This window comes from bacterium, from assembly GCA_023382385.1.
GTDB lineage: Bacteria > Electryoneota > RPQS01 > RPQS01 > RPQS01 > JABWCQ01.
The window spans coordinates 230,687-288,357 of record JAHDVH010000002.1; the positions used below are offsets into that span (position 1 = coordinate 230,687).

Sequence of the window (57,671 nt, forward strand, 5' to 3'; positions counted from 1 at the left end):
TGTCAAAGCGGCGGGAATCAGCGGCCCGAAGTAGTTCGCGCCCTCCCACACCGCGAACTCGAACTGATTGGCCTGCAAATCTCCCAGCGCCGACCAGAACATCGTAACAAGCAGCGAGACCAGGACTCCCTTGATCCACATCCGCTCACTCAGTTCCGTACGCAACGCCAGATAGAGCAGCGTCGCCGCGGTCGTGAGGAGAGATACAATTTCCAGCGTCGGCCCGAGCATTCCCTTCGCCCAGAAGAATCGCGTCAGCGGAAAATAGCGTTCCGGATTCCACAGGTAAAACGGCAATTGAATCAGAACGAACAGCCCGATCGCCGCGAATCCATAGGCAAACCCGCTCTTGCTGCTCTTGCGCAAAAGAAAACCCGCGATCAAAGCGAGCAAATAGCCGAACACAATGCGCGAACTCGTAACGCACGCAGAAAGCAGCGCGCTGAAAGACTTCGCAACCACTCCGCCCCTCGTCCACGCGCGGAAACTCCAAATCGTCACGAGCAGAAACGCGCAGCCCATCGCAAGCATATCCGATCCTGTCACGGATAATTCCCAGAACACCGGCGCGCTGAAACACAGAATCAGAAAGAGCGTACCGAGTCGCAAGCCGAACCACAGCGCGATACAACCCGCCGTCACCGCGACCCATACGGGCGACAGCAACTCCATCGCCTGCGCAAACACGAACGGTAGCGACAGCACAATCCACCCCGGCCCGGCACTCACCCACTCCTGCTTGAACGTCTCGCCTTCGTAAGGATTCAATCCCTGCACCAGTCGTTCGCCGCCGACCACCAGCGCATCATCCTGCGGACTTCCCCGTCCCTCAAATTTCAGCGCGTCCGCATACGGATAAACAGTCATATTGAGTATGACATGCAGCGCAATTAATGAGACGAACAGCACGCGCGAATTGAACAGACGCCTGAAACTTTTCGTGCGCACCAGCCACGCGTAGACGGCAAATGCGGCGACAAAATAGAGCGGAATCAGAACGTGCAGCGACTCGGGCAGATACTTGAGCAGTGCTCTTAGCGAAGGAACCTGCAGACTCCAAAGGAGCAGCCACGGTCGCCAGTCGAGGATAGAGCGCGCCACGAAAAATTAGTCGAGCGAGTAGCTGGCCTTGACTACGGCGGTGATATCCTTCTCTTTCGAGGACGTGTCATAGTAGCCGTAGTCGGAGACGTCGGTCGAGTTGCGCGGCGTGACTTGAAAGACACCCATGCGCGCATCGCGCAGTTCGCCAAGCTTTGCGCCCGACGATTCGGCCATGACTTTTGCACGTTCGGCGGCGTCCTTCATCGCTTCACCGAGCATTTCGATGCGCAGATCGGCGAGCTTGGTATACAGATACTGCGCGCCCCACGATTGAAACGGCACGCCTTCGCTGATCAGTTGATCTGATTTCTTGATCAACTCGCCGACCGCATCCACGCGCGTCGAACGAATCTCAAATGTCTGATTCACACGAAAGCCGAGAATCCGGCCCGTAAAATTGCCGTACTGATTGTATTCCTGAATCTGCTCACTCGACACAGGTTTCATGGTCAGTTCGGCATCGGGAACTCCGTTCTCCTTGAAGAACTTCTGCACTCGTTCGCCGTGCGCGCGCACCGACTGATAGGCCTCCTGCTGTGTGGCCTCCTGTGCGGTGACGTTGCCCGACCAGACAATCAGATCCGCGACAATCGGCCGTTTTGCCGAACCTGTGACGGAAATCATGTCGCCGACTTTGCGCATCTCGACCAATTGATGACCGAGAACAAATGACGCGGCCACTATCGCAATCGCGATAAAGAACAAGCCGCCGTTGTTGTCTTTTGTGTCTGCCATATGTGACTACTTTCGCGTCATCCGGAACGAAGTGACGGATGACAAAAGTGGGACGTATTCCCTTAAAACCAATTCTCCTTCAAGTCCGGCTTGACCTGCTCGGCTACCAACCGCGACGCGCGATAGAGCGATGGAAACGTCCCCGCGTCCGTCCACCAGCCTTCGATGGTGGATGAGGTCAGCGTCCCCTCGCGCAGGTAGGCGTTGTTCACGTCCGTGATTTCGAGTTCGCCGCGCGCGGAGGGTTTCAGAGTCGAAATGATCTCGTAAACGTGCGCGTCGTACATATAGACGCCGATGACCGCGAGATTCGACTTGGGAGCCTTCGGCTTCTCTTCAATCGATAGCACCTTGCCGCTCTTGTCCACTTCGGCAACGCCGAAGCGCTGCGGGTCATGAACTTCTTTCAGCAGAATCTTCGCGCCTTTTTTCTGCGCTTTGAATTCATCCACATGCGGCTTAATGGAATTCTCGAGAATGTTGTCGCCGAGAATCACGCAAATCGGATCGTCGCCGGTGAATTCGCGCGCGAGCCTGAGCGCGTCCGCGATGCCGCCTTCGCCTTCCTGATACGCGTAATTGATGAACGACAGCCCGAACGCCTTGCCGTTGCCCAAAAGATTCAAAAAGTCACCCGCATAGTGTCCGCCGGTGACGACCACGATTTCATTGATGCCCGCGTCGACGAGCGTCTGAATCGGAAAATAGATCATCGGCCGGTCGTAGACGGGCAGCAGATGCTTATTGGTGATTTTGGTCAACGGCAGCATGCGCGTACCGAGACCGCCCGCAAGGATAACACCCTTCATGTGGAGTAGTCAAAAATGTAAAGTGAGAATGTGGAAGAAATTGAAAATGCTGCAATCAGCGCGGCGCATTGGGTGCGGCTTCACGCTGCCTCATCTCCTGACCGCGAACAATGACAAACGCGACCAGCGAAACGAGAAAGAACACGAGCAGCGCCCACGCGATGCCTTGAATCGTGCCGACAATCGAGCGGTAGATTTCCAGCGTCCACGTCTCGTTGTTCAACACCGGCGGCTGCCACTCCTGGCCTTCGTGCTTCTGCTCGACACCGGGCCGATCCACCCAGCGGCCCTGCGATCCTTCGGTGTATTGCTCGAGTTTGTAGAGATTCACGCCCGAGCTGACTCCGACCACGATGACGGCGAACAGGATGTACCGCTGCCACGCGGCGGAAATGTCGTCCCGCAGCACGCGCGTCAGGATACCGCCGATGGACTTGCGAAAGACCAGCGCCACGATCACGCTCGTGAGCAGGGACGTGATCAATGTGGCAAATAATAGTGAGAAGAACATGATGTCTCCTAAAAGTGCAAATCGCCGCTGACCAGCGCGCCCGGCTCAACGTGCGGACCATTTAGAATGGCGCGGCGCGTACTTTCGTCAACATCGTCGAGAAAGAAATTCCATTCGCGATGGTCTTCGGGTTTCAATCCCTGCTCAACGATGCGCACGCGCTTGACCAAATCGAGGTCCTCTTTAGGCACGCGATAGCGCGGCACGATCACCCCCAGCACATGAAACTGCTTGCTGCCCGCTTCCTGAACAATCAGACACTTGCGGTCCGACACCTGCCCATACCCCCAGCCCACAGCCGCGAACGCCCGAATCGATGCCTCGGGTCGCGTGAGGTAGATGTTAAGTCGGCAAGTGCCCTCGGAAATGGTTCCGAGCATACGGCCTCCGCACGGGTCAGGGGTTCCGCAAAGGGGAAAAATCGGACTACAGCAAGTCAAAAAGTTAACGATTCCTCGCCGGAGAGTCAAGCTAACTTCCTCTCTTTTCTTAGCTTGGGAGCTGTTTCGCTTGCATTTGCGCGGCGGGAAAGTTACCTTTTCGGGATGGCTGCAACTCGATTTTACCTGATTGGACCCGGCGCTGTAGGCAAGGTGCTCGCCCGCCGGCTCGTAAACTCCGGCTGGCAATGCGCAGGCGTCTGCGGTCGCGGCTCCGCGGCGGGCCGCAGATTGGCCAAGGAGCTTCGCGCGGGCTACGTCTCGTCGGTGGAACACGTTCGGTTGGACCGAGGTTTCATCCTGCTGGCGGTCGGCACGGGACAACTGGCGTCTGTTACTAAAGAACTTGCCAAACAAGACCTTAACTGGTCGCGTATCAAAGTCCTGCATCTGAGCGGCACCCTGGACACCAAGCCGCTTTTACCTCTGTCCAAGCTTGGCGCAACGGTCGGAGCTTGTCATCCCTACATGACGTTCCCGAGGTTTTCAGGGGTCGTCCGAGCCGGATCCAAGGAGGAGCGCCACGATGTTTCCTTCCCGTTGATTTTCGGGATTGACGGAGATACCAAAGGACTTGCGGCTTGCCGAAAACTTGCTAAAGCCTGTGGTGGCAAGAGTTTAGTCGTGCAGGGCAGCGACCGTGTAGCCTACCACGCCTCTGCCGTATTGGCGTGCACGCTGCTGGGCGCAAATCTTGTAATGGCCGAGACGATCCTGAAGAAGCTTGGTCTTGACCCAAACGTTTCGCGCGAGGCGGTCCTGTCGATTGCTCAGGAAACCCTAAGCAACTTTGCGGAGTATGGAATAGACCGGTCATGGACCGGCCCGGCGGTGCGGGGCGACCGCCAGACCATCGCGGCGCACGTGCGGGCGATAGGCAAGCTGGACCCGGAAGCCGCCAAGGTCTATAAGATGCTTTCGGAATGGGTTATTAAAAGGCGGGTGTAGGCTTACGATGAGTCCGCGATTCTCACGACAAGTAGCCTCAAACCTTGCATGGCAAGTAGCTTTCTACTCTTGATTTTCTTCTTTTCATTTCATTAGGATTTCATGCCCGAAATCACCAAGAAAATTCTCTGGGCGGACGACGAGATTGACCTGCTGGAAGCGCATGTCCTGTTCTTAGGACAGCACGGCTACGCGGTCACCGGCGTCACGAACGGAGACGACGCCATCTCGAAAGTGGATAGCGAGTCGTTCGACTGCGTGTTGCTCGACGAACACATGCCCGGTCTGGACGGACTGGAGACAGCGGACCTCATCAAAACCAAGCGTCCCGATTTGCCCGTGATCATGATCACGAAGTCGGAAGAAGAGTCGTTAATGGACGACGCGCTCGGAGCCAAAATCGCCGACTACCTGACCAAGCCGGTCAATCCGACACAGATTCTCGTCGCTCTGAAGAAAGTCATTGACAAATCGTCCATCGAGCAGCGAATCACGACGCGAGATTATCTGGTCGAGTTTCGTGAGATTGCCATGAAGCTCAACGAGAGTCCGGGCTGGCGGGACTGGGCGGATATTCATTCGCGGCTGTCGTGGTGGGATATTCAACTTGACCGCCTACCGGACGAAGGGCTGAAGCAATCGCTCGAAGGCCAGCGCACCGAATGCAATGTCGAGTTCGGCAAGTTCATCGAGAAGCATTACGAGAATTGGGTCTGGGAGCAGAGCGAGCGTCCGCCGCTCTCTGTGGACGTCGTGCAGAAATTCGTCGCGCCACGCCTGAAGGCGGGCGAGAAGGTGCTCTATCTGGTGATGGACTGCATGCGCTATGACCAGTGGATGGCGATTGAGCCGCTGCTCTATGACAACTTTCGCGTGACACGCGACTTTCACTTTTCAATTCTGCCGACGGCAACGCCCTACAGCCGCAACGCACTGTTCGCCGGATTGTTTCCCTCGGAAATCGAGAAAGAGATTCCCGGACTTTGGCAATCGGCGGATGAAGATGAAGGCAGCTCGAACCGCTTTGAGCGGCAGCTGCTGGACATGCAGCTGCAGAGATTGGGAATCACCGTCGAACCGGAAGCACGTTACGTCAAAGTGCTGGACCCCGAAGAAGCCTTGGTGACGGCCAAGAAGGTGTCGCAGTTCTTCGATCGCAAGCTGGTGTCGATGGTGTTCAACTTCGTGGACATGCTCGGTCACGGCCGCAGTCATTCCGACGTGCTGCGCGAGATTCTGCCGCACGAAGCCGGCTATCGGTCGGTCATCAAGGCGTGGTTCGAGCATTCGAGCCTGCGGCAGATTCTGCAAGCGTTTGCCAGACAAGGCTGGACGGTGATTGTAACCAGCGACCACGGCTCGATTCGCGGGCAGAAAGGCGCGAAAGTGCTCTCGGACCGCGAAGCATCGACATCGCTGCGTTACAAGTACGGCCGCAATCTGCGCGTGGACAAACGACAGGCGCTCGTTGTTCCGCAGCCTGAGAATTTCAAATTGCCCAAGCGCGGCATGAACACGGGTTACATCGTCGCGAAGGAAAATTACTATTTCGTGTATCCGACCAACTACAACAAATATCTTTCGCTCTATAAGGACAGCTTCCAGCACGGCGGTGTTTCTCTCGAAGAGATGATTCTGCCGGTCGCCATCCTTGAAGGCAAAGGGGCATAACCAACTTCTCTCACACTTGCTGATTTTCATATCCGTCGTTGTCACGATTCTCGGGCTGCTTCACTGGTTTCTGTACACCCGTTTAGTTTCCGCACTCGAAATCACCTCTCCCGCAATTCTCTGGCCGCTGCGCATCGCCGCAGCCTTCCTTGCGGTTTCCTACATTCTCGTCCGGATACTCGAACAGAAGTTCCCCGGCGCGCTTGCCCACGCTCTCGATTGGATCGCATCCATCTGGATCGGCATGATGTGGCAGTTCCTGTGGATCACGTTCCTGTTTTTCCTCGTCAAGATCGTGCTGGTGATTTCCGGCGTCTGGGGCAATCAGACGCTCGAGACGCACGTCCTGATTGGCCGGTATAGCTTTTATTTTGTGACGACTGTGGTCGTGCTGTTGTGCGGCTACGGAATATACAAGGCAACCGGACCGGCGCGCGTGGTCGAAGTGGACGTTCCGGTCAAAGGGTTTCGCCCTGAGTGGCGCAATTTCACCATCGCCATGCTCGCCGACTTTCATGCGAGCAACACAAACGGTGAATCACGCATCGCAATGTGGTGCGAACAGGTGACGGGATTGAAGCCGGACCTGATTCTCGCGCCCGGAGACATCGTTGACACGCCGGCCAATCAGATACCGGAAGTAGCCAACGGTTTCCGCAAACTTGCCGCTCCGTTGGGCGTGTTCAGCACGACGGGAAATCATGAATACTACGTAGGGCTTGGGCCGGCGATAGACCTCATGAGGCGCGGCGGGTTTCAAGTCTTGATGAATGAGACGCGCGAGCTTCCGAACGGAATTCGCATTTCAGGAATCGAAGATCGCACAGCCAGACAGATGGGCCGTCCGCTTCCGGCATTTCTGAGCTTGATTCCGGATGATGACACCTCTGATGTGCAAGTGCTCTTGATGCACACTCCCGGCACGGGCGACGTGCAGCGGGCGATTGACGCAGGTTTTGATCTGGTGGTGAGCGGACATACGCACGGCGGTCAGATGTTTCCATTCACGATGTTCACGAAGATGGCATTCCCGTATCACCACGGATTGTATAAGGTCGGTGACGGCTATCAGCTCACTACCTGCGGGATTGGCTACTGGGGACCGCCGATGCGCATTGGAAAGCCGCCGGAAATCATGCTGATCCGGTTTGTGCCGGACAGCGAACCGGCCCGCTGCGAGTGGAAGTGACCAATAAACAAAGCCCGTCTCGAAAGAGACGGGCTTTCACATCAGACGCGCGCATACGTCGCGCTTCACACTTGCTACTTCACGGCGGTCACTTGAAAGTAGAAGCGCTCATACGGAATTTGATCGAAGGGCACGAACAGCGCGGTATCTTTGACGGTCGAGAACAGATGTTCGGGCGCAAAGACATGAGTCTGGTCGCCGGACATATAGACTTTGTACGATGAGGCACCGGCAGACGCGTTCCACGTCAACTGCACACCGGTTTCAGAAGGAGTGAGCGAGAGATTCTTGGGCGGTTCGGGCGCGTCTTGTTTGCCTTCAATCCTGATGTCATCGACGGCCGCCTCCACGAGTGACGGCGGCGCGTAGTCTTCCGCGATGAATTGCAGAACCATCTGGTCGGTGGATTCGATGAAGTCTTTCAACTTCAATTCGACGCGTTGCCAACCGTTCGTGCTGACGGAAGTCTGAATGAGATTCGTCCATGTCTCTCCGCCGTCATTGGAAATCTGCACACGGAAGAAGTCTCCGCCCTTCTGCGGCCCGCGATCGTTCGAGTATGCGTAGGCAAAAGAGAGTTTCGCGTCCGAGAGATTGTCGAGACGAAAGACTGGTGACCGCAACGTCGTCTTGCCGCCATCCACGTCATGCGCTCCGGCCGGTTCGTTGGGGAACGCTCCGTTTCCCGTGACAAAGCAGAAGCTGCCATAGGCGGTGGCATCTTCGCCGACCTGCACGACGGAACCGTTCTCTTTGGACGGCACAGGAATCGCGCGGGTCCAGACACCGGCCGTCGCGTCGTCGCCGACGACACCCAGAATGAAACCGCGATCCACTTCCGCGTCGTCGGCAATCCCGAGTTCAAGCTGCACCGTCACAGAGCGCTCTTCGCGCTGCCGGACGGTAATCGAATCGGGTGCGACATAGTCGATGAAGCCGAATCGCGCAACGTACAGCGCGAACGATTGGCCTTCGGGAATCTGGTTGAACCGGAATTTTCCTTCGGCGTTAGTCGTCGCGATGTAACTGCCTGAGCTTGAGACCAGGAATACCCGCGAGCCGGGAATTGATCTTCCCCCGTAGCGGATAGTGCCGGACACGGTTCCAGTCCTGCTTGAAGACGCTGCCAGATCGACCGCCGCCGCCACATCCAGCAATCCGAAACCAAACTCGTTATCTTCTCCGGTAACACCCAAGTCACGCGCTGAAAGCTGCAGAGCAATTTTCGCAGCGGACGGTGTCATGTCGGGATTCACCTGTCTCATCAGTGCGCACGTCCCCGCGACATATCCCGCCGCACACAGACTTCCACTCGCCCTCACAAAACCGTCCCGTCCTGCGCTGCGGACATCCACTCCCGGCGCAGACAGATCGGGCTTGGTGCTCTTGCGATCACACGGCGAGGGACCTCTGCTGCTGCGCGGATCCAATGCCGGAACGCCGGTTGTATTGACATTTCCGATTGCGAAAAAAGTCTGTGATTCACTTGGTCGCGCGGCCGGAAGATGGATGGAACCGCGTCCCAAGTCTCCGTGATCGCCCGCAGCCCAAATCAGAATAGTGCCAAGCTGTTCTGTATTCACAAAGCTCCCCCACGCGGCCTCCGGCAGAGCGGAAGTGCAGGAATCGCCGACCTCCCATGCCTGAACGATTACATCAGGAACGTTCGCGAAGTCTCCCTTGAGAGCAGTTTGCAGAGCGTGGATGACATCCGACACGCGCGATTCTTTACCACAAGCCAGCGGAAACAGCCGCCATTGCGCTTCGGGAGCCACACCAACCGTATCACCTTTGTCCCGATCAACACCTATTGCACAACCGAGCAGAATTGAAGCGGCATCGCCACAGTAAGCGGGCATCAATACGGTATCCATGCCGACGGAGCGATTCTTCCAGACCGAATGCCCCGAATCGACGGGCGCACCAATCACACCAACCATCGAACCTGCACCCGTCGTCCCTTTTTCCCACGCCTGCGGTGCGCCGATTTGTTTGAGAGCCTCATCCGTTGCCAGCAGTTTCGTTTCAGACCGGGAAGCGGATAGCGGCTCAATCGGCAGCACGATCTCATCCAGCCCGACCTCACTCACTGTCTCGAAGTTCGCAATCAGCTCCGCTCCGGCTTTGGTTGCCCTGACCCGGAACATGTTCGAGAGCCAGAGCGGCTTCACCTCATCAATCATTCCGTTGCGTTCGAGAATCTGCAGCGACGACTGCACGGTCTGAAACGCCTGTCTGGCAGCCGCCTCGAGGGTGTCTTTCAGCGCCAAATGTTGGTCCGCAAAGCTGACTTGCCGCCCCCTGAACCAGCGATCCCGCACTCCATTGAGGTCAACTTGCGGTGAAAGAGCCACTAAGACCGGCAACTTCTCCTGCTCCCCGACTTGGGCATACGCATCGGCCAAACCCGAAGTCAGCATACCGGCGTGGGTCAGCGTCGCACCTGCCAACAGGGCGACAAAGGCGGCAATCAGGAGTTTTTGCCAACGCATAAATCTAAAGGGTTGTTATCGTTTTGGTTCGAGTCGAAACTAATTTGAGAATATACAAAAACCTGCAGCCTCAAGCAACCGCAGGTCAAATGAATTTCAAGTTACCCGGAGTGCCTAAAGATTGCACATCGATTCACTATGAATTGGAAATGCCAGAGTAATCTTCGTGCCGATGTTCAGGGCGGATTCCAGCTTCAGCTCGGCTCCATGAATGTCCGCGATATTCTTCACAATGCTCATGCCCAGTCCCGTCCCGCGCTCACCCTTGGTCGAGTAGTAAGGCTCGAATATCTTGGCTTGATGCTCCGGGGCAATGCCTTCTCCGGTATCGGCGATACTGACTTCGACGCGCTCCATGTTCCGGTGAGCAGAAATAGTCAACCTGCCTCTTTCGACAGACTCCATGGCGTGCACAGAATTGATAATCATGTTGATGAACGCCGATTCAAGCCCGTGCGGATCACCAAACACCCACAGGTCTTCCTCCAAATCGAGCACTAACGAAAAGTCACTATCCGCGTCGTTTTTGCGGTAACCGCGCAAACTTCCCGTTGTGGTTTCAAGCATATCCACAACTGAAGTCAGCAGTTGCTTCATGTCCAACACGCGAAAGTCCGGATCAGCCGGTTTGGTCAAGTGCCGCAGATTGTGCGCGATCTTCTCGATGCGTTCAGTCAAAGCGCCGATGGTTTCGAGGTCCCGTTTCATCGGTTCGCTGAGATTGAGTCCTTCCCGCTCCAGTCGCATGGTCAGCAATTCGATTCGACCTTTTACGGGTTGCAGACTGTTGTTAATCTCATGCGCGATGCCACCCGCAAGCTGATTGACAGTAGAGCGTTTTTCGGCTTCGACAACCTGACTTTCGAGACGTTTCTGCGCCGTCACATCTTCGAGGTTCAATCCTGCACGCTCGCGACCGTCATGGGACCGCTGTAATTTGAAGAAAGAATAGGCCAGCGACCGATCTCCCAATTTGAGGGAATGCCGCCCCGTTTCACCGGTTTGGCGGAACTGTTCATGCGCCTTTCGCAGTTTGGCGATGGCCAACGGGTCGCAACCTGCTTTGTCGAGAGAGGAGCCGATGCGCAGACCGCCGCCCAGCAATTCGACGGCTTGTGGATTTGCGAAGTCCACCATTCCGTCGCGGTCAAGCACCAGCACTCCGTGCGGCATACTCTGCAGAATCGTTCCCAGATACTCCTGCAGATCCTTGTAGCGCGCCTTCGTGTCTTTTTCGCCTTCATACAACCGCGCATTTTCCAGCGCGATGGCCGAGAGACGTACGAACGTCTCGAACAGCACGAGGCTGGATTGGTCGAACACTCCGGCGAGCTTGGTCGTGTCAACGTAGGCGACGCCCAATAGTTTGCCCTTCGAGATCAACGGTGCTCCCATCAGGGAACGCACCTGCATCTTTGCGATCGACTGCTGACGTCCCAGATCGGAGGCACCGATCACGTCGTTGATCAGGATCGGCTGCCGAGCTTCCATTACGCGGCGAATAATCGTCTGTGATGCCGCAGACTCCGCGTCATCGATGTCTTCATCCATATTACGAGCGACCGTAAACCGCCACTCGCCGTTGGTTCCGACAAGGACGAGAAATCCTCGCTCGGCACCAGTCAACTCGATCGCCGCCGACATGGCGCGGTCCAGAATTGTCTCGGGCGTCATATCGTGGTTGATGTCTTCGATCAGCGCCGAGAGCTTGGCAAGGCTTTCGACCATGCCGTCTTCGTGCAAGACCGAGCCAGCCGCAGGACTGGATTCAGGTGCCAAATCGTTCAAATCGTCAAAGTAATCCAGTGCCATCATTAATCATCCTTTTTCATCGCTGTACGCAAGGCCACTACTTCCTCCTTGAAACGGAGGATCTGCGGTGCTTTCAGATAAGCATCCTGTTGCTCTTCGGGTAACTTCGCCGCGATGGACTTCAGGATGCTGATAGCTTTGCCGAACTCTTCAAGCGCGCGTTTGAGTTGTCCCTCGGCGGCATGCTGCCTCGCCAGACCCCAATGGAATCGCCAGGCCAAATATGGATAGACAGAGACCTTTCGCAAAGCGACCTGTTTGTCGCTTCCTTCGAGCTTTTCTCCCGCGTAGAAGACCGCAATCATCTGTGTGCGCGCGGCCGAGTAGGGATCCCATTTGATTTCCGCGACTTTTCGGGCGGCTTCAAGCCGTGAGCGCACGTCCTCATCGTGACCAAATTCCGCTGCGATCCTGCAATGCGTCAAATGCAGATTGATCAGTGCCAACGGGTCGGCTTCGTTCGCCATGAGCAGTTGTGCGCGTTCGACCGCCTCAATCGCCTTGTCATGCTCGCCGCGCCGCGCGAAGAGACTCGCGAGTCCTTCCCACGCCTGACCTTCACTCTTGCGCGTTCCGAGGGAAGAAGACAAGCGCTGAGCTTCGGTTAAGACATTTTCGGCATCTTCCAGAGCTTCCAGCGTGGAGAGCAGCTTGCCCATGTAAATCATGGGTTCAAGCTGCGATTCTTGATCCCCGATGGCCTCCGCCAGCTTGACAGCTTCTTTCAAGTAGGCCTGCGCGCGCGTATAATCTGCACGATGATAGGCAAGTTCACCGAGATTGCTTAATGTCTCAACCTGTTCGCGCGTGTTCTCCAGCTTGCGAAATAGCGCGAGCGACTTCAGATAGTATTCTTCCGCTTCGCGCAGCGCGCCGGTTTCCAGCGCGTCCACACCGAGATTGTTGTAGATTCCCGCCAAGCGGTGCACGTCATCAATTTCTTTTGAAATCTCGGCACAACGTTCCCACAGAGATCTCGCGCGCAACCGATCCCCGGATTGCGCGGCAAGCACTCCGAGATTGTTATACATGTTCGCAACACCCCTTTTGTCGCCAAGTCCTTCCAGAACTTCGAGACAACGATGCCAGTAGGTTCGCGCAACGTCCGAGTCGCCGCGATAGAAGGCCAACGCGCCGACGGTATTGAGCAGCAGAGCAAATCCGGCATCATTGGAGTTCGGTTTCACTCTGACTAATCCCTCTTCCGCAAGCTCGCGCGCCTGTTCCCCTTCGCCGCGTTTGAAATGAATCCACGCCAGCGTCCCATAGACCGGACCTGCCGCATCGCGGCACGCTTCGCCGACGAGCGGACGACAGTTTCTGAGAATGCTCTCCGCGCGATCCGATTCTCCAAGCTTCTCGAGCAGAGCGGCATAACGTGACAGATAGATCAGGTTTTCCGGAGTAGGCGGAGCATTCCCCTGATCGACGAGTCCGCCAAGCAACTCCACTGACTTGGTCAAGTCTCCTTCGATGTATTCGAGTCTCGACCACGAAATGAGCACGATGTTTCGATGGGATGCCGGAACCAAGGCCCTGCTTTCCTCAAGCAGCTTGCGCACCCACGCCGTCCTTCCTCGCAGGAGGGCGGTTTCCAACAACTCTCCGGCCCGTTCGGGTGGTATTCTGAAAGCGCCGGAGAGAAAGTCGTGGAATAGCAGTGCTTCAAGCTTGCTCTCTTCATCGGCATCTTCTGCGGACGACCACAGCCGATAAAGCATCGCGTGAGCAGCACGACGCTCTTTTGTCGATAATTTCGCATGCAGCAGTAGCTTGATCGCGTCCCGACAGATATTTAGTCCTTGAGGCGATTCGTGAATCCACCCCATGTCGGCGATGTTTCGAATCAAGACGTCGGGGAATACTGCAGGCTCCGAACTAAACAGCCCGATCGCCACGCTCTGCGGCACGGGACGCAGAGAACAGGCGAGCGTATTCAGGAAAGTCCGCGCACATTCCGGCAATTCGCGCAAGGCGTCGCGCACCAGTTCCTCAATATGGCGGTGCACCGGAAGCGACCACCTTCCCGGCAGGAGTTCCCATCCGAACAGGCCGATACGAAGCCGCTCAGACTTCACCAACTCATCCAACGCCGCCTCCAATGCCGAGGGATATCCCAATGTGTGTCCCAGCATTTTTCTGACGAAGTCGGGCGGAAAACTATTGTCCGGGAATGTCGATTTAACAAACTCGGTGACACCAGTTTCGTCAAGCGGGTGCAGGGATATCTGTCTCCAGCGTGCAAACGGCTCCGGCACGCCCTGCGAAAAAGCACCGGCGATTATCCAAACACAGTCGCAACACTCCGGCGCGGCCTGCAACTCTGAGATCCTGTCAAAGGGCAACGCTTCGGCATCGGGAATCAAGAGAACATCCCCGCATTGACTCTTCGGAGGAAGCTCCCGCAATTGCGTCACCACGCGAGTCTTGAAGCCCGCTAATGTGAGCTCCACGGCAAATTCCTTGAGCATGCGTGTCCTGCCTAACCCGGCGCGCGCGCGGATCAGCAGGTTTGCAGGTCGCACCCCGTTCTTCAGTGAATCACGCACCTCGGCAAGCACTTGTCTTGCTTCAACGTTCGTAACCGACCCCGAAGAGGAGATGTAGGAACGGCGCGTTTCGGGAGACTCATAATCGAAGTTCGTGCCGTCACGCTCGTTGAGCAGGGCGATAGTATGCCGCGCCGAAGGTGGCCGCTCCGCAGGATTAGGCTGAATGAGACTGAGAATCACGTCCGCCAACCCGACTGGAAGGTCGGGGCGGAAGCGCAAGGGATGTGGAATCTCCCGCTTGGTCCGCAATTTTGCTCCGGCAAGCGCATCATCGTCGGTGAAGGGCATTCGTCCGACGGCAAGGCGATACATCAAGACGCCGAGGGCATAGAGATCGGTCGCCACAGTTGCTTGGCCTGTGGAAAACAGCTCGGGTGCCATGTAGTCTAACGTGCCGCCTGTTTCGCAGATCGTGTCCGAACCGTTCATCCTGGACGCCAAACCGAAATCCACCAGCTTCAACAGGGTGAATTCCCCCTGGGGATTCAGTCTGGCCAGAACATTGTCCGGCTTGATGTCGCGGTGCAGCAGTCCGCGGCTGTGCAGAAAGGCCAAGGCGCGGCATAGGCAGACCAGCGCGGAGCGCAGTTGCTCGGGAGTCCAAACCGGAGTGATTTGGCTGAGCGGCTTGCCATCCACAAATTCAGAGGTGAAGTAGTAGCCATTCTTGATGCCAGTCAATGCTCCGAAGTCAAAGACCGACGGAATGTGCGGGTGTACGACACCGCGCATGGTTCTGAACTCCGCGCGGAAGTTCTCGAGTGCCACTTCATCTTCGACGTTGCGCAGCAGCTTGAGCGCAAGAATCTGATTACTGCGCCGCGTGTCGACAACGAGATACACGACTCCCATCCCGCCTGACCCGATGGTCCGCAGTACTTGATATCTTGCATCAATGAAGGAGGAGTCGTGCATTGTCAACTTGTTGGGTTGGCGATCACTACCAGACCGATAAAGCGTGGAAAATCCGCAACCGAATCAAACAATCGGGTTCACGCGGATTCACAGAAAACAAAAACCCGGCCAGAATTGACCGGGCAGGTTTGATGGTGAAATTGACTAACTATCCACACGTTGGGTAATCACATAGCGGCTGAAGTGGTTTGTCTGGACGACCAGTTCGTTCCGGCCGCCGCGCCATTGGTACTGCACCTCTTCAACGGTACCGTCATCGTGCACGTAGAGCGGCACCAGATTGTCGTAATTGTAGTCGGAGGGCAAATTGAGCGCTCGGATATCCCACACGATGTTCAAGTAACCATTGAAGTGTGTGGGGTGGGGGTAGAAATCTGCAACTCCGATACAGCGAGCCGGAGAAACGATTTGCAGCACCATTTCATTCGGTAGTGTTCCCGGGAGCCACTCAAGGCGGACGATGCCCTGCAAATTCAGGCTTCCGCCCTGATGCGGTCTGGCAAATCGTTCAGCGAGCATACTGTCACAGTTATCGTCGAGCGAAGTTACGGCATAATTAAGAGCGCGCAGGCCTTGATTCTCAATTGCAGCGATGGTCTCTTCGATCGGAGCGTAGAAGTTGTTTCCCGCGTTCTCAATCGTTGGGTTGCTTGCGGTCGGAGAACTCAAGTCGGAGCAGCTTACCGCGAACACAAGAACTACCAATAGGGTAGCCAGCTTTAGTGTGTATGTACGTTTCTTCATTTGACTCTTTCACTTGCGAGTTTTACTGAATCGGGTTGATGAATCGCAACGTGTATGCCAACTATGTTAAGTGTGTTTGACTTCAGAAAACAGCAATTTGGAATACTGACACTCGCGACGGCTGGTTCATATCAGCACATGCATCATGAATTCGGTACAATGTGGTTTCGAGCGGGTGAAACGAACCAATCGCTCCAGTAGCCCGAGCATAAGCACTAAGCAGAACTCCCGCACAGCTTGCTCAAGGCTGTGCGGGAGTTGTCGAGGATGCACATGCAGCGTGCGGAGGTGACAATCAGACTTTCGAAAAGCTCTTCTGTTAGACCTTCCCGGGCGGCAGCCGGAAGACCACCGCCCGGGAAACCACGGAACCAACCAAGAGTCAGGCGAAGGTAACTTGATGATAATTTGACCGTCGTAAAGAGGGGCAGTCTCCGCAAAGTCAGCACCTGTGATTGGGGGGATTGCGCCACTTCCATGTTGATGTAGGGCAACCCATGTGCCAAGTATAGTAGATGTAGCGAGGAATTCTTTCTATTTGTTTTTTAGTGTCTTGTGCGCGCCTTTTTGAAGGACTGTGCTTAGCAGAAATTTGCAAACGTAGTGAAATGAGCAACTCCATAGTTCTTAACAACCGCCGTGGCTCAAATGACATACTTCCGGGGCAAGACTTTCCATTTCCAAGCAAACGTTGTATCTTGTCGACACACGAACCCTGAACGGAGGAATGATGAGATACATACTAATTAGTCTTGCCCTGCTCGCAGCGGCTCTTGCTTGGGCGACCGAACCCCAACCTTCGGTCAAGTCTGCCGGCGAGTTGGCATGGGAAGCGATTCCCAACACAATTCCGGATGATCAACAAGTCCAAACTGCTCGACAGTTCTTGGACCAATATCCTGATGATATTCCATTGCTGCGCAGCGTGCAGAACGTCCTGAATCGGAAGTCCGACCTGACGCTTGACTTCTGGAAAGAACGCATGGACGCAAACCCGACATCGGCGAACCGCTATCTATATGCGCGCAAAAGCGGAGATCCGCAGATCATGAGGGAGCAGGCGCGGCTCATGATGCGGCGCGACAAAGGTAACTTTTGGGGTTACTATCTTGCCGCAGTGGCGGAGTTAAGTAAGGACAAGCCCGACTTGAAAGTGGTGACCGACTATTTCGAAAAGGCCATTGCCAAAGACCCCTCTCGTCCAGAGGGATGGGGCTATGCAGCACAGGCTTACGAGGAGCTGAAAGACTGGGACAACGCCTTGCGGATGTATGAGGCGGCGATGGTCGTCGACCCAAGCGACAAACACCCCAAGATGGCTATTCTGGGAATATATGCTCAGCAGAAGGACGCGGACAAGTATTTCGCGCTTGTGGCGGAGCTGCTTCCCAAGGAGCCGCCGCTTGACATTAGTCTCGAACGATACAACTCGGATGTCTTATTGACCACCAATGACCTCAAGACCGACTACACAGTCTTAGAGGTGTTCGCATACTGGTGCGGGCCGTGCGTGCGGGTCGCGTTGCCGGAAATGAATAAGCTCGCCGAAGCCGGCGCTCTTCCCTTCCCCTTCTATCCAGTGCATGCGGAAGGCAAGAACGAAGGCGGCCTTGCCTTAATGGATTCCAATGACGTCACGGGTCGGGAGTGGCATCTGAACTTTGTTTTCGGTGACCAACAGTTGAACGAACGGCTTTCGGTGGTGGCCTATCCTTCATTCTATGTGATTGACAATGAGGCACGACCGGTGGCCATTCTGGTCGGGCATTCCGAAAGCACGATTGACATCCTCGAATGGCTGATTATTGAAGCAAAGAAGCGCACGTAAGCGGCGCATCGCTTTGCAGAAAAGCCCGCTTATAAGAGCGGGCTTTCTCGTGGTGGGGTTGCTGGAAACTATCTGAGCAAGACGAGCTTGGTCACGGCGTTGTCGCGAGCGGTGCTAAGGTGCACAAAGTAAACCCCACTGGCAATGCCGCTCATGTCAACGGAAACTTGATGATGCCCCGCCGCGTATACGGACTCCGGCAGCGTGGATACTACTCTCCCTAAGATGTCGAACACTCCCAGCTTTACGCGTGACGCACGTTCGAGCGAAAATGTGAGCAGGGTGGTGCCATTGAAGGGATTGGGATGTGCGGCGAGACTCAAGAGAGTAGGAGCCGCTTCGACCTGCTCAGATGCTGAGGCGACGGAATCCGCATGCCATGGAACAAACTGAACGACGCCTGTCAGTGTATCGCCTAACCCTGAGGGATTCAGCGTCTCGTGAAACGGCCCCGACGTGTGCCCCCAATAGTTGAAACGCGCATCCGTGGACGCGGATCCATCCAGCGCATAACCGCATGAGGCGAAGTGATTGTCCCGCAAAAGTGCAGGAGTTTCCTGCCACCAGTTTCCGGAAACTATCGAGGGAAGACCGTTCAGGCTGTCCCTCTCGAAACGATTATAGACGATCCGCACGGGCGAAGTCACCGAGGTGGAAATGTCGTCCACCGCAAAAACCCCTGAGCACTCAACAAAGGAATTGCCGTAAATCAACGCGCCATGTTGTAAGTCGCCCGGAGTTACCAGCCCGACAACTCCCTGTGCGGCAAGACCTGTATCGAGTCCCCGGCAGCGAACGAAGGTATTGCCCGCAATCCGTACAGAGTCACCTTCGCTCGAGGACACGTAGAGCGTATGATAGCCGTAGTTACAGTCAGTAAATGCATTACCTTCAAACTGAATGACTCCGTCGCTTAAATAGACGACTTCCCGCGAAGGCAACGTCGTGACCGGACCGAAAACGCAATTGCTAATGGAGTGTGGCCCAAACGTGCAGGTGAGCAGCGTACGCCGACCGGTAGACGAGAAAGTGCAGGAGTCGATAGATGAACAGACCGAGGACACTACCGGTGTTTCGCTGTCCCCGACACCGTGGAACAGGCAGTGCCGAGCGGACAGGCAGTTGCCCGCTCGCATTGATACACAACGCCCGCTCAATCCGCGGAATTCACAATCCTTCAGCTCAATCAGCGCTTCGAGACTGTCCGGCACGTGCCGGAAGCCGTCGACCATCTCGGCAAAAACGCAGTTCACGATTCTGACGCTATCCGCCCAACCTCGAACACCATGCCTGCCGCTATTGCGGATCTCAAAGTTCTCTATTCGTGCGGATGCAAAGTATGGTATTGAGAGGGCTGCCATCGTGTCTGCGGCCTCAAGACTGGACGGATCGAGTGTCGGTCTCAAGACTTCACCGGAGTCACTCAGTAGCTCTCCAATCAACGCAAAGGCTAACGGCGGTGCGACTACGATTTCTTCGTATGTCCCGAATGACACAAACAGCGTGTCTCCGTGACCAAGGCTATCCAGACCTGCCTGAATGGTCGGAGCATCGGCGGGAACCGAGATGACTCGCCCATCAACCGTACCTGTCGGCACGAGCAACAATGCCGACAACGTCACGAGTGCAGCTATGGACAACTTGCGATTCCGCTGACAATATTGCCGTAAGCCTTGCAAGATAGCTCCTCGCAGTACGCCTCGACATCAACTTCACTGCACGCGCGAAGTTGGACTCTAATTTCGTAGCTCCCCGGGGAAAGCTGCAGTTGGCAGACTTTGCAGCACGTTTCGGAGCAAACAGCACTGTTGGTGCAGTCCGCAACATAGCTTCCGGCCGACGTGTAGATTGCGACACACGATGCACAGTGTTCGCAGTTCGATTCGCCGCAATCAGTCCACGCTTTGATTGTGTACGTCCCGAAGCAAACGACCGTGAAGGAGGTAGAGGCAAACCCGCTTGCATAGTCACAAGTCAAAGTACCCGCGCACGTTTCGTCTTTCGTGCCAGCGGCAAGATGGCAGCCAGGGTCATCCGCCTGTGCGAGCACAATCGAACTGAAAGCGAACATCGCCCATACAAACCAAATCAGATTCCTCATAACAGCCCCCTATCTCAATGGAACCCTGCACCTCGCCTCAAAGACACGGCTCAATGGATATCAAAAGAAAGTGAAATTGTCAAGGGGAAGATAGCGGTCAGCAGATATTGCACCGCAATGCCTTGAATACACTTCAGTTCGTGGATGAAAAAAAATCAGGCGGCATATCTGCCGCCCGATTTGTGTCTTCTTGCTGGCAAGCTACTTGGTCACCGTCACCGTCTGCGGGTAGATGGTCACCCAGCTCGTGATAATTGAGATCACCACATCGTCAATTCCCATCTGCGTCTTGATGTCGTAGTTCTGAGCACCGCCCGCCAGTGCCTGCGAATCAACTTCCGTCAGCGGAACCAGACCCCACAGGATGAACCACTGTTTTTTCTTTTTGGCGACTCCCGAGGACGCACCGCTGCCCACCTGATGATTGAATGTGTAGCAGCCGCTAAGCGCCGCACAGAGGATCGCAATCATCGCGAATCTCACAAGCTTCTTCATAAACGAGCCTTTCTTTGTTGATGCGGGTTTCGGACTTCCGTCTATCTGCTTCAAGGATAGAGTTTGCGAATTGATCCGAGCGACGATTCAACAGCACGAGCTTCGTCGGCCCACATCGCGCGCGGTACGGTGTAATCCAAGCTCACCGGTTCGTCGGCATGCAGGATAATTTTCAAATGCACCAGCGACTCGCTGATGCCCATGATCTGCAGCGCCTCCACCCCGCCGAGCGACAGCCACGCCTCTGAGAACTGCGCTTCCGCTCGCTGCGAGCGATAAACTCGTGCGACTTCACCCGCCCACGGGATAAAGTTCGCGCCGAGATCCACTGCTTTGGAAAATGTGCTGACAAGCAATAACGGGCCGCCACCTTCGCGCCGAAAGGCCGAGACAGGTGCAAGCCCCAGCTCACTGGTATCCCGCGCTGCGACGCTGATCAGCGTCTCGAACATCTCTCCCTCCAACGGCACCCATCCCTTTGGTACCCGGAATGCGATTCCGCCTGCCCGCGCAGAGTCTCCAAGCTTCGTGGTGTCTACCGTAAACTCAAGCTCCTCCCACACGCCTTCCCTCTTCTCAACTTTCTTGCCGGTGGAACAGGAAGAAATGAGCACAATCAGCGCGATAAAGAGCATGACGTGTTTCATGCAGCGAAGATAATACAAATCCGTAAGACCCGCAAGGGAAAACGAGAAACGGGGCAAGTCTCTCGACTTGCCCCGCATCATCAACAAAGCCTTCGCGGGTCTTGGACCCCGCGATGACTCACGCTTACTTCAGGAGCACCATCTTCTTCTGAGCCGTGAACGAACCTGCCGTCAAACGATACAGGTAGACACCTGACGTCAGATTGCCGCCGTCGAAGTTCACCGTGTACGAACCAGCACTCAACGTGCCGTTCACCAGCGTTGCTACTTCCTGACCAGCGATGTTGTAAATCGACAAGGTCACGTTCGCGGATTCCATCAAGTCAAAGCGAATCGACGTCTCGGGGTTGAACGGGTTCGGATAGTTCTGATACAACGCAAACTCCGACACCACACTGCCGCCCGAACGCGGCGTCGCGGACGCCGTCGCCAGCACTTCGCGCTCGCCGGAAATCGTCACGCTCGCCAGTTCATACACGTAGGTTACGCCGCTGGTGACATTGGCATCGAAGTAGGAGTAGCTTGAGCCGATAGCGCTGTTGGCTGCGGATACTTGCTCAACCAACACACCATTACGTGAGAGTTCGAAGCGATCCAGTTCGGATTCGGAAGAGGTCCGCCAGGCCACGGTGATGCCATGCGCACCGGCCGTCGCCGTAAACGATGCCAATTCCACAGGCAGGAAGCTGTCGCCCGGGATATCCAGAACTTCACACACTTCACAGCGGTCGCCGCTGATCAGCACCAGAATCTGCGAGGCAGAACCCGGGCACGGCTCGAGCTTCAACGGCCAGATGCCGTCGGAGCAGACCTGCAAACGCACATCCGAATACGAATCGCTGACCGGCTGGCTGATGCAGACATGCACCTGACCGAGGGCATCGGTGAATTCGCCGGTCGTGCTGAGCGCGCCGATATTGTTCAACTCTGCAAGATCAACCCAAACGCCGGAAACAGACGTATTACCAACGCTCAGCGCGTAGGCGCCGCGCACCAAAGTAATCGTCGCGCAAATCGTCGCCGTGCCGCCTTCAATCACCACAGGATCCGTGGCGATGAGGAACTGGTCGCCGCAATTCACAACGTTCTTGGCAACACCCGTCGGATTCAAGCTCGGATCGTAGCCCAACGCGTCCAACACAACCAAATTGGCCGGACTGTTGTTCAACGGGTCGTTGTTGAACACGGTGTTGACATACGGATAGACCGGAGCGTCGCCCACATTGGGATAGCCGCGTCCATCGTTAATGTTTACGTACGGAATGCCGTTATTCGGGCCGCCGCTACGGTCGGTCGAGAGCTTCCAAATCGAAAGCTGCTTGATCCGGTCGGTCTGAGCGTCCACCGCGTCGTACGTGGAGAAGATCCACGCGACAGCGGGAATCACAGCGGGGTAGGTATTGTCGACCACACACGGATCGATCTGAACACAATACGGATGGAGGTTCAGCGTGTGGTTCAAGTCTGTGCAGTAGGTGTAGAACGTATCCGGCAGGCTGGCGCAGTTCGTGGTTGTGAAGCACATCGAAGACAAGCGGAAATTAGTGCTTCCCCCGGGGAACAGCGTAATGCTGGCGTGCGGGCCGTACACGTAGCTCTGGAAATCCACAATGCACTGGTCGTCCAAAGCGATGACCGGACCGCGTTCTTCATCAGCCACGATCGGCGCGTTCACCTCAAGCGAAGCAAGGGCCGCCGTTGCCATCAAGAGAACTACGAAAACTCGGATCATTTTCATCATTTGATTCCTTTTGCAGTCTATATCAATCTATCAATTACAATCCGTTACACACAAAAACACACTCCCCGCCTAAGAGGGGAATACATCCCAAATCTATAACAACCTCCAACGAATGTCAAGTGACTAACTCCTACTCGTGAAATAATCCGCGTTTTCCGCAAATTCAACACGACCGAGGCTTGATGAAACCTTCAGATTGTAAGCAGTTGATTCAATTAAGAATCCCGCTCGTACTCAAAGAAGAACTTAAATATCAGCTGGTAATTTGCTCTTGGACAAAGCAAAACTGACCCATCCCTCCTTTGTGCAACTCCTCTCCTCGAAGGAAGGGCAGACGGGGCAAGCCATAAGACTTGCCCCGTGCCTTCCAGTTAACCTTTCGACCGAGCGACTCCCAATATGCAGAACTACTTGAGTAGCACCATCTTCTTCTGCGCCGTGAACGAACCTGCCGTCAAACGATACAGGTAGACACCCGAAGTCAGATTGCCGCCGTCGAAGTTCACCGTGTGCGAACCAGCACTCAACGTGCCGTTCACCAGCGTTGCTACTTCCTGACCGGCGATGTTGTAAATCGACAAGGTCACGTTCGCCGATTCCATCAAGTCAAAGCGAATCGACGTCTCGGGGTTGAACGGGTTCGGATAGTTCTGATACAACGCAAACTCCGACACCACACTGCCGCCCGAACGCGGCGTCGCGGACGCCGTCGCCAGCACTTCGCGCGTGCCATCCAGATTCACGGCCACAAGAGTATAGGAATATGTGACTCCGTTCTGCGCCGTCTCGTCCGTCCAAGAGTAACTTGCGCCGGTCGAGGAATTGTGCGCGGCCGACGATTGAAGCAGACTTCCGTCGCGCTGCACTTCAAAGCGGTCGAGATTTGATTCGGACGCGGTGCTCCACTGGAGCTGCACTTGATTGTCACCAGCAATCGCGGAGAAGTCGTTCAACTCAACCGGCAGAATGAAGTCCAGCGTGACACAGATGCAGCCATCGCCGCGAATTTCCAGCCAGAAGACGCCGTTTGTAATCTGCCACTCTCCACCGAAGAACTCCTGAATATAGGTGGACGGATCGCAATCCACATCACACGGATTTGAGCAGCCCAGCCGCTTGGTAACCACCGGATATTGGCCGGGAGCCAGATTGAAGACACGAATCCGCGAACTGCGGTCGGGACAAAGCGCAATACACATCGAGACTCCGACATCAGTCACCGCATCGAAGTTTGCATCTTCAGGGATGCAGATTTCGACAATCTGCCCGCGGATCTCACCGCCGGGGTAAGTCGAAGTATGCGCGTTCACATACAGCAGGTCAGTATGGAACTGGGTGACGTTGCCTGCAGCAAGTGCCCACGAACCGAATGCGCCGGTATTAGAGAGATTCAGGAGGCCGTGCACAACCCCGCCATTCGTTCCTGCAGGAGCGGCATGAATATGTGCGGCAGTCACATCGCCCGTCAGCCCGCTCCACTTGATGGCATAATCCAGCGCAGTTTCCGTGCTGTTCAGGTCGAACCAGCCGAAGCCGACACCTGTCGCTGGATTGGGCGGAACCTCTTGCTGACCGCTCAAGAGCGCCACGCGGGTTCCGCGAGTTAAAATCTGCCCGCGAATGTCGCCGCCGGGATTGACATCTGTGTGGATGTTTACATAGAGGCCGTGCGCGTTCAAGCTGGCTATCTGTGCAGGGGTCAATCCAGCCCATACACCGTTGGCGCCCGTAGCGGTCAGGTTTTGCAGCGGATGCAGCACTCCGCCATTGACTCCCACGCCGCCCGTGTGAATGTGTCCATTCGTCAAGTTGCCGGTCAGGCCACTGTACCACAGCACATAGTGGAGGTCGTTCCCAATCAGTTCAAACCTGCCGATTCCCGAACCAACGCTTCCCGTCGGCGGGTTTTCCTGCGCACCATTCAGGTAGGTGAAGTGGGTGTACGGCCCCGCGAGGACGCTCAAGGCCGAAAACAGGACTCCGGCAAACAATAGTGTCAATTTACGGTACATAGTTGCTCCTCGGGCTTTCGATACCTGTCATTTAAAGTTGACCAATTCTGTCAACTTATTATAACATTGATGCCGCATCGAAGCAAGACTTGGAGACTCGAAATCACTGTAGAGTGCGCGCCACGCACCGTGTTTAACTCAAGCAGAAACAAGCGAACGGCAGGGACATTTCTGCCACTGCATTGGTGCTTCCTCTCCTGCCTTTATTGCTCTTGGTTTTTCGTTGTTTAGAAACAAGAAAGCGGGGCGAACCCAAAGGCTCGCCCCGCCATATCCGACTGTCGCCGTAACGGGATTCAAGACCCGCAACGGTCAATCTTCATTACTTCAGCAACAACATCTTGTGCTGCGCGCTGAAGCCGTTAGCTTCCATCTTGTACAGATAGAGGCCGCTCGACAGACCAGCCGCATCGAACGATACGACATGACGGCCCGCGTTCATCGTTCCGTTCACCAATTCGGCGACCTTTTGACCCATCACGTTGTAAACCGTGAGGCTCACCTGACCGGCTTCCACCAAGTCAAAGGAGATGTTCGTCGTCGGGTTGAACGGGTTCGGGTAGTTCTGATACAACGCATACTCACTGACAACACCAGCGCCACCCTGCGGAGTCGCCTCAAGCGAGCCGAGCAATTCGCGGCCGCCGTTGACGTCCACAGCATACAGGCTGTATTGATAGGCAAGACCGTTGGTCAGGCCATTGTCGGTCCACGAGTAGTTGGCACCCGTCGCGCTGTTGGTCGCATCAATCGTGGCAACCATCGCGCCGTTGCGCTCGACCACGAACGCGTCGTTGTCCGACTCGGAAGCCGTCACCCAGTTCAGCGTGACATTGCCGTCACCTGCAACTGCCGTGAAGCTTGACAGCTCAACACTCAGGATGATATCGTAGCTGATGTTGAGGCTGACGCAGTGCACGTAGCCCGTGTCACCGGCCGCATCATCAAAGATATAGAGTTCCCAGATTCCGAGGGCATTGAAGCCGTCCGCACCTGCGAGGGCTTCGGCGGGGATGAAGCTGCCGTTAAACGGCGCCACACCTGAAGCAATCGGGGTCACGGCTTCGTCGTCCAGCGTCGTCACCCAGAAGTTGTCGCCACTGCTTCCGACATCTTCGAAGAGCGTCAGCGTGTCCTGCCACGGGGTGATCAGGTAAACATCAAGGTCGCCGTCGAAGGTGTGCGTAATCGCGAGGCACACATCGAGATCGGTGATTTGATACTGCTGTTCCACATTGAAGAAGAACGACGACGGGCCAGAAGAGGCACCGGCACCGAACGGAATCTTGCCCAGGCAGGTTCCCTGCACCTGAGCGAGGTTCGGACCGGACACATCGGGGCACGGGCATTCGAACTGACCGCAGACGGTGGTCAACGAATACTGTGACTGACCTGCAGCCACGTAGCGATCCACGGCAATCCAACCGCCGGGCCACGGGGTGCAACCACCGAATGTGGCAGCGGCGAAGAAGGAACCAGCCGGGGTGGTGCACAGACCGGCGGCAGTCGTCGCCACACGGAAGGCCACCGTTGATGGCGGATAGACGGAGCAGTCCGCGCCGTCACGGATAATCACGGTCATGGTCTGGCTGCCGGTCGTGGCCGGAACATACCAGTAATCACGCTCGGTACCCGGGCAGAGCACGCCGTAATAGGTGTAGTTGCAATCCAGCGAGAGGATATTGGCAGCGTCAGCACACGTGCCGTTCGGCTCCATTTCCAGCGGCGTTCCGCACGGCTGAAGCGTGGAGCACTCGACAGGGTTGGTCGTGCACGGGCCAAGGCTCGTCACCTTTAGCACGTAATCGTTGACGTTGTAGTTATACACCTTGATGTAGTAGGTGCCGGGATTCAGACAGAAAGCCTTCAACGCGTCAAAGGAGCAGCCGCCATCGTCGTCACCGCCGATGGAATCGCTGCAGCTCGACCACAGCGAGAAGCGGCCGTCCACAGCGCCCAACGGGGCGGCGGTGTTGCTCGGATACAGACCGGAGATGCAGTGACCGGCTTCGCGGCCGCCGACAAAGATTCGTACAGAGTCAACTTGAGAAAGCGTAAAGCTGTACCAGTCGGGAGTCGTCGTCGCAGAGATGTAAGCGCTGTCACCCAGCACGGAATCGCCGACTGCGAGAGCCTGGGCAGTCTGGCACGTTGCATGTGCAACACCGCTCTCGCCGACCGGGCACTCGATCAGCGAAATGGAGAACTCATAGGGATCAACTATGCCTGCCGTCGAAGCCGACGTGCCGACATGGATCCAATACTGAACACCTGCGGTCAGGGTGACACGCAGATAGGTCACGCGGCTGGCAGGTTCATTGCAGTCCGTTGCAACCGTTCCCGACGAGAAGCCGACGCTGGTCGCACCGGCACAGCAGGAGCCGCTCATGACACGAATTGCGGCCACCGCGGCCGTCGCACCCGTGCGCGACGCGCGCAAGAAGTAATAGCCCGAAACCGACGGGGTAATCGTGTAGTACACTTCGTTGTACGGAGAGGCCGCGCCGACGGAGCACTCATTGTCTCCGTCCAGCACGCCGGTATCCGAATAGGTCTGGCCGTAGCTCAGCGGCGGAATGACCGTCGCGTCGGCACAATTGCCCGCCGTATCCACACCGCCCTGATCCAGATTTCCACCTTCGTCACGAACTTCGGGCGTAAAAGCCGACCAGCTCATGGTTGCGGAAAGGTCATTCAGTTCGGTCAGTTCGGCAGCCGTGGCGATTCCGAGCACCGCACGCTCGAACAGCGCGTGATAGCGGACCTTCATGGCTTCATACGCGGCAATGTCGTCAACCGTTGCCTCGGTTGTCAATGCCGGATGCACAGGCGGCGCCACTTGCAGAACAGGCTGGACACCCGCCGGCAGACTTGCTTCACCCTTGTCGGATTTCACCGTTTCCGCGTAGGCCAAACAGGCCACGGCGGCAAGTAAAATCAATACAATCAGTCTTTTCATACTTTCTCCTTCAGGACATTTTTTCGTTGCGCGGCAACATTTTTCGCAGACTCCCACCTAATGACCATAAATATATTTAGCATACCGGCTGATGTCAATGGAGTCCGATTTCAAACTAAAAAAACTCTCGAACCAAGCTATTATGGGTCTGCAAAACTGACCCTATTACAAACAAGGGCATACACCATTTCAATTGTTCAACTCATCAGCAACAAACCGATGCAATCTGCACGAACTGGAGGCATTTGCTCTTCGGGAAAAGCAATCGGTAAGTGGAAGCAAATTCCTGAATGAATCCGGCATGGGTCAGGACAATTGTCGGTGATTCTTGAGGAACATGCTGGACATCAGCCGGAAGTCTATTCAAAACAACCCTTGATCTCGTTGGGAGATGAGTTGCAAGTATCAGCGGCTTTGTTAAGTAAAGTACTGGGTTTGGCTTAGGCTCTTTGCAGAGGTCTTGATCGAACTCTAAACCAAAAGAAGCGGCCCGTCAGAAAGGGATGACGGGCCGTCCAGGCGGATGCGGATCCCCGGGACCCACAACCCACTTTTTAGTCTGTTGCTTTCAATTCTAAGAGATTCCGTTCGAGAGTCAAGAGGCAGGATTTGATTCTCGGGGTCGGGTTGGTTATTTTGTGGCAAGTATGGACCAAGACGTAAAAAGCATCGGACAGGACAGCGTCGCCCAAACGAAGTGGCTGGCGATTGCCCGCGCGGCGGCTGGAACGGCCGGCCTGCTCCTGCTGACTATTCTTGCGGCCTTCATGGCTCAAGAGCAGTCGGCCCTGAAGCAATACCGGACTGCAGGCGTTCTCCAGTCGGAGTTCTCTGCTGTAGTGACCGCCACTGGGGATAGCGTGCGAACTTTCTCGGTGGTGAAACCGGTGGACTTTCCGTCCGGCGTCTACCCACAGGCGGGCGACACGATTATCTGGATAGGCGCGGAACGTGCCACACCCGACGTGTGGCGGTCATATTTCCACCGCGTGCTCCCACCGGACACGCAGATTGTGCTGACCGTCAGCGGTCCGCAAGGAGTGCACGACTTCGTTGTCCGGACAGCCGTGGAGCGCGCGGCCAGTTACTTTATGCTGACCCTGATCGATGTTTTGCGGTTTCTCATCGCTTTGGGTTTCATCGGTGTCGGACTGTGGGCATTTTTCGCGCAGCCGAACTCAACGCCTGTGCGCATCTTCGCGTGGTTTTGCTTTACGATGACGGCGGCGATGATTGCCGGTGTCAGCGTTATGCCGACCTACTATGCTTCATTCCGCATACCGGGACTGAATGGCGCACGGCAGGCATTAGGCGTTTTCGCGCTGGGAATTCCTGTGCTCTGGCTGCACCTGCAGTTTGTCTTCCCGCGAATACTGAGGTTTGTGCGTCGCCACCGAGGATGGGTCTATCCGGTCATCTATGCGCCATGGGCCGTTGCAGTAATTGCTGCCGCACTTGCCTCGGGAAAGTGGATGGATGTGTCGCTCGCCGATACGATCGCGACGGTCAGCCTCGCGCCGCTGCTGGTTTGGCTGATACTGGGATTTGTGATTCTCTTCCGGAGGTTCCGCAACACCTCCGACCGGATTGAAAAGCGGCAACTGCGTTTGATTCTCTGGGGCACGGGTATCGGCATCGGCGGATTTCTTGCGCTGATTCTTCTGTTGAATGTTTTCAGCGGCTGGTTTTCCGGCAACACGATGCGGACGCTCGGAGCTATCGTCATCGGCTTCTCGATGCTCTTGTTCACACCGATTTCCTATGCTTATGCGTTCGGACGTTATCGGCTGCTTGAAGTTCAAGGCAGAGTCAAGCGCGGCACGCGCTACCTTTTGACGAGCAGCATTGTCCTGGTGGTGTTTCTGGGACTCGTTTACGTGATTGGAGAATATGCGCTGAGCGCCTTGGGAGTATCGGGGCGGATGCCGACGATGGCGCTGGCTCTGCTGCTGGCTTTCGGAATCAGTCCTGCGCGGAGGCGATTGCAGGCCGAGGTGGAGCGGCGGTTCTATCCGGAGCGCCGCAAGTTGCGCGACAAGCTCGAACAGGCGCTGGAAGGGTCCTCATCACTGGGAAGCCGCAAAGCTTTTCTCGAGAAGTTTTCCGAGCAGGTGCGCGAAAGTCTGCATGTGGAAGCGGTGCAGCCCGTTCTTGCCGGGGAGAACGGCGGAGGATTCCTGTGCGGGAATGCGCGCCCGACACCGTTCACCCATCAGAGCGATTTCCTGACCAGAATTGTCCGCGAGCGGCGTCCGGTCTTTGTGGATGAAGTGGTTGCCAGCGGAAAGACTCAGGTGCTTGAAGAAGAACTTGAGTGGCTCTCCGGAAACAAAGTCGCGGTCGTGCTGCCGCTGATGACTCAGCAGCGGTTGGCGGGATTTCTCGCTCTCGGGTATAAGACCGATCGGGAAGACTACGCGCCTGAGGAAATCAGTATTCTGACCAATCTCGCGCCACAAGTCGCGCTGGCCAGCGAGAATCTGCGCCTGCTTGAGGAGAATGTCGAGAAGCGCAGGCTTGAAGAACAGATGCAGATGGCGCGGCGCATTCAGGAAGGATTTCTGCCTCAAGTCCTGCCCGACACAATCGGTTTGGAGATTGCGACGCACAATCGTTTCTCGTTGGATGTTGCCGGAGACTATTTCGATGTAATGTCGCTGCCGGACGGACAGACACTGGTGGCCATCGCGGATGTTTCAGGCAAGGGTGCGGGAGCCGCGCTGCTGATGGCGAACCTGCAGGCTTCGCTGCGCACGACAGTCGAGGTCGGCATCCCGTTGACGAAGTCTATTGCACAGGTAAACAATCTAATCTTCCGCAACACGCCGCCCGAACAGTATATCACGTTCGTGGCGGTGCGCTTCGATCCTCGCGAAAATGAACTCTGCTTCGTGAATGCGGGTCACAATCCCCCGCTGCTGGTGCGAGCGGACGGCAAGGTAGAGGAACTTCCTCCGACCGGATTGATACTTGGAGCGATTCCCGACGTCCAATATGAAAAGATGCACGTCGCATTTAATCCGGGTGATCTACTCGTGCTCTATACGGACGGCGTGAGCGAGGCCATGAACGATGCGGAGGAGGAGTATGGCGACCGGCGCATTCGCGAGCTTGCGGCGAAGCTGCGCCATGAGACGGTTGCGCGCATCATCGATGAAATTGAGCAGGATGTCGAACGCTTCTGCGGGCGCGTGCCGATGGAAGACGACTCCACGATGGTAGTGGTCAAACGAATATAGCACGCAGCCTCTTTCACAATGCAAGAGGGAGCCGCGAGGCTCCCTCTTCTTTTGTACGTAATCCGCCGAGAAACATCCTGCGGCGATAGTTACAAAGCGGTTATATCTGGTAAAACTCCACGCGGCGAGTTTTGAAAGTGTCGTTGTAGGGGTTGATGGTTTTGTTATCCGCAAGCTTCGGGTCGATTTCAACGGTCAACACATCTGTGGCAGTGACCTCGGCGGACGCGAGCAGTTCACCCTGTGTTCCGACAATTACGCTGCGACCGGTGAACCGCACCGAACGGCCGTCACGCTCCTCTGTACCGATCCGATTAGCCGTCGCGGCAAACACGTTATTCTCAAAGCAGCGCGTCACCATGGCGGCCTGACCGTTCGGCAGGACCAGATTGGACGGATGCGCGACAATCTGCGCCCCGCGCAACGCCAACGTGCGCATCACTTCCGGGAAGCGCCAGTCAAAGCAGATCATCACGCCCACGCGCGCAACGCCGATATCAAACACGGTAAACGGCAGGTCGCCGGGGTCAAAGCGTGTGACTTCCTTGTCGTACAAGTGAACCTTCCGGTAACGTCCCACTTCGCCGTTCGGTCCCATGAAGACAGAACTGTTATAGACTTTATCTCCTTCCCGTTCAATCAGCCCCATAACCATGTGGCAGTTGCGTTCGCGGCAAAGCCGCTGCAGCCACTTCGCACTGGGACCGTTGGGAAGTTCTTCAGCCAATTCAAGACTTTCGCTCCGTCCCCGTGCTTCATAGCCGGTGAGAGCGAGTTCCGGCAGCACCCACAGGTCTGCCTTGCGATCTCCGAGTAATCTCTCAACTTGTTTTTGATTACCTTCGATGTCCCCGAATACGGGGTCAGTTTGCACGATGCCGAGAATCATAGGTGTTCGTCAATGTACAGTGATTAGCCTCGAACGGTCTTCGCCGCCTCGGCAATGTATAGGGGTAATTGTTGCGGGGCTGTGACGGTCCATGACCGGCGTCCAGCCTCAGTTAAAGTTGCGTTGTCAGGATTGGTTTCGCCTGCAGGCAATTTAGGGGCGCGCAGAATCAGCAACTCGCCGGCCTTGAGCGTCACGGTCTGGCTCTTACCTCCGGTGTAGGGCGGCGACTTACGCAGCCAGGCGCTGGCACGGATTTCATACTCGCCCGGCGGAATGTTCAGCAGAGTGATTGTGCTCGATGATGCGAGCGGAATTCGAGGCAGACGGTCCGTATCCTGCGCTCCTTTCAGTTTGACGAGCGACAACCATTCGCCTTCCCCTTCCGGCTTCGGGAAGACCACCAAACAAGCCGACTGACCGGCGCGCAGCACGGAACCTTTTGCATCCACCGACGTCGGGGTCTCGGTTGCCGGTGTTTCAGTCTTGGGGGCTTCAGTCGTCGCCTGCGGTTCAGTTTTCTTGGAACCGCAACCCGCCAGCAACAGCGCCGTCATGCCCGTTAAGAGAAAAGCGATAGATGTGAGTCGTCTCATCAGAGTTCCGAAGGGTTTGTTGTGAAGCGTTTCCAGTCTTCGATGGTGTCAATGTCGGTGAGCACAGGCAGAAGTTTGTGTTGAACCCCTGCCTGCTTGAGCCGCGCCAGCGTCTCAGGCAGCAGCCGCTCAGTGCTCCACGGCAGTTCCGCAAAAAGTTCGGGAACAATCTGCGTCATCCCGAGCAGATAATACCCGCCATCCGCCGCCGGACCGAGCACAATAGGATACTCTTCCAAGATACGAAATGCCTGCGAAAGATGCTCAGGTGTCAAAGCGGGGCAATCGGAGCCGACCAACACAACACGCCGCGCTCCACTCTGAAACGCCCGAATAGCCGCCACGCACATTCGCTGGCCGAGGTCCCCTTCTGACTGCTGTGAAAAGAACGGTCGGGTTCCGAAATAGTTTTGCGCTTCTACGAAATCGAACGGCTCCGCAAAGGAGACTTCGACATCAATCTGCTCGGGCAGGTTGTCCAGCAGTTTGCGGCAGCAGGCCACCAGTTTCAAATAGATTTCCAGCGCGCGCTCCGGACCGTCAGTGGACGCGATGCGCGTTTTGACCTTACCCGCTTCCGGCATCCTCGCCAGACAAACCAGTGTATCCGTGCTGAGTTCCCCGCGACCGCGAGGAGACGCATGGCGGGAGTTTGTGCCGCTCATCATTGCGCGACCGCTCCACCGCACGACGAACCCGCACCCGCCGTGCAACCGTAGCAATGGTTGCGGGTGACGATTTCGCGCCGATGCAACTCCCTGCTCCACTGGGAAATGTGCTTCGGCATGCCGTGATTGACCGTCAATCCGAGCATCTGATTGAAGTCGCAGTCGTAGAGAAATCCCTGCCAGTCCACGGAAATTTGCGTCCGGCACATGACCTTGCGCGCCGCGGCGGGATTAAACGCCCAGACGAGTTCGGTCATATATGAATCATAATCACCTGACGTCAGCAGAAAATCGAGAAAACGTCCGATCGGCATATTCGTAATGCAATATAGGTGGTTGAACACCACGCCGTGCTCGTTCCAGAGAATCCACCTGTATTTCTCCTCAAGCTTGCGCTGATCCGGCGGAAGCGAGGCTCCGCCGGAATTGTATACCAACTGCAGCTCAAGTTCCTTCTGTTTCCCGTAGCCCACCGCATTCAGCAGACGAAGAGCTTCGATGGACTTCTCGAATACGCCTGCGCCGCGCTGCGCATCGGTTTTCTCGGCAGTATAGCAGGGCAGCGATGCGATGATTTCGACTTCATGTTTCGCCAGAAACTCTGCCAAATCCTCCTGCCGTCGCGACAGCAGGACCGTCAAGTTGCAGCGGTCAATTACGTGCAAACCGCGCGTCCGGCACTCCTGCACAAACCAACGGAAATCGGGATTCAGTTCGGGCGCACCTCCGGTGATATCCACAATCTTGATCTCTGTGTCGTCCAGCACACGCAGACACTGCAGAAAAATCTCGCGCGGCATAATCTCTTTTCGGTCCGGTCCTGCGTCCACATGGCAATGTCCGCACGTCTGATTGCAAAGTCTGCCGACGTTGATTTGCAGCGTCTCAATCCCTTCCGCGCGAATCGAGGTCAGGTCGGATCCCGCGAGTTTGTGATCGAACCGCACCCACGAGACATCCTCCTCGAGAATACGCAGTTGCTGTTCAGGATCAGCCAGCGGGTGCTTGACGGCCAGCAGCGACTTCAGTGTCAACGGATCAATCTCCGGCGTGGTTGTTTCGTGAGTTCAGCGACCAGTCATAGTCCGTGTAACGAATCCGCGTGTCCTTCGTTACTTCAGGGTAATACATCTGAAACAGCGTGCGCACTCCGTCATCACCTCCGAAGTCATCGCGAAACCACTTGAAGATGGGAGAAATCCGCAGTTCACCGTTCTCGAACCGGTTCTCGTTCGGACGTTCGGTCAGAAAGTGCCGCTCCGCCTGCGCGAGCATACTGCTCATGCGGTGGTCGAGATACGCTTGCGATGGCAGCAGCGGACCGCCGCGCGCCGCGCCAACGATCGCGAAATGAATTCGCGGCTCCTTAAAATCCGCCCGCAGAATGTCGTGCTCGATCATCCCAAGCGATGCCTCGTGACCGAACAGTGTGACGAACTTCTTGTTCCACGGACTGGAAAAGAATCCACCGATGTCGCGGATCGAACCGAGCGGATAGTGATTGATGATCAGCTGCAAAGCTGCCGCGTTGTAAAGATTGATTAGAAACGCCAACTGCTCGCTCTTCGTAAATGCGCGGTATTGCTCGAAAGACACATCCGCAAACGAGGCTATGAAAGCATCCAGGCTGGCTCGATTGTCTTTGAGTGCCGCATAGTCCACTTCGCCCGCCTGCACATACCTGTCCAGAATAGCCTGATAGTCTGCGTAGGTATGATCAAACGCAAAGCCGTTGGCGCACACGGCCAGCAGCACAGCCAGCACGAACCTACTCATCAGCACTGTCACCCAGTTCCGGCTTTGGCCTGAACTTGGCCTGCATCTCCTCGGGAGACTTGCCGCGATAATACGACCAGAGCGTATGCACGTTTGTGGCTACGGCACGCCATGTCCCGAGCTTTTCGTAACGTCGTGCGGAAGTAACCAGAGTATCTTTCAAAAGTAGCGTCCGTCCGCGTCGCGCGAGCTTGCTTTGAAACGCGAAATCCTCCATGATGGGCCAGTCGGGAAATCCACCAAGTTCGAGAAAGACTGCCTTGCGCACAAAAAGACCCTGGTCACCCCAGGGCATATGAAACAGGCGGGACCGCAGATTCGCACCCATCGCAATCGTACGCAGCCCGAACGTCGAGCGGTCAAACTTAAGACGAAACGCACCCCCCAGAAGTTCCGTGCGGTTGTGCAATACTTCGAGTATCTGTGCTACCCCGTGCACAGGAGGCTTAGAGTCCGCGTGCAGGAACCATAGAATCTCGCCGTGCGCGAGTTGCGCACCGATATTCAACTGTCGACCCGACCCGGCTCTGTTTCCACCACCTGATCCGCCCACGGCCGCGCAAAGTCCGCCGTGCCGTCTGTGCTCCCTCCGTCCACCACGATAATCTCGGGCTTGGGGGTTTCCAAATTGAGGATTTCCAGCAAGCGCGGCAGGCGTTGCGCCTCGTTCAGCGTCGGGATGACAACGCTCAGTGAATCAGACCAAGGCTTGGCGTGCGGGATGGCTCTTGCGGGCGGCATATGTGTTCGCTATCTTATTTTATCTCGAAATATAGCAAACATTCTGGAAAGCTGACAGAGGGGCAGTAATGCGCAGTTACGCCAAACATCGCTGGGAAAAGTGGGCGATTCTTGTGGCGATGATTGCCGGATTACTCTATGTTTTCACGGCATTTCCGGTTGGCGATTGGTTGCAGGAACAGCTTGAGGCTATTCGCAGGATGGGCTGGCTGGGATATGTATGGTTCGTGACTCTCTACGTTCTGCTTACCGTCGTTTGGTTTCCCGCCTCCATCCTCACCCTCGGAGCGGGCGCAGTCTTTGGAATCTTCAAGGGAACGCTGCTTACCATCGCAGGAGCAACACTCGGAGCCGCAGCAAGCTTTCTGATTGGACGGTATCTTGTTCGTGAGACCGTTGTTCGCCGGATTGCAGGCAATGCTCGCTTTAAGGCGGTGGATGAAGCGGTTGGACGCGAAGGCTTCAAAATCGTCTTGTTGACCAGACTCTCACCCGTGTTTCCGTTTGTTCTGTTGAACTACCTCTACGCAATCACAAAGGTTCGTCTGGGGGATTATGTGATAGCGTCACTTATTGGCATGATTCCCGGCACCGTGCTCTACGTATACCTCGGGTCGTTGGCTGCCATGGCCGCCACCCGAACATTACCGGAAAGTAATGTCCGCCGAATCTTTACGATCGTCGGCTTGGGACTGACCATTTGGGTCACAGTTTACGTTACGCGTTTAGCGCGGCGTGCGCTGCGCGACGTGGAAGGAAAGCACGCATGAGTATCCCTGAAGATAAGTTGGTTTGGCCGGAAGATAGGCACAATCTCGAATTGCTTGCTCACGTTCATCCCGCGGAGTATCCGATTCCTCACCCTTCAGGCCGCTACAATCTCGTGGTGATTGGCGGCGGCACGGCGGGATTAGTCACCGCTGCGGGAGCCGCGGCACTCGGTGCCAAGGTCGCATTGATCGAACGGAACCTGCTCGGCGGCGACTGTCTGAATGTCGGCTGTGTCCCTTCCAAGGCGCTGCTGCGCGCCGCACGTGCGGCGGCAGAGGTGCGCGACGCTAAACGCTTCGGCATCAACGTGCCGTCTTACTCCGTAAACTTCGCAGATGTCATGGAACGCATGAGAAAGCTGCGCGCGCGCATCGCAGCCGTCGACAGTGTTCAGACTCTCAAAGAAAAAGGCGTGGACGTCTACTTCGGAGAAGCCCGCTTTCTGAATTCCAGCGCAATCGAAGTCGGCGGCCGCAAATTGAATTTTGCCCGCGCCGTGATTGCCTCTGGCGCTCGTGCCGCGATGCCGGACATAGAGGAAATTGAGTCGGTTGAACCGCTCACGAATGAAACGCTCTTCGGACTCACCGAATTGCCGCGCCGACTTGCTGTGATAGGGGCGGGGCCGGTAGGAATCGAGATGGCGCAAGCCTTCGCCCGCTTCGGCAGCGTCGTGACTGTCTACGACCTGAACGAACGCATTCTGCACCGCGAAGACCCCGATGCCGCGGAACGTGTGAAGAAGTCTCTCGAAAAAGACGGCGTGCGCTTCCGCCTCGGAATTCGGAATATGCGCTGTTCCAATACAGCCGGGCAGAAAGTCGTGCACTGTGAGATTGGCACGCATCAGGTCGAAGACTATTTCGACCAGGTTCTCGTCGGAGTCGGCCGTGTGCCCAATGTAGAGGGTATGAATCTCTATGCCGTACATGTGGAATATGACCGCGACGGCATTCACGTCAACGACCGATTGCGCACGACAAATCCACACATCTACGCATGCGGGGACGTGGCGAGCCGTTTTAAATACACGCATGCCGCCGACGCGCTGGCCCGCATTGTCATCGGCAACGCGCTGTTTTTCGGTTCGCACCGCGCGAGTCAATTGAACATTCCGTGGGCACTCTATACCGACCCGGAAGTCGCCCACGTCGGCGTCTATGATCATTCCGATGACCGGCATCACCTCGCGACCATCAAACTTGAGTTTGCGCATCTCGATCGCGCAATACTTGACGATGCGGACGACGGCTTCATCAAAATCACGCATGACAAACGCGGACAAATCAAAGGCGCCACCATCGTCGCGCCGCATGCAGGCGAACTGATCGGCGAAGTGGTCGTCGCTATGAATCACAATGTATCACTCAGCGGGTTGGCGTCTGATATTCATCCGTATCCCACACAATCCGAAATGCTTAAGAAGTGCGGAGATCTCTTCAGGCGAACCATGCTCACACCGTCGGTCTCCAGACTCCTGAGCAATATCCTGAAGTGGCGCCGTTAAGCGAGAATGTTAACCGCAAGCTCACAAAGGCCGCTTATCTGCGGCCTTCTTATTCCGCCAGTCTTGCCTCCCTGCAAATGTAATAATGTCAAGATACGGTTAGGATGTCCTCGAAGGGTCTGGTTCTTCAGGGCTTGGAAAGGCGGGTCAGCAACGGTGAACATCCGACTTGCCTTGTCAATGCAAGTTGCTATAGCTATATTAAGTCGACTTGCTATGCTACTCTAAGATATTGGAGGTATTATGAATCGTTTCTGGATGATTTTTTCGGCCCTTATCGTGGCCGCGACAATGGCTTTCGCACAAGTTCCCGGCTCAGTCGTCATCACCGAAGTCATGTACGACGACACCGCCTCGACGGACCTCGAATGGGTGGAACTTCACAACACCACAGGCACCGCGATAGATTTGAGTGACTGGGTGCTTGTGGATGACAGCGTCTATCCTGCCGACGGCGGCGAAGGCGCGATTCAGATTCCCGCCGGCACGTCCATCGCTGCGGGTGCGTATCTTGTGATTTCGCGAGACTTCACGGAGATTCCCGGCGCTGTGCAGTGTACGCAGATAACTGCCAGTTGGATTCTGGGAAACAGCGGAGACAATCTCGCATTGTATACCGCAGCCACCGGCGGGACGTTGATTGACGGCTCATTGACCGTCTTCTTCCCAGACCTTGCCGGAACAAATCTCGGCAACTCGATTGAAAAGTGCGACCCCAACGCACCGTGGACGAGCGATGTCGCCGCATGGCATGAATCGACGAATCAATATGCGACGACCGGCCGCTATCGTCACTGCACACCGGGATTTGCCAATAGCCCCTGTGCCGACTTGATTCCGCCCACCATCAGCTACTGCCTGGCTTTGTCCAACACGGCAGTGGACGTGCTCTTCAGCGAAAATGTCGAACAGTCGTCCGCGGAAAATGTGGACAACTACAGCTTGAATCCCGGCGGGTATACGCCATCGCTTGCCCAGCGCGACCCCGTCAACTTTGCGCTGGTGCATCTGACTTTCGACCTGCTGCCGAATAACAGCTACACCCTGTTTGCCAACGATGTGCTCGACCTGTTTGGCAATCCGGCCATCGATGTCACCTGTGAGTTCACAGTCAACGTGACCGTCGCTCCCGGCGATGTCGTCATCACCGAAATCATGTACGACGACACGGAAACGACTGATGCGGAGTGGGTCGAAATCCACAACACCACGAATAACCCGATAGACATTTCCGGTTGGGTGCTGACGGACGATGACGTCTATCCGGGCAATGGCGGCGAGGGAGTGATAGAAGTTCCCGCCGGCACCATTCTCGCGGCCAACGGCTTCGCAATTCTTTGCCGTGTGGACCTTCCCGAGATTAATGACGAGGTCATCTGCACACCGCTTATCGGTTCGTGGACGCTCGGCAACAACGGTGACAATCTGGCGCTCTTCACTGCGGCTTCCGGCGGCATGCTGGTAGACGGTTCGCTGTCGGTGAATTACCCCGACCTTGCCTTTTCCAATGCGGGCAATTCGATTGAGAAGTGCGACTATACGTCCGGCTACTCGGGCGACCCCGCGGATTGGACTGAAACGAAAGTCCTGTTCGCTTCCAGCGGCCGTTATCGCCATATCACGCCCCATACTCAGGGCTTCTGTTGTCCGGATCCTGCCTTCGGCACAATCGAGTTAATCGTCGCCGGCCCTCCGACGTGGGCCTATCGGCTGGTGCATGTCGCCGGCTGCATTGACAAGGTCATCTTCACGAATTTCTGCACGGGCACAACTGGTTCGGTGGACGGCGAAGTGCTGAATGCCGGCTGGAGCGTGCTCCCCGACGGCGATGGCAATGACGGCGATTCGATTATCTTCGTCGCGGCGACACCGCTCAACGCCGGCTCGCTCGACGGCTTCCAGTTGAATCACCCGTGGTGTTCAGACTTCGTGAATTGGACAGCGGGAGGAAACTCCGGAACAGTGGACGGTCCCTTGCCCGTCGAGCTGAACGGCTTCAGTGCTGTGGCCGGAAACGGCGAAGTTCTGTTGAATTGGAGCACCGCTTCTGAATCCGGTCTCGACAAGTTCGAGTTACGTCGTGACGGACTATTGATTGCGCAAGTGGATGCTCGGAACAACGCGTCCGGCGCCAGCTACAATTACACGGACGGCGGGCTGGTCAACGGGCAAATGTATTCCTACGAGCTGTCCGTCTTGTCGCTGAACGGCGATCGCGACGTGCTGGCCGTTTTGTCGGCCACACCGAACGCGAACAACTCAGTCGTCACCGAGTTCGCGCTCTATCAGAACTATCCGAATCCGTTCAATCCATCCACCTCGATTCGTTTTGATTTGGCTGAAGCATCCGACGTGACCTTGTCGGTCTATAATATCAGTGGTCAATTGGTCGCCGAGTTGGTGAACGGCCAATTGAACGCCGGCGCGCATTCGGTAAACTTCGACGGTGCGAACCTTTCGAGCGGCGTCTATCTCTATCGCCTGACCGCAGGTTCCTTCGCCGCACAGAGCAAGATGGTCTTGCTGAAGTAAACTTGAACCTCGTATCCTGACGCCGCTCGCGGCGGCAGGAGTGCATTGAACAAGACCGCCCCGCACGACATCGTGCGGGGCGGTTTTCACATGGCCTAAGGTCGGGCTTTACGGCACGGCAGTTACGGAGGGCGACGTCGTCACAATCGTATCGCAATCTTGGCAGCACACGATATCGAAATTCACCCTGTATTCCTTGTCGCAATCCGCGCTTGGACATTCGTCGGTCGCTACCACGCGGAAGTAGTAATCTCCCTTCAGGCGCACGGCCATGGATCTCCCGTTCCTGAGCGTTGTATCCTTCTTGTGCTGCGACACCGGCTCGGCCTGCTTACCGTTCTTATCCGATGTCCACGCGGGCGTCTTGCCGTAGGCTTTGCCGTCGTCATTGGTCCCCTGCTTCTGCGGCTTCGGGGTATTGCTTGAGTTCAGAACCGCCGTCGTTGCCCCCTCATACGAATGCTGGTTCTTGAAATCTTTTGTCTTGGTGCGTGCGTCGCCTTCAGCGGCGGTAAACACCGGCCCGTCCGGGCCTGGTGCGCAGGTCCCGTCCCAGTGCGACTCCGTGTATTTCGAATGCACCGCCCAGCTTGTGTTGAAGACTCCCGGATTCCACTCCCACAGAATGTTGAAATAGAACCTGCAGCCCGCGCGGCACGTCTTGCTTCCGGGATTTTGCCCGGACGCCTTACAACTGACAAAACAGGAATCAAACCCCGTGTTCGCGTTGAAATATGCAACCTCGATATCCTTGCAGCACGGCGAAGCAGGACTCTCGCTCCCTATGACCTGAAAATTCCCCGGAGCATTGTCATCCACCTTCACACCGTATGTCGCGTCACTCTCCAGCGGCCACGGCTGCTCTTCGTTAAGTATCTTGCTTGCGAACAGCGGAATCGGCTTGACGATATGCAACTGTGGCTCTCCAAGTTTGGATTCAAACTGCATGGCCGGGCCATAGCGCTCATCCACCGTCGAGAGCGGCCACCAGATATCCACCAGCGGCACAGGCGTGCTGATATTTGTGGCCAGCAGCGTAAACGTGCGCATCGCAGGGTCATACGATGCGCTGAACTCGGCATACGGGCGCGACAGCACGTTCACCATCTTAATAACTGAGTACACCACACCTTGAATATCCGTCACGTTCGCCTGTATCATTCGCGGACCGACTCCGTATTGGTCGAAATCCACGATGATGTCCACGCCCTCGCGGCCCGGCAGTTCATCCGGCCCCAGCGACAGCAAATCCACCCAGAATCCCATCGAGTCAATCTGAATTTGCACGCTTGACCATTCGTCCCAATTCGCCGCGTCGCGCAGCATCACCGTATTCACGCCGTACAGCGGCGCATTGTCCGGCGGCCAGAAGAAGAACGGTGCGATGCCGAAGTGCGTCCCGTTCGTGCGGGCATAGACCGTAAACAGCTTCTTTGAATCCACGGCGGGCAACTCGATGGAGTTGTCATAGCTCTCCGCGTAAAGCTGATCAATACTGTCCGGATGATTTCCTGCAAAGATGAAATAGCCGTCGAACGGCAGCGGAACCTGATTGACATCGGTCACCTGCGGATTCCAGCGCAACTCCACCGGACCACCGTGTGACGTTGCGTTGATCGTCAACTCTTCAATCGCCGCTTCGTGAATCTCGCTTTGTGTCGCCACAGGCATCGGTGGACCTTCAAACACATTACCCATGCAATCTCTGGTCAGCAGCCGTACTTCATAGAAACTGCTCGGCTCGAGTTCGCCGACCGCTCCCACCTGATTGGCTCGGCCACTGACTCCGCGGCGTACTGAAAGCAGGTTGAAAACCGGCACCTCACTGTGGCCCCCGTCGGGGTCTCCGTAGAACGTGTCGCCCTCCGGCATCTTCCTGACCTGAATTGCATACTCGACGCTTTCCGGATTCTCATCCCATGGAATCGAGTAATAGAACATGTAAGGCGAACCGCTCGAATGAATCTGCGGAGCGCCCGGCGGCAAAGCCGCCTGACAGGCTTCGCCCCTGACTTTGATGCTGTCGCGCGGGCTGTTCTCGTCCGAGGAGAATATCTCGATAGTGCCGAAGTAGTCGCGGTCATGAAACGGGAAGAAATCAATCAGCAGCGACGTCACACCTCCCGGCGGCAACGGACTGGGATTCCACGAAACGATCCACGCCGGACTCGTGCTCGTCACGTTGAAGATGCACAGGTTGTCCGGCCCCGTATTCATAATCTCCACGGTTTGCTGCACCGGAACACCGACTCCTGTCGCCGCCCACTCGAGCGATGTTGCCGAAATCGTAATCTGGCCGCCGCACTGTGCCTGCACCCCCGCCGAGCCGCAAAACAATACAAGGACCGCCCACACGAATAGCCGCATAGTCAATTTCGTTGTTACTCTTCTCATGATTGAACCTGCTTTCTGCGCACAGTCGCGCGTGAACTCTTCCGCCGTTCCAGCGTTCCCCACCTTCCCTTAATTATCGGCTCTGCTGGACGATTTGTCAAGATACCCGATAAAAAAATCTAACTTTCTAAGCAGGTCATCGGTCTACTGAACTTACGTTAGCCTCTCATTCTTTTACACTTTGCTTTTTATTATCTTAGTCAATTTCCACCTCACATATTTGGGGTCAATAATACTCAACATCCGTTATACACTCGAAAAATCAAGTATTTAATACTATACTTTTCAGCTTGACTTTTCGTAAAAAGTTGTGTATATTAACCGTGTTCGTTTCAACACCTCCTCTCGCATTCTCCCGTTCACCTGCACCCCCATCGCATAAGCCGCAAAAGAAAAGGCGACCCTCTTCAGGCCGCCTCATCCGGACTTCAGAATTTCCGCGAGCTACTTCTTCGTCTTCTTCCACGCATTGTAGTGCTCAACTAAGTTGCGCGCGCCTTCCACATTGGAGCTGACTTCAGTCTTATAGCTGATCTCCTTGGCTCCCGCGGCCCACTCGACCACTTCAGCGTCTCCCATCGCAACTCCGTTGCCGTTATGCTCAAGCAGCGTCTCGTCCACCGCGCCCGGCAGCAGAAGAATTGGCGCACATTCACAATTGGCCGTGCGGTAGAGCTTCGCCGCACCCATGTCTGCGAACGTGAAGTCTACCCTGCCGCAGAGCACGCCGTCCTGCTCGAACAACTCCTTGCCTGTGATGTTCCAGTTCGCATTCTCGCCTTCGAGCGTCATCCCTTCGAGGTAGTCGGTCACCAGCGTGCCGAAATCCTTGAAAGAAACGTCGCGCTCGTCTTCGTCAGTCGAGTGGATGTTGTAATAAAAAACGGAGCCTGTGCCCGTTCCGTCGGGATTGAGCTTGAAAGTGTAGGTCTTTTGCTGCACCTGCAGACAGCCGACGGACAGCGCGGAGATTAGTAGTATTAAGGGGAGAAGTTTCTTCATGGGACCTCGTGGGTGTGAGTATTTTCAAAACAACTTATTGTCGTGCGGATCTGCGCAGTAGCGGTGTCGCGCGATAGCGTTCCTCGTGAAACCAGTTGAACAGCGCGTCCATCACGGCTTCAACCCGCGCCAACCCAATCCGTTGACCCCACGCAATCGGCCCGTGCGGATAGTTGACTCCAAGTTTCATCGCTGTATCCAAATCTGCGGCGGGCGCCACGCCCTCCTGCAGTGCGTTGTAGGCTTCGTTGACCAGACACGCAACCGTGCGCACGAGCACTCCGGCCGGCGCATCGCCCACACGTGCGATTTTCAATCCGACCGATTCACACAGCGACTCGATCGTCGCCAGCACATTCGGCGTCGTCGCGGGAAGACTCATCAGTTCGGCAAACGTCGCGTGTTCAAACGGCGGAAGTAGCGACATCCCCACAAAGCGTTCGGGAGCAATCGAGTCGTCCAGCAAGTCACAGAGCGCGCTCGTCAGCGTCAGCGTGACAATCGGCGTCTCGCCCGGCAGCACATCTTCAAGATAGTGCAGCGCCTCAAACTTCGACGTGACATCTGTCGTGTAGCACTCCACCGCCACGTCAAAATCCCCCGCGTCGGCATGCTCTTCCTCTTCGAGTATCCGAATTTTGGTGCGGCTCTTCCCTGCTTCAATCTCGTCCGGAGCAATGAGCAGCGTTGGCGAATGTCCGGCTTGTCGCGCACGTTCCGCCAAAGGCAGCACGTCATCCAGCGGCCCCACAAACAGAATCCGCTCGATAGGATAGAGTTCAAGAGCCTCGCTCATCCCTTGTCCCCGACGGAATAGTCGTAAAATCCCCGCCCCGACTTCTGCCCGAGATAGCCCGCATCCACCATCTGCTTTTGGATCGGATGAGGACGATAACGCGAATCACGGAAGTAAGCTTCCCAGACCGTGCTCGTCGCCGCGAAGTTGATATCAATCCCGATCAAATCCATCAACTGGAACGGCCCCATCTTGAACCCGCCACCCTCCCGCATAATCCGGTCAATCGTCAGATGGTCGGCCAATCCTTCCCCCAGCGCGCGCAGCGCTTCACCGTAAAACGGCCGCGCCACGCGATTGACGATAAAACCCGGCGTGTCTTTCGTCACGACGGGCGTCTTCTCCAGTTCAATGGCATAGGCCGCGACACGCTCAACCACACTGCGGTCACTCTGATGGGCCGCCACCACTTCGACCAGTTTCATTCGCGTCGCCGGATTGAAAAAGTGCATCCCGCACACGCGATGCGGAAACTTGGTTTTCGCCGCGATCTGCGTGACGGACAGCGAACTCGTGTTCGTCGCCAGCACACACTCCCCGCTGATGTGGTCGTCGAGTTGCGAAAACAGCTCAACCTTCAGGTCGAGCGATTCCGAAACCGCTTCGATTACCAGATCCGGATCCTTGCATTCTTCCAGCAAATTGACAGTGTGAATCCGCTCAAGTGCGGCCTTCGCCGCCTCTTTCGAAAGTTTGCCCAGCTCGACCCCTTTGCTGAGGTCTTTCTCAATACGCTGCGGCGCACGCTTCAGGGCGTCGGGAAAAGCATCAAACAGATAGACCGTGCTTCCGGCCTGCGCGCAGAGCTGGGCAATACCGGTGCCCATCGTGCCCGCGCCGAGCACGGCTACAGTTGAGAAGGTTGGCATTTAGAAGGGATTTAGAAGAAAGATAGGACAGAGAGTCAATCTCTGTCTGAAAGTACCTGTGTTACTCGCGCGCGCCGTGTGCCTTCAAGAACTCGACAAACTCCGTGTTCTTCTTCCATTGCGCGACACGCAGCGGCGTCCACTTGTTCTCGTTCACGTCGTTCACGTCCGCCCCTGCGGCAATCAGTGCCGCAGCCGAAGAGAAGTTCCCCTTCAACGCGGACAGATAGAGCGGGGCCATCATGTTGTTATCTTTTGCATAGACGATTGCTCCGCGATCGACCAGCAGTCGCACCGTGACGCTGTCTCCGCCCATCGCCGCGTTATGCAGAGGTGTGAACCCGTCGTCATTCACAGAACTGACGTCGCTCCCCTGATCGAGCAGATACCTTACCACCGCGTTATGCCCGTGCATCGCCGCCAGATGCAGCGGAGTGTAGCCGAAATCCCCGCCGTCGTTGACGTGCGAGCCATTGGCAAGAAACCACTTCACCGCCTCGAGGTCGCCCTCTTCGGCGGCGCGGAAAATGTTCTGATGATGCGGCATCTGCGCAAACGCCGCCAGTGCGAAGCAAACCAAGCAGAGTGATGTCAATCGTTTCATTCGTGTGCCTGTTTTATCAATTTTAGTCTTTTGTCTTAATGGTCTTGCGCCCCGTCGTCAGCTTGGTGCGAACTTCACGCACCACAGCAGGCCTCAAGAGATGTTCATAGTCCTGCAAAAACTCTTCCACTTGTGATTTATGCGTGGAAATCGCCGAGCGCAGCCCCCACGACACGGCTTTGTAGATCATCGGCTCCCGCTCCTCGGCAAGAACTTCCAGCCGCTCAAACAACTCGTCCGCAAACAGACCGTCCCGAATCGGGCGCACCAGCACCACCAGCGACGCGCGCCGTTTCCACAGCGACCGCGAGCGTGTCCAGCTTTCCGTCTTGGTCACAAGCTCCGGCCAGCGCACGAGAAAGAGCGACAGCAAATCACAGCACAAGCAGTCCACCAGCGCCCAGCCTTCGCAATCGTCCAGCCACTTGCTGAAAATCGTCCAGTGGCTCTTCTGAAAGTCCTTGCGCTTGCGCACGGCAATATCAACCGCAAGGCCTTTGGCTTCAAACACGTCCTGCGCACGGAGCGCGCTCAACGCTTCCGGCCAATTCTCCGGCAGGTCAATCAGCAACGCTCTGCCGATGCGCTCAACGTCCTTCTGATAGACTCCGAGCAGTTCATACTTGTCCGTGCCGAGATAGCCCGCGGGCGGCTGATTGCGCAGCTTCACCGCACGCAACTGCTTCAGAGCTTCGCGCGCAAACTGTGCGGAAGTCACTTCAAGAGTTCGGCCGTCTGCGCCGTGAGCACCTGCACCATTTGCGGATTGTATCCGACGTGGCGGTGCGCAATCTTACCGTCTTTGTCAATCACAAACATCGTGGGAATCCCGCGCACGCTGTAGGCTTCGGCCAGTTCATTCGTGCCGAACAGCACCGGAAGCGAGTAGCCCGCGTTCTTGATGAACGGCTCCACCTTGTCCGTGCCGCCGCGTTCCCAGACGTTGACGGCGTAGACTTCAACATTCCCGCCGCCGTTTTCTTTGTAGAACTTGTCGAGCAGCGGCATTGTCAGTTTGCACGGTCCGCACCACGTCGCCCAGAAATCCAGTACCACCACTTTCCCGCGCAAATCTGAGAGCTTGACCGTTCCGCCGCCCATCTTCTGCAGAGTGAAGTCCGGTGCCGGAACGTCCGTCCGGCCTTCGACGGCTTTCTGCTTCTGCTCCTGCGACAAATCTCGCTGCTGCAGTTTAGCCGCTTCAAGCAGTTGCTCGGTGCGGCTGGCTTCCACGGCGGTCAGCAACTCCGGCCAGCGCGCGTCATTCCGAATCGGAATCAAATCCTCGTCTTCCGTATACTGGTCGACGTCGCTCATGCCGAGCTTGGCGGCTTCAAACAGATGCTGATACGCGGAATCCGCTTTGCCTGTCAGCGAAAATCCGCACGCGATATTATAGTGATTGATCGCGTCGGGCTGCAAGGCGACCGCTTTGCGCATCGAAGTCAAATAGCCGTCCCAATCACCCAACTCGCGGCACACCCGAGCGCGAACATCCCACCCGACCGTATTGTCGGGATTGTTCTTCAAGAACTCGTCGAGAATCTTCAAGTGCGTCTTGAACTCACCCGGATACAGCATCAGCCGGCGGTGCACGGCTTCAAATTCGCCGGGCCGCTGCTTCTCCATCTCCACAAACAGCTTGTCGGCCTGCTGTATCTTGCCCGTGCGCGCCCACAGTTCACCCAGAAATGACGGCGCGTGCGGCAGACTGTTGTTCACCGAAATCGCGCGCAACAGCGCCGCTTCGGCCTTGCTGAAATCGGAATCTTCGTCCACCGGATACGCGGTGGCCTGCAGCAGCGCTCCCCAATAGCTATCCGGACTCACGGTCAGAATCTTGGCCACATAGCTCTGCTTGGTCGAGAGATTGGGTGAATAACGTCCCGCCATATACAAATCGAGTTCCGACTTGGGATTCTCCGCCGAGCGTTGTTCGTAATACTTGTACACTGCATCCGGATCATCGAGCGAAAGCAAGTCTCCCGCACGAATCTGCACTCCCGCGTCGAACGGATAGTTTTTCTGATAATCGCGCGCGATGTCGAGCCGCTGCGGAAACGTGAGGGCCGTTTCGAGCTGTTCCCAGAGCTGCTGTTCGGCGCGGCTGGGAGTATACTTGGAGAGTTTGATGTCCGCGGCGTTCGCGGTCTGCAGCGTCATCGTCAGCAGCAGTAAGGCAAGAAAGTGTATCATTCGTCCTGAAGAGATTGGGTTTTTCTAAGTTGCAGGCTGTCCACCAGCCCGTAACCTTCTTCTTCTATCGCGAGCAATTCGCGCACGATGCGGATTTCACCGGGCGGACCGATTTGTTCTTTCACCAGCCCGACTCCGTGCGCGAACCAGCGCATCGTCTGCCAGTTCGCCAGCTCTCGTTCACGCAGATAGGCAGGTTCCTTCATCTCGTCGCGGTTGTAGCGCGCTTCGACGGAGTCTTTGACTTCCGGCAACGGAGTCGTCACTGTCATCAGACACTCCTCATAGCGGCCCGCCGGAACCGTCACCGTTTCAAACCCCGCCACGAGCGTTTCCGTACCGGGAGCGAAGTCCTGCCAAGCACTGTCCTCACTCACGCCGTCATCGAGCCATACCTGATTGAACTGACCAGTATGCAGACGGGATTCGAGCGACGTCATCGAGAGCATCGTCACCGCCTCGACGATTCGCCCGTCCGATTGAAACTCAATCGCGCCGTAGGGCAGGTCGTCCCCTTTGACTTCGTAGACCTTCCATTCGCGCCCGCCGATATAGCGAAACGTCATGGTGTATTCGCGCGCTTCTCCATCTGCGGATTCGCGGTAACGCAACTTTCGCCCTTCGAGCAGCGGGAAGAAATCCGTGCCGCTGCGATAGACTTTCCGTTCCGGCAACTCTCCGCATCCGCCCCACAGCAGAGCGGCAGTCAGAGCAATCAGTGCGAGCGTAAGGATTCTCAATTTATTTCAGCAAGACCAATTTCTGTGTGGCGACGGATGCGCCGGCGGTCATCCGCAAAATGTAAACTCCCGTAGCCAGCGCGACGGTAACACAAACAAAACTGAGAATCATAAAACCAAACGACTTCATAGCGGCTCCTTTGAGGGTTGTAGTGCAAAGAAGAAGTCATTGGTCCGGTGGGACCCGTCCCGGCCCGGGGAATTCAGTGAGTTATCGCAAAAAGAGTAGTTTCTGAGTGGAGGTCAAGCCGGCAGTCCGGGCACGGAGCAGGTAGATTCCCGTTGCCTTTCCTGCTAAGTCTATGTTTATATTATGAATTCCGGCTGTGAAGCGTGAATTAGCGACCGTGCTAATGAGACGGCCCTGCACATTGAACACTTCCAACCGCAACTCAGTTTCCTGAGGCAATTCGAGGGTCACGACCGTATTGCTGTTGAAGGGGTTCGGGTAGGCAGGCGACATGACAAAGTGCGCCGGCAAACCGGGCCGCTCCTCGGCATCCAGAACCGTGACCAGCACGGGAATCATCACGACAGTATCAGGGCAATCGTTACTGTGAACGACGAGTCGTCCGAAGAAATCATAGACCCCGTCGTCGGTCGTGTCGGCAAACACCGAGACCGCAATTTCAAGGCTGTCGCCTGCGGGAATGACGCCGCTGGCCGGTTCGACGGAAATCCACGATCCTTGCGGAGCGAGAGCGATAGCTTCAAGCGAAAAACTCAAGGCGCCGCTTCCGACATTTTCGAGCGGAAACATCACGCTGCCTGTCACGTGGTTTTCGACGATGATGTTAAGCGAAGAATGCAGCGCATCGAAAGCCGGCTGACCGGGCGTGAAGTTGACCTCCGCGAGCGCGCTGTCTCCGACGACGACACTGAACGACGTGTCGCTCTCAATGCACACGCCGTCCACCGTGATGTCATAGGTTCCGGCGGCCAGTTCGAGACGGTATCGTCCCTGCGCGTCCGTGATTGTGAAGCGGTCGTCACCTGCGGCTCGCACGCGTGCCCCAAAGACCGGCTGTCCGTCCGACAATCCGGTCACGATACCCTGCACACCGGCGGGCGGAGAGATGCGCAGCAGATAACCGTGCGTTTGCGTGGTATCTGTCGGGAGAATCATCGCCCCGCAGACAATCGCTCCACCGTCGGGAAGTTGACTGATGTTGTTGAACCCGGCTTCCGTACCAAGACGGCCATAGCGCCACGTCCAGAGATTACTTTGCTCTTCGTCGATGGCGCGCATCAGAAAGCTTGTGCGGCTCGACGAGTTCCCCGAGCGTCCGACAAACAGCATTCCGCCAAACCACGGCATCGCCGCGCGGAACTGATCGGAGAATCCGGGGGAAGAGAAGGTCAAGCTATAGGGCGCACCGTCGGCGGGCAACACAGTGGTGTAGCCATAGCCTGAGGCATCCGCGCCGCCGCGGCCAATCAACCAGTAGTTGGAGAGCGGGTCGCGGGCCATCGAGTAGCAATAGTCGTTGTCGCCGCCGTTGAACACCAGTCCGTTGCCGACTTGGTTGCCACTAAGATTGACTTCAAACGTCCATTGGTCATAATCGGAGAACTGCGACGCACGGGTGATGCCGCCGACAACGAGATTGCCGTTTTCCAACTGCAGCACGCCGTTGGCAATATCCGTGCTGGCTCCGCCGAAGGTGCGACTCCAGACCGTGTCGCCGTTGGCTTCACAGAGCAGCACCCACGCATCGGAGCTGTTGCCTTGCAAGCGGTATCCCACTGCAGCGAAGCGTCCGTCGGACAGTCGGGTGATATCCCGACCTTTGCTGAGACCGTTTCCCGGATTATACACCCGCTCCCAAAGCAAATCGCCGGTTGGAGCGTCGAATGCCAATAGCGTGATGCTTCGGCCGTCATTGTCGAAACCGACCGCAACGACCGTATCGCCACCCAGATGAATAATGCCTTCGAGAATTTCGTCGGCTTCGGTCATCGAATAGGTGCGCACGTAGAGGGATTCACCCTCCATTGTATAACCGGCCAACAGATAGTCATAGTTGGGATTGGACAGCGTGCCCGTCGCGCGGTAGCCGCAGGAGACGATGACATCACCGGGAGCCGCTACAACGTCGTAAAGATAACAGCGGCCGTCCAATTGGAAACTGCGGGACCAAGTGGTATCGGGCTGAGCCCAGGCGAGGCATGGGAGGAGCAACAGCAGCAGTGCAAGCATGAGGGAACCTCGTTGCGGAAGTAGGTGCTATCTGAGAAAGAGCAGGCGTTGCGTTTGCGAGCGCAGCTGATCCTGCAGACGTACAAAATAAAGTCCTGAGGCAAGACCGTTCGCGTCCCAAGTCAACTCGTGCACTCCTGCGGAAAGTCGGGTTGACCCTAAGAGGTCCGCAACATGGCGGCCCTGCAAATCAAAGACGGTCAAGGAGACCTCGGAGTCGCGGTCTAAAGCGAAACGGAGTCGCGTCGAACTGTTGAACGGGTTAGGATAGGCGGGGTAGAGTCTGAACTCGGACGGGAGCAGCGGTGTTTCATCAGCATCGAGAATGACTGCCAGCACTTGCAGCGTGCGCAAAGTTTCGGGGCAGGAGTTCGAACGCAGATACAGGAAGCCGAAGTAGTCGTAGGTGCCGTCGTCAAGAGTGTCGGCCAGCACCTGCACCTGCACGTTGAGCGTCTCACCGGGTGCCACACGGCCGCTTACAGGAATCGTCGTGAGCCAATCGCCTTCAGGCATCACGGCTTCCGTTTCGAACGAGAAGACGAGGTCGCCGCTGCCGCTGTTGTAGAGGGGCAAAACTGCGGCGCCGGGAATCCGGTTCTGCGCAAGCACGTTGACGGTGGTGTTATCCAGCGTCATGTGCGGCACACCGACGGTCAGGTCAGCAGACGTGTTCTCGTTGGCGATGACTTCGATGTTATACAACGTGTCACCGGTGAAACAGGGGCCGCCGCTGTAGACTGTGTAAATCCCCGCAGGCAGGGAGAGCGTGAAGCGTCCCGAGCTGTCGGAGATCGCATATTGCGGAAGTTCGGCGGCACTTATCTGCACACCGGCAATCAGTTCGTTCGTCGTGCGGTCGCGCACCACACCGGACACTCCCGACGGCGGACTCATGCGCCAAGCGAGTCCGCGAATGGCACCGTTGACATAGGCGCTGCCGCAAATCAGATAGCCTCCGTCAGAAAGAGCTTTAAGGTCCTCGAATTGACGACCGGGTTCGGTACCGCGCCAACTCCAGATGGAGTCACCGTTTGCACCGACTGCCACCAGCCAGAGTGTAGCTGTGTTAAGTCCCGGGCCGGACCATCCGGCAAACAGGACTCCGCCTTCGAGGTAGGGTGCGGCCCCGCCAAGCTTCTCACTGGCAAATCCCGCAGAGTAATGTTGTTCCCACAAGACTGAACCCTGCGGACTCAAACGCAATGCGTAACCATTATAGTCGGATGAAGTAACCCTGCGTTCTCCGGCAAGAATATAGTCTCCTGTTTCAGGTTCGCGAAACGCAGCACCCATTGTTTCATAGAGGGCCGGGTCGCCATAGACGGTCTGACTGACCGCTTGTCCGTTTGCATCTACCGTGACCCGCAGGAAATCGTAGAGATTCGTTGTGGGATTTCGAGTAGAGCCAAACAGCTCGAGCGTTCCGCCATCTCCGGGAAGGATGTTATCCGGGATGTCCATAGTTGTTGTGCCGTAGGTGTAGCTCCAAAGCGAGTCACCATTCTGAGCGCAGCGGATGAGCCAGAAATCCAGTTCGCGATTGGAGACGACACGGCGACCCAGCACGTAAAGTCCGCCGTCCGGGGCGGGCAGCAATCCGGCGGCTTCGCTTGCGCCGCTGCTGGGTGTGAAGGACCGCGACCACAGCAAGTCACCGGACAGCGAATAGACCGCTGCCAGCACGGTGGCAGCACTTTGGGCACGACCGCACAGACCGAGATTGCCGTTCGGAAACTGACAAATTCCTGTGAACCGTTCTCCGGCGTTGGGAGCGCCAAAGGAACGCGTCCACAACGTGTCACCGAGCGGGTCGAGCCGCACGAGCAACGCGTCTTCGTTCGAGCCAGTGATGGAGTAACCGGCAACGGCGAAACCGCCGGTCGGCAGTTCGAGTCCTGCGGAAAACGAGGTCGTTGTCCCAAAGCTGAAAACACGAGTCCACAGAGTGTCTACGTCGGCGCGCGCCGTGGAGACGAGGCAGACAATAAGCAGGGCAGCCGGAAGCAAATCCCGTTTCGGATGGAAGTGCATAGGAAGCAGGTCTTTGAAAGGGTTTAACATATCTCAAGTTCCTCTAACACAAGCTTTTAATATACAGAAACAACACTCGGACTTCAAGCGTCTGAGGCGGATTTGCGAATCTGCTACAGATTCTCGGCGGAGACTGGCACAATTCTCCGAAGTGCAGGAAAATGCTTGAGAGTTGTTTTCTTTTGGTTTATATTCCGTGAAATTCTACACTTTAGACCGCAAGGGCAACTCATGAAACGAGTACTCTACTTTTTGCTGGTGCTGGCCGTCCCCTTTTCGGCCTCGCTGGGGTTCACGGTATCGGGATCGGTGACGGGCGCGCAGGGATTTGCGCTGGTGTTCGTGTATACGATTCCCGCGACGTTTGACACGTTCTACGTCACGATTGCCAATCCGTTTAACGGAAACTACTCGCAGGGCGGCTTGGATGAGGGCGGCTACGTGCTGTTCGCCTTTCAGGATTCCGATCTCAATTTGACGCCAGGTCTGGACGAGCGCCGCGGATTTTACGGCGGCGAAGTGCCGGAAATCCTGCAGGTGTCTTCGGACTTAACGGGCATAAATATCGTGTTGTCTGCACCGAATGCCGGAGGATTTTCCGGTGAAATCACCTATGAGGGGACGGAAACGGGCGCGACATATGTGTTTGCTCACCGGAACGCGGATTTTTCGGGACTGCCGGCGGGAGTTGGGGTGTTGTTCAATCAGGACGGCAACGGAGCGTACACGGCATTGGTGGACAGTTTCGGGACGTATTATGCGTTCGCGTTCATGGATTTGAATACGAACTTTCAGTACGACTTGGGCGAGCCATACGATTTTTATGGCGGCGCGGCTCCGCAGCCGATAGTGATTACGCAGGGTGGACAATACCCGGACAATGTGAACTTTGTGCTGGAGGCCGTAAGCGCGGCGCCTCCAGTGCATCCGGTTGTGCAGGAGTTTCGTCTGGGTGCCCCCTATCCAAATCCGTTCAATGCCGAGACGACAATTCCCTTTACGCTTGACCGTCCGATGGAAGTGGAATTGACCGCCTATAACCTGCTGGGCCGTCAGGCGGTTACCTTAGCAACGGGAGCTTTCTCTGCCGGTGAACATCGTGTGAGATTTGGCGATGCGTCGCTGGCGACGGGGGTCTATCTGATAGAACTGCGCAGCGGGCACAGGTCAATGACAGTTCCAGTGGTGCTCTTGAAGTAACGGCTGGCTAAGCAAGCCACTACATGAAGAGGCGGCCGAGGGGTTGCCTCTCTTTTTTTCACAAAGGGTGCAAAGTCAGCATGAGTCGAGAGTTCCTTCGGAATTATATATCGGGAATTCAACATGTTGCTTGAAGACCACTATTATTCATGAATTTGTTTCATAATGTGCCAAACTCTTGCGAGTCCGAGTCGGAGCCTGTACTTTGATGGTAGACCATCAAAAGAGGAGACGGGCCATGAATACTCGGAAACTAATGTGGGGAATTGCCGCATTCGGGTTACTGGCGGGCGGTTTCGCGACACTGGCCAATGACTTGGAGCGCAGAACGAAAGTCCTCTGGGAAGAGCTGTTGGGGACGGCGAGTATCGAACGACAAATTGAACTCAAACAGGAGCTTGCTCGACTCACGTTGCCTGAAGAGCGGCTGGGACCTCGAGGCAGGCTTGACCAAGGGGGTGAGAACTGGTCTAATGCGGTGATTCTACCTTCGAATCCTTCGATCACAGCGAGCGGCACGACCATTGGGTTTGCGAATGACTTCAATGTTGTTGGATTAGTTTTGCCTCCGGATCCGTGCTGGACGGGCTATTTCAGCCCATCGCTCACTTGTGCGGGTCCGGATGTGGCCTATCGCTATACGGTCCCAATAACGGGAAGCTACCGTGTTCAACTGTGCGCATCGAATTTTGACACAGGACTGCTCCTGTATCAGTACACAGGCGGGCCGCCGAACAATGCCACGGATTTCATCTGCGGCAATGACGATTTCTGCGGGCTGCGCTCGGAGTTCACCAGTCCGACGCTGTTCGCGGGTCAGGAGGTGCTGCTGGTTGTGGACGGGTGGAATCTCAGCGCAGGGATGTATGAAGTTGCCATTGAGCTTATAGCACTGTCCATTCCGCCGAACGATTTGTGCCCAAATGCGACAGTCCTCGAACCGTTTGTGGTGGTCAGCGGCACGACGGTGGATGCCACACCGGACCCCGTTCCTGATTGCGGAACGTCTATCAGCGCACCGGGCGTGTGGTATCTGACGATCGGCACGGGCAATACGATGAGCGTACAGACTTGCCTGGGCGCAACGTACGACACGAAGCTCAATGTGTATTCGGGAAGTTGTTCGTTGCTGGAATGCGTGGGTGGCAATGACGACGCGTGCGGCCTGCAGAGCAGAGTGACGTGGTGCAGTCAAGCCGGACAGCCGTATTACATTCTCGTGCAGGGCTTCAGCGGGCAGACGGGGAACTTCACCTTGATGATTGAGGATGACGGGGTGACCTGCGGGGGCGGAGGACCTCCAATCTATACGATTCCTGAAGTATATGCTCAACGCGACATTCTTGTTGGTCAGGACATTATCCTGCTTGCCTATGCCACACCAGAGAACATGCTGGTCGCAGACTGGGAAGCCTATTCAACAACCGAGAAGCAGCCTCCCTACTTCGGTCTTCAATTGTTCGGCGGCATGTCAATAGACCCAATCTATCAGGACGGGGCTTGGCTGCAACTGAACGGAACAGTCGGTGAGATACCAAGTGAACCGGACAACACTATCAATCTGGTTTTCACTCCGATCAACTTTCTCACGCTTGTTCCGTCACTTCCGATAAACTTGGCGAATTGGCGTCCTCCGTCTTGGACGCCGAGCGCGCAATGTGATACCTGCAAATTTGCAGTGTTTATTTCCGGTGGTTGGAAAGGCACAAGTTCCACACAGCGCGGGTCAACTGGCAGCTCAAACCGCGCGGACTATTGGGATGATATCGTAGATTTCTACTGCTACAAGCGGTCGCATGGCTGGTGCGAGAATCGCACCAAGGTTTTCTATTACAAAGGAGAACGTCCGACGGGTCATTCACGCCGGACAGACGTTCCTGCGGGAGTGGTTGATTCGTGCTGGGAGTCAAAGATTCAAGCACACTTCACGGCCATTTCATCGCAAATCGCCGCATGTAAGCGAGCGGGGAAATGTCCGATGGTAGAAGTCATGGTGACGAATCACGGTGATCCGAGTTCAGGCGGAAATCAGGGCGGAATCACGATGGTGCATTCGGCAAGCGGAGAGGACACGACATTTACTGGCCGCGAGTTTCGTCTTGCGATGCAACAACTGATTGATTCAGGGTTGTGCAATCTTGATGTCGAATTTGGACAGTGTTTCAGCGGTATTCTGGTTAACGAAGTTCGTGATAGCCTGAACACCCGCGGGTGCAATGTGACAGCCTCATCAGCCACAAACGACCAAAAGAAGACCCGCAGCCGTGCAGGTGATGGGGGATATAATTATTGGCTCAATGCGAAAGTCTGCGCACTTAACGAAGGCCGGAGTCTGCATGAAGCAGTGAACATTGCGAATCGGACGTACGATCAGGTGCTTAACAACATGGCGGACGCTTCCGGAACGAGGGCGCAAGCGCAAGATGCGATCGCCGGTGACCCAGCTCGGCCTGCTGGAGTTCGTTCTACCGCTGCAGCAGAGGCGACAAGACTGCGAAATGACTCGACGGATGTGCGTTCTCGCGTCGGCACGCAGAGTTATTTCCGGTCATTCTGTTTGCCGAAACGCTGTCAATCAGACACGATACAGGTGACGCGCGGCGGACGCATCAATCTGACGTTCAGCGGTCCAGCGAAGAGTTGTGGGAACTGCGAAGTCTTGTGTCAGGACACCACCGGGAAGTGGATACGGCAGGCAACTTGGAACTGGAACGTGCCGGGCTCGGCGGGATTTGTGAACGGACAGAACCAACGGCGAATTGATTCAGGCGGAGCAAGCAACGGCATTTATGTCATTCACAGCCGCAGCGACACGTTCTACGTTAAGGCCACCTCAATAAACCCACCATTGCCGCCCAATCTGGACACCAGCCCTTCCAATCCGGAAACGTTCGCGGGATTCGCAGTCGGCTGGACCAGCGGGACTTCGGAAGAATTCGGAGCCTATGCCGAGGTGCTGCGCGTGCTGTCTAATGTGGATGATTTGGGATTTGATTTGTCTACCGCACCCAAATACCTCGGGCCGGGCGGAGTCGAGATTATTCAGGCTCACTTCGATGTCGCAGCTCAAAATTACTGGTGGACGGAAATGAACCTGTATGTCGGAGTCTTGGGCGGGCAGGCGGGAACAGTAATCGGCTTTGAATGTCCTGATTGTGAAATACAGAATGGCCAAGTTGCTCTCTCCGGTGGAGACCAGGAAGTGGTGCTGA

43 protein-coding genes (2 of these 43 running past the window's edge) are annotated in these 57,671 nt (G+C 56.1%); 10 read left to right on the forward strand and 33 right to left on the reverse strand.

The genetic code is table 11. The features are described from left to right. The 5 genes from KJZ99_05240 to KJZ99_05260 all read right to left on the reverse strand — a co-directional run. A protein-coding gene (locus tag KJZ99_05240; GenBank protein ID MCL4305297.1) for a hypothetical protein crosses the window boundary here: on the reverse strand, nucleotides 1-1,101 show its 5' portion. The gene continues 39 nt to the left of window position 1, outside the view; 1,101 of the gene's 1,140 nt are visible here — the first part of the coding sequence; its start codon is at nucleotides 1,099-1,101; its stop codon lies off the left edge, out of view. Between the two features lie 6 nt (nucleotides 1,102-1,107). Then, the gene (locus KJZ99_05245) at nucleotides 1,108-1,839 is read right to left on the reverse strand and encodes an SIMPL domain-containing protein (protein ID MCL4305298.1); all 732 of its coding nucleotides are present in this window, start codon (nucleotides 1,837-1,839) and stop codon (nucleotides 1,108-1,110) included. Nucleotides 1,840-1,901: 62 nt separating this feature from the next. After that, on the reverse strand, nucleotides 1,902-2,648 hold the full coding sequence (locus KJZ99_05250) for an NTP transferase domain-containing protein (protein ID MCL4305299.1): 747 nt from the start codon (nucleotides 2,646-2,648) through the stop codon (nucleotides 1,902-1,904). 55 nt (nucleotides 2,649-2,703) lie between these two features. After that, entirely contained in the window at nucleotides 2,704-3,159 is a 456-nt protein-coding gene (locus tag KJZ99_05255) for a hypothetical protein (GenBank protein ID MCL4305300.1), read from the reverse strand. Between the two features lie 8 nt (nucleotides 3,160-3,167). After that, entirely contained in the window at nucleotides 3,168-3,539 is a 372-nt protein-coding gene (locus KJZ99_05260) for a hypothetical protein (protein MCL4305301.1), read from the reverse strand. A 165-nt stretch (nucleotides 3,540-3,704) separates the two neighbouring features. On the opposite strand from KJZ99_05260, the gene KJZ99_05265 reads away from it, so the two are divergent. The 3 genes from KJZ99_05265 (at nucleotide 3,705) to KJZ99_05275 (ending at nucleotide 7,407) form a co-directional block, all read left to right on the forward strand. Beyond that, complete coding sequence (locus KJZ99_05265) at nucleotides 3,705-4,547, forward strand: DUF2520 domain-containing protein (GenBank protein MCL4305302.1); 843 nt, start codon at nucleotides 3,705-3,707, stop codon at nucleotides 4,545-4,547. 102 nt (nucleotides 4,548-4,649) lie between these two features. Further along, nucleotides 4,650-6,218: a response regulator gene (locus KJZ99_05270; protein MCL4305303.1), complete on the forward strand. Its 1,569-nt coding sequence runs from the start codon at nucleotides 4,650-4,652 to the stop codon at nucleotides 6,216-6,218. A 16-nt stretch (nucleotides 6,219-6,234) separates the two neighbouring features. After that, complete coding sequence (locus KJZ99_05275) at nucleotides 6,235-7,407, forward strand: metallophosphoesterase (protein MCL4305304.1); 1,173 nt, start codon at nucleotides 6,235-6,237, stop codon at nucleotides 7,405-7,407. Nucleotides 7,408-7,481: 74 nt separating this feature from the next. On the opposite strand, the gene KJZ99_05280 is transcribed toward KJZ99_05275, so the two are convergent. From KJZ99_05280 to KJZ99_05295, 4 genes are all read right to left on the reverse strand, one after another. Continuing rightward, nucleotides 7,482-9,899: a S8 family serine peptidase gene (locus KJZ99_05280; GenBank protein ID MCL4305305.1), complete on the reverse strand. Its 2,418-nt coding sequence runs from the start codon at nucleotides 9,897-9,899 to the stop codon at nucleotides 7,482-7,484. A gap of 114 nt (nucleotides 9,900-10,013) precedes the next feature. Further along, nucleotides 10,014-11,714, reverse strand: coding sequence for a GAF domain-containing protein (locus tag KJZ99_05285; GenBank protein MCL4305306.1), 1,701 nt, complete (start codon nucleotides 11,712-11,714; stop codon nucleotides 10,014-10,016). Next, on the reverse strand, nucleotides 11,714-15,178 hold the full coding sequence (locus KJZ99_05290; protein MCL4305307.1) for a serine/threonine-protein kinase: 3,465 nt from the start codon (nucleotides 15,176-15,178) through the stop codon (nucleotides 11,714-11,716). The genes KJZ99_05285 and KJZ99_05290 overlap by 1 nt, the downstream gene beginning before the upstream one ends. A gap of 144 nt (nucleotides 15,179-15,322) precedes the next feature. Next, a complete protein-coding gene (locus KJZ99_05295; protein ID MCL4305308.1) occupies nucleotides 15,323-15,922 on the reverse strand; it encodes a hypothetical protein in 600 nt (199 codons plus the stop codon). Between the two features lie 730 nt (nucleotides 15,923-16,652). Between KJZ99_05295 and KJZ99_05300 the strand changes: the two genes are divergently transcribed. Beyond that, nucleotides 16,653-17,750, forward strand: a complete 1,098-nt coding sequence (locus tag KJZ99_05300; protein MCL4305309.1) for a hypothetical protein — start codon at nucleotides 16,653-16,655, stop codon at nucleotides 17,748-17,750. A 68-nt stretch (nucleotides 17,751-17,818) separates the two neighbouring features. On the opposite strand, the gene KJZ99_05305 is transcribed toward KJZ99_05300, so the two are convergent. The 7 genes from KJZ99_05305 to KJZ99_05335 all read right to left on the reverse strand — a co-directional run bounded on the left by KJZ99_05305 (nucleotide 17,819) and on the right by KJZ99_05335 (nucleotide 27,135). After that, entirely contained in the window at nucleotides 17,819-19,390 is a 1,572-nt protein-coding gene (locus tag KJZ99_05305; GenBank protein MCL4305310.1) for a T9SS type A sorting domain-containing protein, read from the reverse strand. After that, entirely contained in the window at nucleotides 19,381-19,851 is a 471-nt protein-coding gene (locus KJZ99_05310; protein ID MCL4305311.1) for a hypothetical protein, read from the reverse strand. The genes KJZ99_05305 and KJZ99_05310 overlap by 10 nt, the downstream gene beginning before the upstream one ends. Before the next feature lie 201 nt (nucleotides 19,852-20,052). Continuing rightward, nucleotides 20,053-20,346, reverse strand: coding sequence for a hypothetical protein (locus KJZ99_05315; protein MCL4305312.1), 294 nt, complete (start codon nucleotides 20,344-20,346; stop codon nucleotides 20,053-20,055). Between the two features lie 50 nt (nucleotides 20,347-20,396). Beyond that, nucleotides 20,397-20,993, reverse strand: coding sequence for a hypothetical protein (locus KJZ99_05320; protein ID MCL4305313.1), 597 nt, complete (start codon nucleotides 20,991-20,993; stop codon nucleotides 20,397-20,399). A gap of 124 nt (nucleotides 20,994-21,117) precedes the next feature. Further along, nucleotides 21,118-22,734 carry a T9SS type A sorting domain-containing protein gene (locus KJZ99_05325; GenBank protein MCL4305314.1) on the reverse strand — a complete coding sequence of 539 codons (1,617 nt, stop codon included), beginning with the start codon at nucleotides 22,732-22,734 and terminating at the stop codon, nucleotides 21,118-21,120. Nucleotides 22,735-23,141: 407 nt separating this feature from the next. Continuing rightward, a complete protein-coding gene (locus tag KJZ99_05330) occupies nucleotides 23,142-24,746 on the reverse strand; it encodes a CHRD domain-containing protein (protein ID MCL4305315.1) in 1,605 nt (534 codons plus the stop codon). A 322-nt stretch (nucleotides 24,747-25,068) separates the two neighbouring features. Continuing rightward, nucleotides 25,069-27,135, reverse strand: a complete 2,067-nt coding sequence (locus KJZ99_05335) for a T9SS type A sorting domain-containing protein (protein MCL4305316.1) — start codon at nucleotides 27,133-27,135, stop codon at nucleotides 25,069-25,071. Between the two features lie 1,217 nt (nucleotides 27,136-28,352). On the opposite strand from KJZ99_05335, the gene KJZ99_05340 reads away from it, so the two are divergent. Next, nucleotides 28,353-30,944: a SpoIIE family protein phosphatase gene (locus KJZ99_05340; GenBank protein MCL4305317.1), complete on the forward strand. Its 2,592-nt coding sequence runs from the start codon at nucleotides 28,353-28,355 to the stop codon at nucleotides 30,942-30,944. A gap of 100 nt (nucleotides 30,945-31,044) precedes the next feature. Here KJZ99_05340 and KJZ99_05345 read toward each other — a convergent pair whose 3' ends face one another. Genes KJZ99_05345 through KJZ99_05375 form a run of 7 tightly spaced genes read right to left on the reverse strand, consistent with a single transcriptional unit; the run spans nucleotide 31,045 to nucleotide 35,614 of the window. Continuing rightward, complete coding sequence (locus tag KJZ99_05345; GenBank protein ID MCL4305318.1) at nucleotides 31,045-31,833, reverse strand: acyltransferase; 789 nt, start codon at nucleotides 31,831-31,833, stop codon at nucleotides 31,045-31,047. A 23-nt stretch (nucleotides 31,834-31,856) separates the two neighbouring features. Beyond that, on the reverse strand, nucleotides 31,857-32,429 hold the full coding sequence (locus KJZ99_05350; GenBank protein MCL4305319.1) for a hypothetical protein: 573 nt from the start codon (nucleotides 32,427-32,429) through the stop codon (nucleotides 31,857-31,859). Beyond that, nucleotides 32,429-33,097 (reverse strand): TIGR04282 family arsenosugar biosynthesis glycosyltransferase, encoded by a 669-nt coding sequence (locus KJZ99_05355; protein MCL4305320.1) that lies wholly within the window; start codon nucleotides 33,095-33,097, stop codon nucleotides 32,429-32,431. Before KJZ99_05355 ends, KJZ99_05350 begins: the two co-directional genes overlap by 1 nt. Next, the gene (gene arsS, locus KJZ99_05360; protein MCL4305321.1) at nucleotides 33,094-34,125 is read right to left on the reverse strand and encodes an arsenosugar biosynthesis radical SAM protein ArsS; all 1,032 of its coding nucleotides are present in this window, start codon (nucleotides 34,123-34,125) and stop codon (nucleotides 33,094-33,096) included. The genes KJZ99_05355 and arsS overlap by 4 nt, the downstream gene beginning before the upstream one ends. Nucleotides 34,126-34,135: 10 nt before the next feature. Next, entirely contained in the window at nucleotides 34,136-34,873 is a 738-nt protein-coding gene (locus tag KJZ99_05365; protein MCL4305322.1) for a DUF547 domain-containing protein, read from the reverse strand. After that, the gene (locus tag KJZ99_05370) at nucleotides 34,866-35,381 is read right to left on the reverse strand and encodes a glycosyltransferase (protein MCL4305323.1); all 516 of its coding nucleotides are present in this window, start codon (nucleotides 35,379-35,381) and stop codon (nucleotides 34,866-34,868) included. The genes KJZ99_05365 and KJZ99_05370 overlap by 8 nt, the downstream gene beginning before the upstream one ends. Further along, the gene (locus KJZ99_05375; protein ID MCL4305324.1) at nucleotides 35,378-35,614 is read right to left on the reverse strand and encodes a glycosyltransferase; all 237 of its coding nucleotides are present in this window, start codon (nucleotides 35,612-35,614) and stop codon (nucleotides 35,378-35,380) included. Before KJZ99_05375 ends, KJZ99_05370 begins: the two co-directional genes overlap by 4 nt. 68 nt (nucleotides 35,615-35,682) lie before the next feature. Between KJZ99_05375 and KJZ99_05380 the strand changes: the two genes are divergently transcribed. The 3 genes from KJZ99_05380 to KJZ99_05390 all read left to right on the forward strand — a co-directional run bounded on the left by KJZ99_05380 (nucleotide 35,683) and on the right by KJZ99_05390 (nucleotide 40,424). Beyond that, nucleotides 35,683-36,384 carry a TVP38/TMEM64 family protein gene (locus tag KJZ99_05380; GenBank protein ID MCL4305325.1) on the forward strand — a complete coding sequence of 234 codons (702 nt, stop codon included), beginning with the start codon at nucleotides 35,683-35,685 and terminating at the stop codon, nucleotides 36,382-36,384. Beyond that, a complete protein-coding gene (locus KJZ99_05385; protein MCL4305326.1) occupies nucleotides 36,381-37,892 on the forward strand; it encodes a mercuric reductase in 1,512 nt (503 codons plus the stop codon). The genes KJZ99_05380 and KJZ99_05385 overlap by 4 nt, the downstream gene beginning before the upstream one ends. Before the next feature lie 243 nt (nucleotides 37,893-38,135). Then, nucleotides 38,136-40,424: a T9SS type A sorting domain-containing protein gene (locus KJZ99_05390; GenBank protein ID MCL4305327.1), complete on the forward strand. Its 2,289-nt coding sequence runs from the start codon at nucleotides 38,136-38,138 to the stop codon at nucleotides 40,422-40,424. Nucleotides 40,425-40,532: 108 nt separating this feature from the next. Here KJZ99_05390 and KJZ99_05395 read toward each other — a convergent pair whose 3' ends face one another. The 10 genes from KJZ99_05395 to KJZ99_05440 all read right to left on the reverse strand — a co-directional run bounded on the left by KJZ99_05395 (nucleotide 40,533) and on the right by KJZ99_05440 (nucleotide 53,289). Next, nucleotides 40,533-42,818, reverse strand: coding sequence for a hypothetical protein (locus KJZ99_05395; GenBank protein ID MCL4305328.1), 2,286 nt, complete (start codon nucleotides 42,816-42,818; stop codon nucleotides 40,533-40,535). Between the two features lie 444 nt (nucleotides 42,819-43,262). Beyond that, nucleotides 43,263-43,820, reverse strand: a complete 558-nt coding sequence (locus KJZ99_05400; protein ID MCL4305329.1) for a hypothetical protein — start codon at nucleotides 43,818-43,820, stop codon at nucleotides 43,263-43,265. 34 nt (nucleotides 43,821-43,854) lie between these two features. Beyond that, nucleotides 43,855-44,616: a hypothetical protein gene (locus KJZ99_05405; GenBank protein MCL4305330.1), complete on the reverse strand. Its 762-nt coding sequence runs from the start codon at nucleotides 44,614-44,616 to the stop codon at nucleotides 43,855-43,857. Continuing rightward, the gene (locus tag KJZ99_05410; GenBank protein ID MCL4305331.1) at nucleotides 44,613-45,485 is read right to left on the reverse strand and encodes a 3-hydroxybutyryl-CoA dehydrogenase; all 873 of its coding nucleotides are present in this window, start codon (nucleotides 45,483-45,485) and stop codon (nucleotides 44,613-44,615) included. Before KJZ99_05410 ends, KJZ99_05405 begins: the two co-directional genes overlap by 4 nt. Before the next feature lie 61 nt (nucleotides 45,486-45,546). Then, nucleotides 45,547-46,089, reverse strand: coding sequence for an ankyrin repeat domain-containing protein (locus KJZ99_05415; protein ID MCL4305332.1), 543 nt, complete (start codon nucleotides 46,087-46,089; stop codon nucleotides 45,547-45,549). Between the two features lie 22 nt (nucleotides 46,090-46,111). Next, nucleotides 46,112-46,807, reverse strand: coding sequence for a DNA alkylation repair protein (locus KJZ99_05420; GenBank protein ID MCL4305333.1), 696 nt, complete (start codon nucleotides 46,805-46,807; stop codon nucleotides 46,112-46,114). Next, nucleotides 46,804-48,285, reverse strand: coding sequence for a redoxin domain-containing protein (locus KJZ99_05425; GenBank protein ID MCL4305334.1), 1,482 nt, complete (start codon nucleotides 48,283-48,285; stop codon nucleotides 46,804-46,806). Before KJZ99_05425 ends, KJZ99_05420 begins: the two co-directional genes overlap by 4 nt. Then, entirely contained in the window at nucleotides 48,282-49,025 is a 744-nt protein-coding gene (locus tag KJZ99_05430; GenBank protein ID MCL4305335.1) for a hypothetical protein, read from the reverse strand. Before KJZ99_05430 ends, KJZ99_05425 begins: the two co-directional genes overlap by 4 nt. 211 nt (nucleotides 49,026-49,236) lie before the next feature. Further along, nucleotides 49,237-51,225, reverse strand: a complete 1,989-nt coding sequence (locus KJZ99_05435; GenBank protein ID MCL4305336.1) for a T9SS type A sorting domain-containing protein — start codon at nucleotides 51,223-51,225, stop codon at nucleotides 49,237-49,239. A gap of 27 nt (nucleotides 51,226-51,252) precedes the next feature. Further along, nucleotides 51,253-53,289, reverse strand: a complete 2,037-nt coding sequence (locus KJZ99_05440) for a T9SS type A sorting domain-containing protein (GenBank protein MCL4305337.1) — start codon at nucleotides 53,287-53,289, stop codon at nucleotides 51,253-51,255. 201 nt (nucleotides 53,290-53,490) lie between these two features. Here KJZ99_05440 and KJZ99_05445 point away from each other — a divergent pair, with 201 nt between their 5' ends. Together KJZ99_05445 and KJZ99_05450 are read left to right on the forward strand one after the other, a co-directional pair. Then, a complete protein-coding gene (locus tag KJZ99_05445) occupies nucleotides 53,491-54,459 on the forward strand; it encodes a T9SS type A sorting domain-containing protein (GenBank protein ID MCL4305338.1) in 969 nt (322 codons plus the stop codon). 238 nt (nucleotides 54,460-54,697) lie between these two features. After that, a protein-coding gene (locus KJZ99_05450) for a hypothetical protein (protein MCL4305339.1) crosses the window boundary here: on the forward strand, nucleotides 54,698-57,671 show its 5' portion. The gene runs 332 nt beyond the window's last position; the window shows 2,974 of its 3,306 coding nt (coding positions 1-2,974); its start codon is at nucleotides 54,698-54,700; its stop codon lies beyond the right edge, outside the window.

Excerpts from the sequence above, each read along its gene's own strand:
- KJZ99_05245 (MCL4305298.1), bottom strand. The coding sequence starts at position 1,839 with ATGGCAGACACAAAAGACAACAACGGCGGCTTGTTCTTTATCGCGATT.
- KJZ99_05250 (MCL4305299.1), bottom strand. The coding sequence starts at position 2,648 with ATGAAGGGTGTTATCCTTGCGGGCGGTCTCGGTACGCGCATGCTGCCG.
- KJZ99_05255 (MCL4305300.1), bottom strand. The coding sequence starts at position 3,159 with ATGTTCTTCTCACTATTATTTGCCACATTGATCACGTCCCTGCTCACG.
- KJZ99_05260 (MCL4305301.1), bottom strand. The coding sequence starts at position 3,539 with ATGCTCGGAACCATTTCCGAGGGCACTTGCCGACTTAACATCTACCTC.
- KJZ99_05265 (MCL4305302.1), top strand. The coding sequence starts at position 3,705 with ATGGCTGCAACTCGATTTTACCTGATTGGACCCGGCGCTGTAGGCAAG.
- KJZ99_05270 (MCL4305303.1), top strand. The coding sequence starts at position 4,650 with ATGCCCGAAATCACCAAGAAAATTCTCTGGGCGGACGACGAGATTGAC.
- KJZ99_05280 (MCL4305305.1), bottom strand. The coding sequence starts at position 9,899 with ATGCGTTGGCAAAAACTCCTGATTGCCGCCTTTGTCGCCCTGTTGGCA.
- KJZ99_05285 (MCL4305306.1), bottom strand. The coding sequence starts at position 11,714 with ATGATGGCACTGGATTACTTTGACGATTTGAACGATTTGGCACCTGAA.
- KJZ99_05290 (MCL4305307.1), bottom strand. The coding sequence starts at position 15,178 with ATGCACGACTCCTCCTTCATTGATGCAAGATATCAAGTACTGCGGACC.
- KJZ99_05295 (MCL4305308.1), bottom strand. The coding sequence starts at position 15,922 with ATGAAGAAACGTACATACACACTAAAGCTGGCTACCCTATTGGTAGTT.
- KJZ99_05300 (MCL4305309.1), top strand. The coding sequence starts at position 16,653 with ATGAGATACATACTAATTAGTCTTGCCCTGCTCGCAGCGGCTCTTGCT.
- KJZ99_05310 (MCL4305311.1), bottom strand. The coding sequence starts at position 19,851 with ATGAGGAATCTGATTTGGTTTGTATGGGCGATGTTCGCTTTCAGTTCG.
- KJZ99_05315 (MCL4305312.1), bottom strand. The coding sequence starts at position 20,346 with ATGAAGAAGCTTGTGAGATTCGCGATGATTGCGATCCTCTGTGCGGCG.
- KJZ99_05320 (MCL4305313.1), bottom strand. The coding sequence starts at position 20,993 with ATGAAACACGTCATGCTCTTTATCGCGCTGATTGTGCTCATTTCTTCC.
- KJZ99_05325 (MCL4305314.1), bottom strand. The coding sequence starts at position 22,734 with ATGATGAAAATGATCCGAGTTTTCGTAGTTCTCTTGATGGCAACGGCG.
- KJZ99_05330 (MCL4305315.1), bottom strand. The coding sequence starts at position 24,746 with ATGTACCGTAAATTGACACTATTGTTTGCCGGAGTCCTGTTTTCGGCC.
- KJZ99_05335 (MCL4305316.1), bottom strand. The coding sequence starts at position 27,135 with ATGAGCGGCTCCTGCTGTGCCGGTGCGACCAGCGTCGGCTTCTCGTCG.
- KJZ99_05340 (MCL4305317.1), top strand. The coding sequence starts at position 28,353 with ATGGACCAAGACGTAAAAAGCATCGGACAGGACAGCGTCGCCCAAACG.
- KJZ99_05345 (MCL4305318.1), bottom strand. The coding sequence starts at position 31,833 with ATGATTCTCGGCATCGTGCAAACTGACCCCGTATTCGGGGACATCGAA.
- KJZ99_05350 (MCL4305319.1), bottom strand. The coding sequence starts at position 32,429 with ATGAGACGACTCACATCTATCGCTTTTCTCTTAACGGGCATGACGGCG.
- KJZ99_05355 (MCL4305320.1), bottom strand. The coding sequence starts at position 33,097 with ATGATGAGCGGCACAAACTCCCGCCATGCGTCTCCTCGCGGTCGCGGG.
- KJZ99_05365 (MCL4305322.1), bottom strand. The coding sequence starts at position 34,873 with ATGAGTAGGTTCGTGCTGGCTGTGCTGCTGGCCGTGTGCGCCAACGGC.
- KJZ99_05375 (MCL4305324.1), bottom strand. The coding sequence starts at position 35,614 with ATGCCGCCCGCAAGAGCCATCCCGCACGCCAAGCCTTGGTCTGATTCA.
- KJZ99_05380 (MCL4305325.1), top strand. The coding sequence starts at position 35,683 with ATGCGCAGTTACGCCAAACATCGCTGGGAAAAGTGGGCGATTCTTGTG.
- KJZ99_05385 (MCL4305326.1), top strand. The coding sequence starts at position 36,381 with ATGAGTATCCCTGAAGATAAGTTGGTTTGGCCGGAAGATAGGCACAAT.
- KJZ99_05390 (MCL4305327.1), top strand. The coding sequence starts at position 38,136 with ATGAATCGTTTCTGGATGATTTTTTCGGCCCTTATCGTGGCCGCGACA.
- KJZ99_05395 (MCL4305328.1), bottom strand. The coding sequence starts at position 42,818 with ATGAGAAGAGTAACAACGAAATTGACTATGCGGCTATTCGTGTGGGCG.
- KJZ99_05400 (MCL4305329.1), bottom strand. The coding sequence starts at position 43,820 with ATGAAGAAACTTCTCCCCTTAATACTACTAATCTCCGCGCTGTCCGTC.
- KJZ99_05405 (MCL4305330.1), bottom strand. The coding sequence starts at position 44,616 with ATGAGCGAGGCTCTTGAACTCTATCCTATCGAGCGGATTCTGTTTGTG.
- KJZ99_05410 (MCL4305331.1), bottom strand. The coding sequence starts at position 45,485 with ATGCCAACCTTCTCAACTGTAGCCGTGCTCGGCGCGGGCACGATGGGC.
- KJZ99_05415 (MCL4305332.1), bottom strand. The coding sequence starts at position 46,089 with ATGAAACGATTGACATCACTCTGCTTGGTTTGCTTCGCACTGGCGGCG.
- KJZ99_05425 (MCL4305334.1), bottom strand. The coding sequence starts at position 48,285 with ATGATACACTTTCTTGCCTTACTGCTGCTGACGATGACGCTGCAGACC.
- KJZ99_05435 (MCL4305336.1), bottom strand. The coding sequence starts at position 51,225 with ATGCTTGCACTGCTGCTGTTGCTCCTCCCATGCCTCGCCTGGGCTCAG.
- KJZ99_05440 (MCL4305337.1), bottom strand. The coding sequence starts at position 53,289 with ATGTTAAACCCTTTCAAAGACCTGCTTCCTATGCACTTCCATCCGAAA.
- KJZ99_05445 (MCL4305338.1), top strand. The coding sequence starts at position 53,491 with ATGAAACGAGTACTCTACTTTTTGCTGGTGCTGGCCGTCCCCTTTTCG.